Genomic DNA, 55,781 nt, shown 5'->3' with positions numbered 1-55,781 from the left:
GACAGCAGGGTCCAGAGCACTGCCGTGACCGCCCCCATACCGCTTGAGAGAGCTAGCCCGGCCTCGGCCCCCTCAAGCACGGCAATGCGTTGTTCAAGAAGGTCGCATGTTGGGTTCGAAATGCGGCTGTAGATATGACCTTCACGCTCACCTGCGAACATCTCGCCACCTGCTTCTGCGGTTTCAAAGGTAAACGTGGACGTCAAATGCAGGGGTGGCGTAAGCGCGCCGTCATTTTCCAGAGGGTCATAAGCGTGGTGAATGGCGCGGGTGGCAAATCCGGTTGAAGGGGTCATTGCAAGCTCCTGATACATGTTGGAGCCAGTTTGCGCCTTTACTTTGGGCCAATGGTTGCTAAAAATGCCAACTTAAGCTTTAATATTGGCATACTATGCCAAAAAAGAGGATGAAATGGACGCTAAGGACAGGCAGATCATTCGAGCGCTGCAGCGCGACGGGCGCATGACGAACCAGGATCTTGCCGACGAAGTGAACCTGTCTCCCTCACCGTGTTTGCGCAGGGTCAAAAACCTAGAAGCCAATGGAGTGATAAAGGGATACAGCGCCGACGTCGACGCTGCCGCCTATGGGATGGCCATTACTGTCTTCGTGCGTATCAGATTGGAGCGACACAACGAAACGGACGTTCAGAACTTCGAGAAACGTGTTCGGATGATCGATGAAGTTCTTGAATGCCACGTGCTGACCGGGGCAATGGACTACCAATTGCGGGTTTTAGTATCGGATCTAGAGGCCTACGAGGAATTTATTCGTCACCGAATTCATCCGATCGGTGGGATTGCCTCGATCGATACCAGCTTCGTCTATGGAACAGTAAAAAAGACTTCTGTTTTTCCGCCCGGATAGATGGACCCAGTTAGAATGAGTTGTTGTCGATCGGCTAAACATTTTAGTTTATTGATTTTTTCCCTCCGCAATTTCCCATTCTCTCCGTCGCTATATCAAAGACATGCAGCGCGTGCTGCATCACTTCTGAGAGGATAGCGATGACAAATAAACCGTATGGAGACACCCGGATGGCGACGTATTTCGAACGGAGGGTGCTCGAACTGAAACCTACCAAGAGCCAAGCCGAGATCGCGGCGTAGGTGGGATACGTCGACCCGAACATGATCACGATGATCAAGCAGGGTAGTTCCAAGGTGGCATTGGATCGCGTCCCGGCTTGGCGAACGCTTTGGAATGCGACGCTGCCTACCTTATGCGCCTCGCAATTGAGCAGTCGATCAGCCTGACTGCAGCTAAGGCAGTTGTCGAGGTATTCGGAGAACATGTCACGTCGAATGAACTTGGCTGGCTAAAAGCAATTCGCAAGGCCTCTAATAACACTGATCCCCGGCTGACCAGTCGGTCAGAGACGGCGATCAAGACCATCTTCGGGAGGTAGGTGCCTTGCATGACTTGAAAGACGACCTAACATTGAGTGAGCGCGCCTGGTTGCAGTTCCTCCGGGACGTGAGCAACGGAAATGATCCTGAGCCTACCTTACGGCGAGTGCAGCTATTGAGGCGCCTTTGTCGACCACACAAAGAAAAATGGAATGGGTTTTCGAGATAGCGGCGAGGAATGGCTGGTGAACCCTGCCTCGCCGGGTCCCTCGCTGATTGAACTGAGGTTGCACAAGGTTGACAAAAGTTTACATCCGCCTTCCCGGGATCGACGGAATGTAAACCTTTGAACCAGACAAACCCATAAAAACAACGGTTCTTGGAAAACACATATCAGAAGACATGCCAGAAAAGCTAACAGAAGAGCGAAACACAGGCCAGACGACACCAGACACATGTAAGAGAACGGACGTAGCTCAGGCCAGTATGGAGAGCTACTGAGAGAGCGAGATAGAGAGCGTAAGCACAGGTCTATGTCAGGCAGCGTATTGAGCTACTCCCGAGAGAAGAAATCGACGATTGCTCATAGACAGGGAATAGATGCACCTAGATCGCAATCACGATAGATAGCACCAACACGCAACAGCGCCCTAGAGAGCGACAACCTAGTGTAAGAGGTGTCAAGGTAACTGGGTGCTAGAGAGGAAAGGTGATCGTAGGGAAGAGCGCTCAGGGGCGGCACCCGATTTGCGCTTATGTTTACCAGAACTTTTGTATGCTCCGTTGCTTCTGAGTGCTCATTGGTTAACCGGTGACTCGCCTTGGAGCGTAAAGACGGCTGCACTTTGATTGTATGTGCTGTAATTTCTTTGGAGTTTCGTATGGCGACTTCAAGAGAGAAGCTTCATTGAACCCTTGAGACGTCTTTCCGCATCTTCTGCAATCGCCCTGAGTCTTTCCTGCCGAGTTGGCTCACTAGCGGCGTCGCTCACTGGTCTAGCTTTGCTATTGACGGGGCGATCCGAGTTTTCATTGCTCGACCGGCTTGGAACACTTTTCGGCGTAAGCGGATTCTTAGATTTTGCCATTGTGCCTTACTCCTAGCCTCGCCGAAAATAGAGCGATGGTTGTTTTCTGGCAACCGCTCGGAAATCAACACCAGCAACTCAGACGTGCCGCCCCTTCGCACCAGTGGCGCGGTCGTATAACTTGCAGTTCGTTACGCCCAACTGGGCGGCTCAAAAAACTGATCGGGGGCCTGGAGTTGGACAAACTGTCAGTCATGCAAGCTTTTTGCCGTATCGTTGAACGCGGTAGCTTTGCCCGTGCGGCGGAAGACCTTGGTGTTTCTCCTGCGCTTCTCAGCAGAGAAATCAAGCTTCTGGAAGAGAGCCTGGGAACCGTCCTCCTCACCAGAACGACCCGATCGATGTCACTGACTGACACCGGCAGCCTTTATTACCAGGATGCAATTGGAATCCTCGATGCAGTCGAAAAAACGGAACAGACCATTAGGGAAGGTTCAAAAGCGATGCGTGGGCACCTTCGGGTGAATGCGTCAAGCTCCTTCGGCCAAACCGTTATCGCACCGATGATTCCAGAGTTCTTGGAAACCTATCCAGATCTGCGATTTACTCTTTCGATGGACGACAAGGTGATCGATATGGTCGAGGGCGGGTTCGATCTGTCGATACGAATCCGAGCCGCGATGCCGGATTCGACCCTTGTTGCGCGACGGATCGGGGTGATGCGACAGCGGATTTTTGCGTCTCCTGACTATTTGGAGCGATGTGGGACGCCGACCCAGCCAGCGGATCTGAAAAACCACGCGATCATCGGCTTTTTGCTTGCTGATCATTTGACGAGTTGGAAGCTCTCGGCCGCCAACGGTGTCACAACATTAGAGCTTGATCCGCGCGTGCGGGTTGGCAATAGCCTCGTTTTGCGCGATCTGCTGATAGCGGGGCAAGGTATTGGAACCCTGCCTGAGTTCGTTTCTGATGCTCCTGAAGTTAGTGGAGCTTTGGTGAGAGTTCTTCCTGACCACGAATTGCCCGCGCCAGAAGTATTCGCAGTTACAGCATCTCGCTTGGGAATGGACGCAAAGGTTACAGCCTTTCTTGATCATCTGCGCCTGGCTCTCAGGTCGTGACATTATTCAATACAGGTAAAGAGTGATGTCAAAGAGCGCAGCTTAATTGGCGGTGCAACAAATTCCATTCTCTCAGGGAACAAATCACAGCCCTGAGAGGTATCCTATGTCACGTATTCTCGTTCTCTACTATTCAAGCTATGGCCACGTCCGCACATTGGCCGATGCCGAAGCTGAAGGCGCAAGAAGTGTTCCCGGCACCGAAGTTGACGTTCGGCGTGTGCCCGAAACTGTCCCTGAGGAAGTCCGCCAGCAGGCTGGCTATGTCGTGGATGACACGCCTATCGCCTTGCCGACAGATCTCGAAAACTATGATGCAATCATCATTGGAACACCGACCCGATTTGGCATGATGGCTGGCCAAATGAAGTCCTTCCTTGACCAGGCTGGCGGGCTTTGGGCCAGGAATGCACTGGTTGGTAAAGTCGGGGCGGTCTTTGCGTCTACGGGTTCGCAACATGGCGGGCACGAGGCGACCCTTCTGACAACGCAAGTCCCGCTTCAACACTTTGGGATGCTGATTGCCGGAATGCCCTACACATTTGCTGGCCAGACTACATCAGACGAAATTATTGGTGGTGCACCATATGGTGCGGGAACCATCGCTGGTGCCGATGGTTCCCGCACGCCTACCGAAACTGACCTGGCCGGAGCGCGGTTCCAGGGTGCTCATGTTGCAAGGATTGCAGCGTGCCTCGCTGGATCAAACCTCCAAGCGGAAGCAGCGTAACCCGCGCGCCTCTGACGTCTCACTCAAATTCTCAAACGCCTCAGCTGGGAGACATACCATGTCACGCTCAACCGATATTCTTCTCACTTCGCTCGCCCCAGCGGTATGGGGAAGCACTTATCTGGTAACGACCGAAGCGCTCCCGGCTGGCTACCCGATTACTCTGGCTGCGTTACGAGCTCTGCCTGCTGGGTTGTTGTTGCTTGCAGTGACGCGTTGCGTTCCACCACGCGATTGGTTCGGTCGAGTTTTCGTCTTGGGCAGCCTCAATTTCGCTCTGTTCTGGGTGCTCCTCTTCGTTGCTGCGTATAGGTTACCCGGTGGTGTGGCCGCCACCCTAGGATCGTTGCAAGCAACGATCGTGATTTTGATGGCGTGGGGATGGCTGGGAACCCCAATCCGACTTGGTGCACTTGGCGCCGCCGCGACTGGCGTAATGGGTGTGTCTCTGCTGCTGATCGGACCAGAAGCACAACTTGATTGGATTGGTATAGCAGCGGGTTTGGGAGGAGCCGCGTCAATGGCTGCTGGCACTGTTCTCAGCCGGAAATGGCAACCTCCGGTCTCGGCACTGAGTTTCACAGCGTGGCAATTAACAGCCGGTGGTTTGATACTGCTGCCAGTCGCACTGTTTCTTGAGCCGCCTCTCCCTGCGCTCAGCGCGACAAATGTCGCCGGCCTTATTTGGCTCGGGTTGATTGGTGCTGCAGCAACCTATGCTCTTTGGTTTCGCGGCATAGCGCGCTTGGATCCCAGTGCAGTTTCGATGCTAGGTATGATGAGTCCTGTTACAGCTGTCGCGCTCGGCTGGGTATACTTGGGGCAAACGCTTAGCCTCACCCAGTCCATTGGAGCAGCCATAGTTTTTGGCTCTGTTGTGGTTGGCCAGAGCGTGAGTCGAAGAGACAATTCGGGTTTGAAAAATTTGAGACCAGCAACAGCTGGATCTGTCTGAGGGGCGTTGAGTCGCAAACAATGGGTCCAATCACGCAAGCGGGCGAGGAATGGCTCAGCGCCTCGCTCAAGCCCGTTCGCCAGATCCCTAGAATATCGAAGCCCTAGGTTTCCCCACGGATGATTAAGGGGATGGGTTCTGGGTCCGCAGCATCCGGACGGTCCTAACCTCCTGTAGCAATGGTAACATTGTGGTCGAACTCGCTAAGTGCTGAGGGCGCTCAGAGCGTGCGTTATAACATCAGTGCTGTCTTGCGTCGGAAACTGCGTTGGACGCTGCCAGTGAACGTCCCAGCCGGCCTGTTGATGTGCATAGGAGACTACGGCATTGCACGCGTGTTCTATACAAATCTACTGGCCCCGTGTGCCAAACGCAAAACTCTCGCGCTCAAGATAAAAGTGCATTTCGCCCTGGAAATCGCTTTGTGGGCGAAGCTGAATTTTGGTGTTTGTAAGAGGCCGTTACAGCAGCACAAAGCAACAAGCAGTCAGCCAAGAACAACGCGCTTCTATGCCTATGTTCTTTGACACCTCATACCAGACCAACAAGAAACGCCGGCGCCGGGAAAATGACCGGGCAGCGAGTCACCTATCTGGAAGGTGCAGGAAAGATCACTTTGGATCGCTCCCCGTTGGAAAGCATCGGACGCCCCAAGTGGTTGCCGCCAGTCGTATGACGAAATGGCACAGAAAGACGGTTGCAATGTGCGTCGGGCTTAGACCCGGGTCACAACAACCGATCACGTCTAGGTTGGAGGAAAGCCGGACGTGTTGCTCAGTCGAAAGACTGTAACCGCTTGGCCGCAAAGCCGGGATCGGAGCGCTGCTAGGTCAATGGAAGCCACCTAGTGTTAGAAGCTCTTCACCACCTGTTATATGCAGATTATTCCCCCAGGACATCACAGAAATTGTTTGTGTTGTCCTGGGGGGAAAGTCCTATTTCTGCAGGGATTTTTGATAGTCATTCATTCCGTGCATTTCATGCTTCTGCCGGCAGAAGAAACAGAACCGGTGGGCGCGAAGCGCCCGAAAGCGAGCGTTAGCCAGCGCGCAGGACTTGCGGCAGAGATGATCTCTGCCTGAAGCACTTACAAGCTCGCGGCCTATGCTAGTCCGGGGCGGCGATAAACAAATAGACCTGAAAACATTTCTGCCAGAGCTGCACGCGCTCGCTGAAAAACACCGGGACCAAAACGAATTTATTCAACATCTGACGTAAAATTTCTTGTAATTTAACGGATAAGGATGGGCTTCCAACTACCTTCTCTCCGAACCCGGCACTGGACCATCAATGCGATGTAAGCCAATCGGCGCAGGGTTCATGTTTTCAGCGACAAGTAAGCAATTAAACATAATTAAAACAACGATTTAAGTCAAATTTTCTCTTGCGATCCAGATTCCAGTCATGCGTGTCTGCGCACACCAAATCATCTTAAAGAGGAATAGTTTCGTGCAGGCTACTACCAATACCCAAGAAATCTATCTGCCGGATCACATCTACCACGCACTGAAAGCCAAGCTGGAAAAGCTGGTGTCTGAGCCGTTCGAAGAATGCGGCACTGACCCGGAAATCTTGGCTAAACACTTGATGATGGAAATGCGGCTGGCTTGAATTGCCGCCAGATCGATGTTGAGAACCCGTCGGTGTAAGCTGGCGGGTTTAACCCTTGTCGCTAAGCATGTGCCTGTCGAGCTGCGCAAGCCAACGCACCCAACCATACCCTTGTGATATCATCAACACAGTTAGTTCTTCTGGTGGTTGTGCAGGCTCAGGTTGACCATCAGCATGCCGGTAGAAGTGAGCCGCCTCAACCCAATTCTTGAACCCGTCACATTGCTTGAGCGAAGTAATTTTGACCGTTTTGCGATCCGCATACGTAGCCTCAATTGCGGGCCGTAGCTTTTCCTTAATTGAGCTATTGTTAATGTGCGTTGCTCCCGCAAACATCATTTTAAAAATGTTCTCTGCCGCATCAAAGATTGATCTAATTGCCTGTCGGTAGTCCGCGTGAGGTCCCATCAATGCTTTTTCGGTGCAGTCCAGGTGCGCCCTCGCGGCTTCAAAGCGTTCAGAAGATAGGCCTGCAAGCGCACTAGCCCGTGACTGTTCAAACGAAGCATCAACAAAGGGATGAACACCACAAAGTTCATCGATTTGATATCGCATGTTGCGTTCGCGAAATATGCGCTGCACCGTAGAGCGAAATTCATTAGCACTTAATGCTTGCAGGCGAGCCCTTAGAAAACGAAAGAGATGAGTAATAGAATCCAATAAGTCTACTAAATCTGCTCGATCAAAAAACGTTTGCCAATCAACGTATGGTGCTGCAGGCCCCCTATTGACCAGTGAAAAACCCAGTTCTTCTTCCAGGTATCGGCCCGCGTCGACGCTAAGAGAACCATTCCCGCGAAGTGATTTCTGCAACGCTAGTGCAACACGCCTACGCATGCGTGGACAGTCGCTCAACGTTTCATCGTTTTTTAAATACAACAACGAGAACAGTTGTCCGGTCGGAGGCTCTCTTTCTGTCATATGCGTCCTACTAAAATATTTCCTGACACGACATATCTTGGCTGTTAATGCAGGTAATCACTAAGGTTTGCAAACACATAAGCCTCAAGTTACCCGATCACCTCGCTACGACTTGATGAAACGACATCTGGCCGATTTAGGGTTGATTAGCAGCAGCTGAAACAACTCCTACCTCTGCTCCAGGAACGATCTAGCCACCAGTGCAAGCTGGCGGGTTTCTTGTATCAAAATCATACCTTTTAACCAGTTCGATTCTCATCTACCCCTCGTGTCATGGTTGCAAAGCTTAGGAGCTGCTATGCGAGTTGAAGTTCAGGTCACTGACACCACCCTTGAAGGCGATTACCGGGAAGTAGACGGCCTGTCAGGTCAGTGCGAACAGTGTGGTCACATCGTTGAAGTCTATGGCGATAGCGACGCGTCAGAGCGAGCGCTTTGCGTAAAAATGCGGGAAGAATGCCCAGAGGGTGAAAGTAATTTTTATGTCGCTGTGCGATAGATAGTAATTGTTGACCAGCCATTGCTTCATCTCAAAAAGGGCCGATTATGATTGTCGCCAAACCCGGAATTTTGTCCGAAGTTGAGAATTATAACGAAACTTCTGTGCGTATGTTCGTTATTGATCCCATATTGCGAAAACTTGGATACTTCGAGGGTGGTGATGTCTATCTGAAGCCTGAAGAAAAACTTGAGTATCCCTATCACTTCATCGGACGAAAGAACTCTAGAAAGGACGTGCCGATTGGCCGTTACGATTATTGTTGCGGTTTAAAAGGTAGGCGAGGGTCTTTCATTGTTGAGGCCAAGGCCGCAACTGTGGGGTTATCAAAATCGGACGTAGAACAAGCACATAGCTATACAACGCACCCCCAAGTAGGAGCAAATTTCTTTGTCCTTTGCGATGGTCGCCAGTTTGTAATCTATGAAGCACTTTCCGGCCCGGATTGCCCGCCAATAGTTGCAATCCCATTGGCAGAGATCGACGCCAGATTTCACGAAATCGAAAACATACTGTCTCCGACCTATCTAGCTAAAAACTGTCAAACGGTATATGACACAAAACTCCGGTTGTGCGATGGGCTAGGTTCTTCTGCTAAATTGCATTCAGGTCGATACACCATGAGCAATTGGAGCTATCGAGTTCTTTTAGGCGAGACAGACATTACCGTGGTCGCAAAAACTTTTTTTCCTGCTCTATCCATGATGGAAAAAGAAATTGCCATGTTAGCCCAAGACTTCGAACTAAGGGTTGGCGATGGTCGCGTTGATCGAGATGCCGAAGGTCGTATCTATGCCAATGTGGAATTCTCCGGTGTAACAAAGAACAGCCAAGCGGCGATGGAACTGCTAGGCGTGGATAAGCTGTCATTTGCGACAAATGCTAAGTTTCTGTCTATTGAACCAGACAATCCCACCGTTTTCGAAGCTGAGAACGGGTTTGCACTGAATCAAGGCACAATGGTCCTGCCTCTATTTGGTGAAGCTGTCCCCGCGGTGAATGATGTAAAAGGCGACCTCTTTGTGAGCGCTCGTATGCACAACAGTGCAGACAAAATACTTGGCCAATACTACTCGCAAACCGAAATTCTAGTCCCGCAAGTTGATGCCGGTGAGCTCAAACTCGAATTGGACTTCCTTGGTGATGTCGAACTTCGGCTGCTACTATGAGCACAGTTGCAACACACTTGACGCAACGTAATCTAGCCTATTTTTGGGTCGGTTACACGGTTACAAAACTACACGTAAGTCATTGATTTTAAAAGATGCGGCGGGAGTTCGAGTCTCTCATCACCCACCATCGCAACACTTTAGTGCTAAGTGCGCCTCTTTGAATGAGGGCGTTTCGTCCGAGAGTCTCAGTCGCCCTCCGCGCGGATATCACTGACCCTCCGACCCGCGATTCCCCAATTTTCCAGTGGCACCTCGTCAATCACAACGAATGTCGTTGCGGGGTTTTTGTTGAGCACTTTGTGCAACAGGTCGGTCACACCAGAAATCAACTGCGCCTTTTCTTCGGGTGACGGACCTGTACCTTCAGGTCCGCCCTCTTGTGTTACCTTGATATTTACGTAAGGCATCGTCCTAGTCCTTTCTCTCAACGAATGAGAACACCTTGGTCAGCACGCGCCAACCGTCCTTTGAATTGATCACTGTCAGCAAATCCTGATAGTTACGCCCCATCATGGTCATGCGCGCCTCGACGAGGCCGATCCGGTCGCCTTTAAGAGTGATCCGTTCGATAACTTCCTTGCGCGGATCGCCGCGCGAGGCGGGCGGCGTGCGGACGTCGATCCGGTCCATATAGGCCTCTAAACCCATAACTTCGTAGTCGCCGAGGGTGCCGTTCACATAGACCAGATCCCGATGAAACACCGTTCGCAGCACATCGCTGTTTGAATGGTAAAGCCCGTCAAAATAACGTTTCATCACGCTCTGGATTTCATAGTCTTTGTGAAGCTGCATCACGCCAATCCCTCTGCAATAAAGGCCGCGTTGACCGACTCGCGATCGGCGATGCGATCGGCGTAGGCGGCGATGTTAGGCCAGGCTGACAGGTCGATGGCCTTGAAGTTAGCCCAGTAGATCAGAACGAATGTGTAAGCATCCGCAACCGAAAACGTGCCGGCGACCAAGTAGGATCGCCCGTCAGACAGAACCTTCTCGATATAGTCGAATTTCGACCGAACCTTCGCCTCTGCTGCTGCCTTTTCCGCATATGTTGAGCTGTCGGAAAAGAGCGGCCCCCAGGCCTTGTGCAACTCGGCCGCAGCGTAGTTCAGGAATTGTTGTAACCGTGCACGCTCAATACTTCCAAGCGGCGGAGAATAGGCTTGATCGGCATGGGTATCTGCAATGTACTGAAGAATTGCTACGCCTTCGCTCAAATACACGCCATCCTCAACTTCAAGCGTTGGTACATAGCCGTTCGCATTGATTTCCTTATAATTTCTTCCGCTTTCCGTTTGCCCCTTGGCGGTGTCAACAGCCTCGATCTCAAATGTCTCACCAACCTCATTCAGCATGATATGGCTGGCCAACGAACAGGCTCCGGCTTTGTAGTACAGTTTCATCTCAACCTCCTTTTCATGAGTGCAGGCCAGAGATAGCAATCAAGTAAAGCGATTGATAATATCGTGTTTTCACCATAATGATCTTATATTCAGATCATTTGTGATGCGATATGACCTTAGACCAACTCATCGCTTTGGACGCGATTGTTGCCACTGGAACCTTTCGGGCGGCCTCTGAGCGTTTGAACAAAGCGCAATCTGCCGTCAGCCATCAAATCCGAAAGCTGGAGGCTGAACTGAAGTTTGATCTGTTCACACGCGAGACCTACCGGCCTAGTCTGACACCCGAGGGTCAGGTTTACTTTCGCGAAGCGGCGCGTGTTCTGGAACAAGTGCACAGGCTGCAAGCCGTCGCGGCTGGATTGCGCAGTGAACAAGAGCCCTCGATATCGATTGCGGTAACGGCCACAACCTCGCTGGACCCGGTACTGAGCCTGCTGGGCACTATCCGAGAGAGATATCCGGGAACCAACATCCATGTGGCGTCGGAAATGATGGGCGGACCGTTGGCACGGCTGATGGAAGGCAGCGCAGATATGATCATCGCGGGTCTTGAGGGCGTTCCAATTGACGATGTCGAAACGCTCCCCTTCGGAACCATCACGATACGACCCGTCGCAAGCCCAGACTTCCCGGCCGCACAACGCCGCGGAATCCGATCGAGGCGCGAGATGCAGGGCTATACGCAAGTTATCGTTTCAGGTACCGGCGGGCAGGATTTCGATCAAAGTCGGGATGTTTTATCAGGTGGGCATCGTTGGACGGTCTCTGATTTCGAAGCGAAGAAAACCATTCTCAAAGCCGGGCTGGGCTGGGGTGGCCTGCCCGAACACATGATGAAGGATGAGCTGAGGACCGGAACCCTGGTTCCGCTGCGCGTTGATGGTTACCCCACACGCCACACCGAGATTTTCGCGATCCGACGCAGGGACAATCCGATGGGCAAAGTCATGTCCGACATCTGGGCAGAGCTTGAGACGGCCCATTGATAGATGGATCTTCCTTAGGAACGCCCAAGCCGCGTTAGGGTTAACCTGCGGCTTCCAATTGCTTCAACCGGGGCATTAAATCCAAAAGCTCTTTGGTGTAGGAATGCTGGGGTGCCGAAAACAGCGCGTCTGTGTTCTGCACCTCGACCAATTTCCCCTGTCGCATCACACCCACCCGATCACACATCTGACGCACAACCGGCAGGTCATGACTGATGAACAGCATGGTCAGCCCAAGATGATCCTGAAGGTCTTTGAGGATGTTCAGGATTTGCGCCTGGATCGACACATCCAGCGCGCTTGTCGGCTCATCGCAGATCAGAAACCGGGGCTGTGTGGCCAGTGCGCGGGCAATACAGATGCGCTGACGCTGCCCGCCAGAGAATTCGTGCGGGTATTTGCGCCAGGCGTCTTTCGCCAACCCGACCCAGTCCAGAAGTTCCCTGACACGCGGTTCAACCTGGGATTTGGGAAGGATACGATGGTGCAGGATCGGTTCTGCAACAAGGTCGCCAACCTTCATCCTCGGGTTCAGGCTTGAGAACGGATCCTGAAAGATCATCTGAATCTGGCGGCGATAGCCTTGCAAAGCCTCTGTCACCATCGCCGTCACATCCTGCCCGTCAAAGACAACGCGGCCTCCGTCCACCGGATAAAGCGTGCCGATCATCCGAGCGACCGTGGATTTGCCCGAGCCACTTTCGCCGACAAGGCCAAAAACCTCACCGTCGCGAATGTCGAAGCTGACCTGATCAACGGCGGTAAAGTACTTGCGTTGCGATGGCAGTAGACCGCCCTTTTGAAGGAAGGTCTTGGTGATGTTCTCGACCTCAAGCAGCTTGCCGGATTTTGACAAATCGGTCTTGTCCCAATGGGCTGCCAGATCATCGATCTTGAAGGTTCTTTCCCGTTCGCCATAGCTGACCACCGGGAACCGTTCGACCTTGCTGTGTGGCCGTGGCACGGCGGCGATCAGGGATTTGGTATACTCATGTGTTGGCGCGCCAAGGATTTGATCGGTGGTGCCGCTTTCAACCACATGGCCGGAATACATGACGGTGACGGTATCGGTGGTGTCGGCGATGACGCCCATATCGTGTGTCACAAGGATCACGCCAACCTGACGCTCCTTGGCCAGTTCCTTGATCAGATCCAGTACCTGCGCTTGGACGGATACGTCCAAGGCTGTGGTGGGTTCATCCGCGATCAACACGCTGGGTTCCGTGCACAGCGCCAAGGCGATCACCACGCGCTGACGCATCCCGCCGGAAAACTGATGCGGGTACTGGTTGAACCGGTCCGCGGGGTCCGGGATGGACACGCGATCCAGCAAAGCAATCGCACGTTTCTTGGCCTCAGATGCGGACAGGCCAAGATGTAGCTGGATCGTCTCGACCAATTGCTCACCCACCGTGAACAGCGGGTTCAGCGAGGTCAGCGGATCCTGAAAGATCATCCCGATCTCTTTGCCTCGGATCCTGCGTTTGTCCTCGGCGTCCAGTTCGTCGATACGCCGACCGTTCAGCCAGACCTCACCCTCGGACACATGGGCCGGTGGGTCCAACAGACCGATCACGGCGTTTCCGGTCATCGATTTGCCCGCACCACTTTCGCCCACGACCCCCCGGATTTCACCAGGATGCAGGTCGTAGGTCACATGCTCCACCGGTTTGAAAATGCCGTGGCGGGTTGGGATTTCTACCGTTAGGTTGCGGATCGAGAGAACGGGATCGGTCATTTCAGCCTCGGGTTCAAAGCATCGCGCAGCCAGTCGCCCAGCAGGTTTACACTCAGGGCCAGCGCCAGAAGCGTGCAAGCGGGGAAGAACAGAATCCACCACTCCCCCGAGAACAGGAACCCCTGCCCGATGCGGATCAGCGTGCCCAGCGACGGTTGGGTGGGTGGCGCGCCGACGCCCAGAAAGCTAAGCGTCGCTTCGGCGATGATCGCCAGTGCAAGTGAGATTGTTGCAATCACCAGCACGGGTGATAGCACATTGGGCAGGATATGGCGCAGCATGATCGTCAACGGATTTTGCCCAATGATCCGCGCAGCCGCCACGTAGTCTTTGTTCTTTTCTACCAGCGTCGCGCCGCGAACGACCCTTGCGAACTGCACCCAATCAGACAGGCCAATCGCCAGGATCAACACCCAGATCGCCATCTGATCACGATACTCAACAGGCGTAACCCCCTTTGCGATACCGAAGATCAGCATGGCCAGAAGGATCGAAGGGAAGGTCAGTTGCACATCCGCCGTACGCATGATGATGGTTTCGGTCCAACCGCCGAAATACCCAGACAGCAGACCAAGAATGATCCCCAGAACCATGGCAAACAAAACAGCTGCGACACCGACAAACAAGGAAATGCGCATCCCGTAGAGGATGGTCGAGAACACATCCCGCCCTTGATCGTCAGTGCCCATAACAAAGCTTTCACCTGTAAAGGCATTTGGTTCCATCGGCGGGGTAAAGCCGTTCATCAGGTTCAGGCTGGATGGATCGAACGGGTTTGTCGGCGCAATCAGCGGTGCGAAGAGCGTGACCAGGATCAGCAGCGAGGCAACAGCAGCCGAAACCATGGCCACCGGAGATCGACGAAACGCGTAGAACTGATCGCTGTCCAGAATTCGTTGCAGGCGGCTCATGCGCTGACCCTCAGGCGTGGGTCGATGAAGGCGTAAAGGATGTCGACCGCAAGGTTAATCGTGACGAAGATGACCGAGATCATCATCAGGTAGGCTGCCATGACTGGGATATCCACGAACTGGATTGCGTTGATAAACAGCAGGCCAAGACCCGGCCACTGGAACACCGTCTCGGTGATGATGGCAAAGGCGATGATGGCCCCTAATTGCAGGCCGATGATGGTTATCACGGGCACCATGGTGTTCTTCAGGGCGTGGCGAAAGTTGATGGTCCGATCACTCAGGCCGCGCGCACGGGCGAAGCGGATATAATCCTGCCGCAGTACCTCCAGCATTTCAGACCGGACCAACCGCATGATCAAAGTCATCTGATACAGGCCCAGAGTGATCGCTGGAAGGATCAGGGCCTTTAGCCCACTACTGGTCAATAGACCGGTGTTCCACCAACCAAGATCCACAACCTCACCGCGCCCGAAACTGGGCAGCCAGCCCAGTTCAACCGAGAAGACATAGATCAGCAGAATGCCGATCAGGAAAGTGGGCAGCGAAACCCCGATCAGCGAGGCCGACATGATGAAGTTTGCTGCGAACCCATCTCGTCGGATCGCAGTGAAGACGCCCAATGCGATGCCCAGGGCAATTGCAAGCATAGCTGAGACCAGAGCCAGTTCCAGTGTCGCCGGCGCGCGTTCGGCCAGAATCTCTGCGACGGGCCGACCCTGACGGAAACTAACGCCGAAATTGCCCTGCACCGCCTCGCGCAGGAACTTCACATATTGCACCGGGAAGGGTTGATCGAGGCCCAACTGGCTGCGCAACCGTTCCACGTCTTCCATGGTCCGCTCCTGCCCCAGCATGTTGTCGATCGGGTCGCCGACAAAACGGAACATGGAAAAGGCAACGAGGCCCACGACGAAAAGAACCAGCGCCGACTGGGCTACGCGCCTGATAATGTATGACAGCATTTAGTTGACCGTGACCCAACGCAGAAGGAAGAAATTGTCGGGCCGTTGAGTCAACTCGATATTGCTACGAGCACCCCAGACCAGAGGCTGGACATAGAGGGGGACATAGGCGACCTCATCCTGAAGGATGGCTGTGACCTCATCCAACATGGCTTGGCGCGTTGGCTCGTCAATCTCGGACTGGATCATCGGCAGCAACTCATCCACACGCGCGTTGGAGTATCCGCCGAAATTCCACGATCCCAACTTCTTTTCCTCGTTAGGGGTCGACGCAAGAAAGCGCACGGGGTGTTCGGCATCAAACGTGCCCGGCGACCAGCCCAGCAGATACATGTCGAAATTGTCGGCCCGCAACTCGGGCCAGTAGTTCTGAACCGGCATTGCATCCAGTGTCACATTCAACCCTGCCTGTGTCAGCATGGCAGTAATCGCCTGGCAAACAGATTCGTCGTTCAGGTAGCGGTTGTTGGAACATTTGAAGCTAACCTCAGCCCCCTTGGCCCCAGATTCGGCCAGCAGCGCCTTTGCGCCCTCCAGATCATAGCCATAAGGGTCCGCGTTCGCTGCCGAATACCCGCGCATTGCAGGGCTGACCAGCTGGCTAGCGACTTCGGCGTTGCCGCGCATGATGGTTTGAAGGATGGCCGGTACATTGACCGCTTTTGCAACCGCCTCGCGGACACGCGGATCGAGGAACAGATCAGAGCCGCCCTGCCCGACCTCGCTCGCGCCTTCTTTCTGGTCGAAGCCCAGCATGATGACACGCGCTTCGATGCCTTGGATGACCTTTACATCCGGGTTGTTCTGCAATCGCGCAACATCCTGAATCGGTACCGGATTGATGAAATCAACATCGCCCGACAACAACGCTGCTAACGCGGTCGCAGGGTTTTGGATCGGCACCAGTTCAGCCTGGGTCAGGTTGTGCTCTGCATCGCCCCACCAGCCATCATACGGTTCCAGCACAGTGCGCAAGCCTGGTTCTCGTGCGGTGATTTGAAAGGCGCCAGTCCCGTTTGCGTTCAGTGTCGCATAGTTACCGGCCTCTTTGTCGGGCAGGACGGTATCATTCGCCTCGGCCCAGCCGCTATCCATGATCATCCAGTTGGCGATGCTATCGGGGAAGATCGGGTTTGGCGCATTGGTCATCACGTCGACGGTGTAGTCATCGACTTTCACGACCTCGGCGACGGGGGCGAACCAGCTGCGAGTGTCTGAACTTTCGTCGGACGCGCGCTGATAGGAAAAGATCACGTCATCGGCGTTGAATTCGGACCCATCATGAAACGTCACGCCCTCGCGCAGCTTAAACCGCCAGCCTGCGCCACCCTCAATCGGCTCCCAACTGGTTGCAAGCGCCGGTTCGATGGTCATGTCCTTACCGCGCCGCACCAGCCCTTCATAGACGTTGTTCAGAAACCCGAGAACCGGGGCGGAGTTGACCGCATGCGGATCCATGGTTTGCGGATCGGTGGTGACGGCAAAGGTGAACTCTTCGGCCGCAACAGGCATGGCAAGCGCGCCCAGCAGCACGGCAGTGGTTAGACGTTTCATGATAGCTCCCACTTCAAAAGTGGCCGGGCTCTGCAGAACAGAACCCGGCAACAAGGCTTTAGTTCAGGCCAAAATGTTTGACCATGGGTTGATCTTCCGGATCAACCTCGATGCCCAGATTTTCGGCCATACCCCAGTTCAGCACCTGATGGTGGATCGGGATATACAGCTGTTCGTCCTGCACCACCCGCCAAATATCGGCGATGTCCTGATTGCGTGCATCCAGGTCGGTGTTCGAGGCCAGTGACTTGATCTTTGCGTCCAGATCATCACTGTCGAAACCAGTGCCATTCCAGGTGCCGATATCGCTTTCACGTCCGTGGACCAAGAAGTTGAAGATGTATTCCGAATCGTAGGTCGGCACACCCCATCCCAGCATGTAGAAATCGGTCTTGCCGTCGGTGATCAGCGGGAAGTGCTGCGCCTTGGGCTTGGCATCCAGGTTCACGGTGATGCCAATCTGACCCAACATTCCAACTGCGGCCTGACAGATGCCTTCGTCGTTGATGTAGCGGTCGTTGGGGCAATCGAGGCGGATCGAGAACCCATCAGGATAGCCCGCTTCGGCCAACAGAGCCTTTGCGCCTTCGACATCCGTGCTGCTTTCGGCATCCATCTCTGCGGTCCAACCGTTCACGAAGGGCGGAGCAATCATGCCCGCAGGCTGCGACTGCCCGCGCATGACCACCTGCTTGATGGCATCCCGGTTGATCGCCTTAGACATCGCCTGACGCACACGTACATCGGCCAAGGGGTTCTTGCCGTCCACATTGTCGGCTTCGATGTCGTCCGCGCCTTGGTTCATCCCGAAGAAGATAACCCGGTTCTGGGGTGCCTGTTTGACAACCAGACCGTCTGCAGAATTGACCCGATCAAGGTCCTGCACCGGCATATCTTGCAGGAAGTTCACTTCGCCCGACAGCATCGCTGCGACTCGGGTCGCATCGTTCTGGATTGGCGTATAGATGATCTCGCTGATCGCCATCGGGAACTGATCGCGGCCCCAATAGTCTTCGTTTCGCTCCATCACGGTTTTCACGTCCGGTTCACGGCTGACCAGCTTGTAGGGGCCCGTGCCATTCACATTGGTGGTCGCAAAGGTGATCTCACCCCCTTCGAAATCCTGAACGGCAACCGCATTGTTTGCCTCGGTCCAGCCCTTGTCCATGATGAACAGGTCAGTGAGGTTTGCGGGCAGGATCGGGTTCGGGCCATCGGTCACGATTTCAACGGTGTGATCGTCCACGGCACGCACTTCGACGATCGAGTTGATCAACTCTTTCATGTCCGAGTTCGGCTGCTTCGCCCGGTTGATGCTGAACACCACATCCTCGGCAGTAAAATCGGCCCCATCGTGGAACTTCACGCCCTGACGCAGATTGAATACCCAGACGTTCGGATCATCTGTGCTTGGCGCCCAATCCGTGGCCAGCGCGGCTTCGAACGCACCCGTAGTATCGCGAATGATCAGCGGTTCATACATCTGATGGCGGACGGTATGCGTAGGCCCCTCGTTTTGCGAATGAGGGTCAAGCGTTAAAGCATCTCCCGAGCGCGCCCAGCGCAATGTCTCAGCTTGGGCCAGCGTTGTTGAGGCCATCAACATCGCCAGCGCGAACATTGGTTTCTTCATTGTTTTCTCCCTTATCTGCAGCTGCTTAGCTGCATTGAATTCGCGATACTAAGTCGCAAATTTCTGTTAACGCTAAAATCGAGGATAGCATACCAACTGCGTCGGCATGTCAATCGGTCAACGGCACACTAAACCGGAGAATGAAGATTTTAGAACGTCGCCAAGCAGATTTACAAACAAAACCAATGTCGACATCCAAACGCTGGGCAACTCCTGAGACTGCTCTCAAAGACACAAGTATCACCCTGGTCGCGCTAAAACACAGTCGATCTAAAGTCTTTCGATGTTTACAAATTAATACATTCATTTTAATGATTGTGTATGAGAAAAATCCAGCTTTCCCGGCGTATTTTTTTACGTAATGCTACCTGCCTTGCAGCACTCGGAGCTCAATCCAAGGTGGTACTAGCGGAATTGCAAATCGGCTCATCTGGCAGGTTGCAAACATTATCTGATGGATATCTGACCATACCGCCAGAAATGGTCTTTGGATCGATGCCACAGGATGAGCTGACGCCGTTTCTGAAGCACAGACAGATAGACGCGACAAGGTACGAACCAGAGTGTAACGTGACGCTCTACCGAGATGGCACGAACACCGTACTCTTCGATGTCGGTGCAGGACCAGATTTTATGCCAACATCCGGCAAGCTGCTGGATGCTCTTTCCGCCGTGAATCTCACCCCCGAAGACGTTACCCATGTGGTCTTCACCCATGCGCATCCTGACCATATCTGGGGCGTTCTGGACGACTTTGACGACATGCTGTTCGCCAACGCCACGCATTACTTCGGTCGCACCGAATGGGACTATTGGTGGAACCCCGCAACGGTTGAAACGATTGGCGAAGATCGCGCCGCGTTTGCAGTCGGCGCGAAGCGGCGCATGGAAGCGATCGAGGATCAGGTCATGTTCTTCGATGACGGGCAAGAAATCCTGCCGGGTATCGCCGCGCGCGCCAGCCTTGGGCACACACCCGGACATATGGCGTTTGAAATTCGCGAAGGCAGTGACTCGGCAATGGTTGTGGGCGACGCGCTTGGCAATCCCCATGTCGCCTTTGAACGCCCGGACTGGTACAGCGGCGCGGATCAGGACCCTCAGACCGCTGCCGCCACACGCAGCCTTCTGCTGGATCAGCTTGCTGAAGAACAGATGAAAGTTATTGGGTTTCATCTGCCAGATGGTGGGATTGGCCGGGTCGAAAAGACAGGCTCGGCATATCGATTCATAGGAGAGCCGTCATGATACGATCACTTTTGACTATCTTCGCCATAGCCGCACCCGCCTGGGCCAGCGAAGACATCGCTGATAAATATCCGCAAAGCGCACTCTACTCCAAGCCAGTCGAATACATCCCCGGCGTCTATTCTGCCATTGGCGCAACCGCGCCACCGACCTACGAAAACGCAGGCCACAACAACAACCTCAGCTTCATCGTCACCACAGAAGGCGTGGTTGTTGTAAACGGCGGAGCCGCCTATGTGTTGGCGCAAGCGCTACATCAGGAAATTCAGGCGATCACGGATCAGCCGGTCAAGCTTGTCTTCAACGAGAATGGTCAGGGGCACGCGATGCTCGGCAACGCCTACTGGTCGGAACTTGGCATTCCAATCGTGGCGCATTCGGATGCGGCCGCGGAATTTGAGGAATATGGCCCCCAGATTCTGGAGGGCATGCAGCGATACAATCGCGACAAGGCAGAAGGAACCTTTTTGGCTGGTCCGACCGAGACATTCGATGACGAATATGTGGTTGAGATGGGCGATTTTCGGATTGAGGCCAAATACCTCGGACCTGCCCACAGCCCCGGCGATATCTCAATCTGGTTGCCAAATCAAAGCCTTGTCATCGCCGGAGATATGGCATTTCACGAACGTATGCTGCCGATCTTTCAGGAGACCTATACAGCGGATTGGCTGGAAACCTGGGACAACGCGTTCGAGCCTTTGGGCGCTACGTATGTGATACCCGGTCACGGCCATCCGACAAACATGGATCAGGTGCGTCGCTACACGCGCGACTATCTGATATACCTGCGTGGCAAAGTGCGGGAGCATATGGATGCAGGCGGCGATCTGGCCGAAGCCTACTATGTCGATCAATCCCCTTATGCCCATCTGGACACGTTCGAAGAACTGGCGACCAAAAATGCCGGGCGCGTTTTTGAACAGATGGAGTTTGAATAGTTCAGGATCGCTGCAGAGCGGGCAGTCGCGTTGCGAAGCGATGTGTCACAATCGCGCCGACCCACATAAAGAACACCGCAAGCCAAGCAGTCAGGGACAGGGCGGACCCTCCGGACAGCCCTGCCCCCACGGCGCAACCGCCTGCCAGCATGGCTCCAAATCCCATAAGGGCAGCGCCAAAAAGGTACCGTTCCATCGGGGTGTCGTTGCCGAACCGTTCGATCTTCCATTCTCCGGCATAAATAGCTGAAGCCGCAGCCCCGATGGCAACACCCGGAACAAGGCCGATACCAAAGGACAATGCAACGTTTCGTTTGGCGACCAAAGCCATCAAAGTATCTGTGGCCGGGCCGGTAAAGGTAATCGAAGACACGGGTACGACCTCGAAAGAGGTCTGCGCAATTGCGAAGGTCATCAACCAGCCGAGCGCGACTGCCATCCCGACGCCTGCGGCAGACACGATCCGTATAGGCGCGACACGCCGGTAGACCGCGAATGCTGTTGCCAGAGCCAAACCCAGCGTTGCGATCGCTGTGTAAGCCTTTGGCGACAATCCAAGCAACTCTGACAGATCGCGCGATGCGCCACCTGAAATCGTCCAGATGCCAAAAAACGTTTCACGAACGGGACTAAGAACACCTGTATACGCCGCCTGAGCCACCAATGTCAGGACCAGCCCGGACACCAGCGCGCGCAGATTTCCGCAGGATGCCAAAACCAACAAGCGCGATGCACAACCGCGTGCCAGTATCATACCCGCACCAAACATCGCGCCACCGAGGATGGCGCCGCTCAGGCTACCGGTCGAGGCGATTGCACGTGTCTCAGACAGGTCCAACTGGTCAAATACGACGAGCCCCTGCACCATAGTCAGAGCCGCAGTGAAGGCGATCAGCCAAACCGCCAAACGCGGACCAAACGCGCCCTCGGCGACTTCGACAGTCGAGGCGCGCAGACAGAAATGAGACTTTTGGGCCGTCGCACCAAACAGGATGCCAACAAGCACACCTGCGCATGCCAAAGCGCCTTGGTCACCCAGGAAATCAATGAGCTTTTCCATCAGCGGAAACTCTCACACCGTTGCGGTTGCGTCTTTGTCTTCGGTCAAGTTGTCATTGCGCGGCCATCGGCCTGCGCGCCAATTGGCATTGCGTCCACAACTCAGCCAATGCAGAAACCAGACGATCCACGTCCTCACTAGAATGCACGGGCGACGGCGTTATCCGTAGACGTTCCGTTCCTTTCGGGACGGTCGGGTAGTTGATGGGTTGGATGTAGATCCCGTAGTCGCGCATCAGAACATCCGAGATGAAGCGGCACTTGACCGGATCGCCGACCATGACCGGGATGATGTGACTTGGGTTCGGCGTATGCGGAATGCCCAGATCGTCCAGCCTGTCCCGAACCTCGCGCACGCACTGCTGGTGCAGATGTCGTTCCGCATTGCTTTGCTTTAGGTGCCGGACTGAAGCCGCGGCCCCTGCGGCTACGGCCGGAGGTAGTGCTGTGGTAAAGATAAACCCGCTGGCAAAAGACCGGACAAAATCGACAAGTTCGTGCGATGCCGCGATGTATCCGCCGACGACACCGAAGGCTTTGCCCAATGTCCCCTCGATGACGGTGAGCCGATCCATCAGGCCTTCGCGTTCGGCAATTCCCCCTCCGCGCGGCCCGTAAAGCCCAACAGCATGAACCTCATCCAAATAGGTCATCGCGCCATAACGATCCGCCAAATCACAAATCTCGGCAATCGGCGCGATGTCACCGTCCATAGAATAGACGCTTTCAAACGCAATCAGCTTGGGCGCATTGGCGGGCAGATCAGCAAGATGCCGTTCAAGGTCCGCAACATCGTTATGTTTCCAAATCCGCTTCTGACAACGGCTGTGGCGGATGCCTTCGATCATCGAGGCGTGGTTTAGCTCATCCGACAAAACCGTGATGCCGGGGATGCGCGATGCCAAAGTGCCCAGCGCGGCCCAGTTCGACACATATCCGGATGTAAACAGCAAAGCCGCATCTTTATCGTGCAGATCCGCAAGTTCTTGTTCGAGCAAAACGTGCTGGTGAGTTGTCCCAGAGATGTTTCTTGTGCCCCCCGCGCCAGCACCGCTTTGGTCGATTGCGGCGTGCATGGCGGCAAGTACCTTTGGATGCTGCCCCATACCGAGATAGTCATTTGAGCACCAGACCGTGACGTTTTCGGGTCCATTCCCGGTGTAGCTGCGCGCCTTTGGAAACGCGCCGCACTGACGTTCGAGGTCTGCAAAAATCCGGTAGTTTCCGTCTTCTTGCAGCTGGTCCAATTGATCACGAAAGTACTGCTGATAGTTCATCTCAATCCCCGACGGCCTCTTCCACGATCTCGGACAACAGGGTCTGGACCTTTTGCATCGGTCCCTCGGGATAGCTTCGGTATCCCACCGTCACGCCATTGTCGTCTTCGGCCACGAAAATCCCATAGGGACAAAAGCCGATGTTCATCGGATCAGCTTCCATCACCTCGCGCGAGAGTTTTGCTGAGCAGAAAATGAAGATATCAGCGGCCGCGAATATCTGTTTGTCGCTGCCAACATCCGCACCTGTCCGGTTCAACATATCGCCGACATGGCTTACATAGTCGATGACCAGCCCCTGCCCGACTATCGCAGATTCAACCGCGAATGTGGCATCGTCGAAACTTCCGTCAAAAGGGGTGGTGATAACCTCTTGGGCCAGACCCTGACCGGTGAGAACGGTGGAAAATACAGCCGCAGCAATAATGTGTTTCATGGTCTTTACACTCCTCCTGAACCGCATTTTCGCAGATTGTCTGTCGGGGGCTTTGACACCGGTCAAATCCCCCGCAGCCCTTAGCTGAACATGTCCGAGGTGATACCCGCATACCAACCCAGCGATTCCTCGTAGGTTGCTTTCCTCAGATCGGCGTCTTCGCCGGTTTGGCTGATAAAGCCGTCCACCTTGGCAATCTTTTCGGGCGTCGCCTCATAGGTCGCGCCAACCTTCACACCATCATTGGTGTCGATCAGCGACCAGCACGTGTTCGAGAACTTGGCCGGGAACACTTTGGACCCGGTCAATGCACCGCGCACGGCATTCGCACAGACCTTCGCCTGACTGTTGGCCGAGAAACCGGATTTCGGCATATCGCCCTGCTGGCTCGCATCGCCAAGAACATAGATATCCGGATCAACCTTCGAGGACATGTCAGCCGCATTCACCGGTGCCCAATTGCCATCGGTCACATCGGCCATTTCCGCAATACGCCCGGCCTTCATCGCCGGTATGACGTTGCATACATCGACCTTGGTTTCTTCACCGTCGATGGTCACGGTCATTGCGTCCGGGTTCACGGAAACATTGCCACCGCCAAAGTCCTCTCCGATCCAATCGACCATACCTTCGTAGTGGTTTGCCCAGCCTTCCTGAAACAAAGCCATTTTCGAGAATTTCGGCTTGGGGTCGGCGACGATGATTTTTGCAGTTGGATTATTCTCTTTTAGAACATGGGCCACCATGGAAATACGCTCATAAGGCCCTGGTGGGCACCGGTATGGGTTTGGCGGCGCAACCATTGCATACGTCCCGCCTTCAGGCATTGCCATAACCTGTGCTTTCAAAAGCTCGGTCTGCGATCCGGCCTTGTAGGCGTGCGGCATCTTATTCTGCGCTGAAACATCCCAGCCTTCGACCGCACCATCGACAAAGTCGATACCCGGGCTCAGGATCAGCTTGTCGTAGGGAACGGACCCGCCCCCAGCCAAGGACACCGTCTTGGCATCACGATCAACACCAACGGCCCAATCATGGACCACGTTGATGCCGTAGTTCGCCGCCAGAGCACCATAGCTGTGCGCGATATCCGAAAGCTCTTGAAACCCTGCTAGATACAGATTTGAGAAAAAGCAGGTGTAGTAGGTCCGCGATGGCTCGATCAGAGTTACATCAATCTCACCTTTGCTGTCTTTGGCGATGTAGCGCGCGGCGGTTGCGCCACCCGCGCCACCACCGACAACAACGACACGGGGTTTGCCTTGCGCCAGCACCATCGGCGCCGATAGCCCAGCTGCCACAACACCTGCGGCCCCCAAGAATGTTCGTCTGTTGAATGTCATCGCGTTTCCTCCCGTATTGCGCTGTTATTCTGGATTATTGAAATAGGCCGCCAATGCCGCGATCTCGTCATTGCTCAGCCGTCCGGCAATCATCTGCATGACCGGATGAGGGCGCTGTTTGTCTTTGTAAGCATGCATCGCGACCACGAAATCTTCGTCTGGCCAGTAGACGATTGACGGGATGCCAGCGTCGCCCCCTTCGATCTGATGGCAGGTTGTACATTCGCTGCTGAGATAGGCGCCATATTCCGGGTCGCCCTGAATAGCCAGTATCGCCGGATCAACAGAATGATCCGTGCCCCTGGCCGTTGGATCCGCTTCGGGGATGTCCTGCGGATTATCAGAGAATCCGCGCAAAAAGGCGATGATGTTGGCGCGGTCCTCGGGGTCTTTCAGGCCCCGAAAACTCATCCGTGTTCCAGATGCAAATGCACGTGGATTTTCAATATAGGCCGATAGTGTATCAGCGTGCCATTCCAGGCCCGAATTTCCAGCACGCTCAAGACTCTTGGAGTAATTGAACCCGTCAAGGCCTGCCGCTTTGCGTCCAAAAACGCCATTCAGATGCGGGCCGATTTTGTTTTTGGCACCCTCACCGACCTGATGACATCCTTTGCATTTGGCAAACACCACTTTTCCGGCTTCGGCGTCGCCCAGGTCTTCGGTTGCGCTGACCGACGAGGTGGTCGCTATAGCGACCGCCGCATGGGTCAGTATAGCCGACCAGCGCATGATCAGTTTCCGAACGACTTGAGATAGACGATCACAGCCTCGATATCGTCAGGTTTTCTAAGCCCCGCAAAAGACATCCGCGTGCCTTTCATGTACTCTTTGGGTTTCGTCAGGAAGGCCGCCATTTCCTGGTCGGTCCAGACAAGCCCCTCCTCAGCAGCAGCGTTCAAGGCCTTGGAGTATTTGAACCCTTCGACTGAGGCTGCATTGGCACCGATGATCCCGTTCAATACGGGCCCTGTACTGTTTTTTGCACTTTCGCCGACCTGATGACAGGCTTTGCATTTCTTGAAGACTTTCTCGCCAGCGGCAAACACTTCTGTCGTTCCGTCCGTATCGCTGGATTCCTGAATGGTTGGCGTTGCAGCAGCTTCGTCCTCAGGCTTTGACGCCGCAGTCGGAATGAACGAAGGACCTTCTGCCGTAAACTTTGGCAATTCGTCCGCGCTGGCGTCGTTCATGACCGAGTTTGAACCACCTTCGGGCGGCGTCTCCACCAAAAAGACAGAGCGCATCGTGACGGCGGCTTCTGACTTGCAATTCTCCATGCATGGCTCTTGCCGCCACTCGGCGTACTCAGTTTCAGGACGTACATCGACGACAAAGCCGTTCATGTTGTACATTTCAAAGTCGGCGAAGTTGTCGTGGTTGAGCTCGAAGTCGTCATCCACAAGATCGTTCGAATACAAGATGTAGGCGACGATCGCATAGGTTTCATCCGCGGTCAGCGTACCTGCTTCGCCAAAGGGCATAGAGCGGGAAATATAGTCCCAAGCAGTCGACAGATGCGGCCAATAAGAGCCAACAGTTTTCACTGGATCTTCGTCAGCGAGCGTATCGAAACCACCGGCCAGAACAGGCCAATTGGCGGCCCCTTCGGCAAATTCCCCATGGCAAGAGGCGCAGCGGTCGACAAATACCTCTTCTCCGCTCCACACATCGCCTGATCCAACGGGCAAGCCACGGCCGTCGGGCAAGACGTCAACGTCCCAGGCCGCGATCTCTTGCTCAAGCGCGGGGCGACCAAGCCCATATGTGCCATCGCTGCTGGGCGCAGGCGCGGTCAGGTTCATTCCGTTTGCGACCCGCTCGGCCGCTGTGGCTTGGATTTCTTCGACCTTGGCCGCAAGTTCGGCTGCCCGGATGGACTCTGCTTGCGCGGTTTCCTGGGCTGTAGCTGCGTGCGCCTCAACTTGACTGATCCGGGTTTCCAAGGTTTCTATCTGCGACTGGCCATAGTTCCGGTTCGCGACAACAACCGCGACCGCAAGCACCAACGCCGTGCCGCCGAATACGGGCAGGAAAACCTGACTAAGAGACTTCGACATTCTCGGCGATCCCTTCTGCGCTCACGTACCAAGTCTGGATACAGTTGTTGTGGTAGACCGAGTTCTCTCCGCGCTTTTCGCGCAGTTGGTCTTTTGTCGGCTGCACATAGCCGGTGTCATCTATCGCCCGGGCCTGCAAAAGCATTGGTGCTCCGTCCCAGTTCGTGTCGAGATAGAAACGCGTCAAAGCCTTGCTTTCCCCCTGCTTGCCAAGACGCGCCGTCTCCCAAGTAATCCCACCGTCCTTGGACACATCGACCCGCGTAATTTGTCCGTGGCCTGACCATGCAAGCCCGGAAATGACCAGCGGACCCGGCCCGTGTTTGATCGGCATTTGCGGACTGGGTGAGGTGATGACGGATTTGGCGTCCATCACCCAGGTCCACTTCTGGGCTGTACCGTCCTCGTAAACATCGGTGTATTTTGAGGTTTCTTCGCGGCTTTCGACCGCCATATCGACGACCTCGATCCGGCGCAGCCACTTGACCCACATGTTGCCTTCCCAACCCGGCACGACCAGTCGCACGGGGTATCCATGTTCCATGCGCAGTGCTTCACCATTTGCCTTGAAAGCCACCAGCACGTCATCCAGCGCTTTTTCCATCGGGATGGAGCGACCATTGGATGACGCGTCTGCGCCTTCGACATAGACCCATTTGTCGGGTGAGATATCGGCGCCTGCTTCCTGCAGCAGCGTGCGCAGAGGAACACCGGTGTATTCCATGTTGTGGATCATGCCATGGGTGAATTGAACACCGTTGAGCTGCGCACCGGCCCATTCCATCCCTGTGTTCGCCGCGCATTCGCAGAAATACACGTGGTTTTCGCGAGGGAAACGTTCGATATCGTCATAGGTGAAGACCAGCGGGCGATCGACCAGCCCGTTGATCATCAGGCGATAGTCTTCCTTACGCAGCTCGATCGCGCCCGAGTGGTGGCGTTCAAAGGCGCAGCCTTGCGGCGTGATCGTGCCTTCAAGCGCATGGATCGGAGTGAAGTTGATCGACGAAATAGGAGAGGCGGTCAGCCATTCCACGTTGCGCCGAACGACATGAGATTCGAATCTGATCGGCATGCCATAAGGTGACTCATCGACACCGGCACCCGTGTAGGACGCCCAATCCTGCAGCTCGGTTATCAGTGGATCGGGCGTGTCAGCCACTGCCGCACCCGCGACTGACCCTGCGGCGACCGCAACACTGCCTTTCAGGAAGGCCCGGCGGGACGGTTTGAACGCGTCATCCATATCTCTTAGGTCTCCATCTGTTTCTTAAGCGCCGACAACATCGACGCTGGTGTTCTCTTGCACCGTGACGGTGCCAAGGTTGCGAATGTGGCTTTCGACGACATCCCAGATCGGCGGACCTTCGGTGCCTTCGTTGACGCTGGCCCAACCGGCCACGACGTAGGTTTTTGATGGATCAATCGCTTCACCCGTTTTGAGCAGAGTCATTTCGCTGATCCGCTGCCCTTGCGGCTTGGTCACATCGATGCGGTAGCCAAGACCACCCACGCGCACCATGTCACCGCCCTGCTGGTAGTAAGGGTCGGGATTGAACAGGTTGTCACCGACATCTTCGAGGATCACATGGATGAATTCGCCTGTCATTTCTGTGCGATAGGCATTGGGATATGACATCGATGTGACGTTCCAGATGTCCTCGCGCGTGATATCTTGTCCCGGCAGGATTGAGGGTCCCCAACGGACGCCAGGCGACATCGCGATGTCTGCCTCACGCTCATTGATCAGGGCATCGCAAATCAGGTCATCCCAGGTGCCGTTAAAGTTGCCGCGGCGATAGAGCAACGAATCCGTTTTTCCAATCACCTCGCTCAGCGCAGCCTCGTACGGCGCGCGCTGATCATTTATCAGAGCGGTGATCGCAGGATCAGGAGCGATGACGTCAGAGAAGATCGGGATCAGCTTGTGCTTCAGCCCCATCATCTGCCCGTCCCTCACGTCGAGATCGACGCGGCTGACGAATTTTCCGTTCGAGCCAGACGCGATGATATGCGTTTTTCCCACGAGAACAGGTTCCGGCAGTGCATCATGAGTGTGGCCGCTGAGGATCACGTCGATCCCCTGCACCCGGCCCGCCATCTTCTTGTCGACGTCAAAGCCGTTATGGCTGAGGACAACGACAACATCGGCACCGGCGGCACGCACCTCATCGACCATGGCCTGCATGTTCTCATCCCTGATACCGAACGAGTATTCGGGGAACATCCAGCCCGGGTTCGCAATGGGCATATAGGGAAAGGCCTGGCCGATCACGGCGACCTTTGCGCCGCCTCGGTCAAAGAACTTGTAGGGCTGGAACAGCTCAGCAGGTTCATCCCATTCGGCGTCAAAGATGTTCTGACCCAAGGCCGCAAAGGGCAAACCTTCGACAATTTCATTCACGCGGTCGCTGCCCAACGTGAACTCCCAATGGAACGTCATCGCATCGGGTTTCAGCGCGTTCATGACATTGACCATATCCTGACCCGCCGTCTGATAGCAGGTGTAAGACCCGTGCCAGGTGTCGCCTCCATCCAATAGAAGCGCATCGGGACGGTCAGCACGAATGGCGTTGATGACAGTTGAGACGCGGTCCAATCCACCGACCCGACCGTAGGCCTTCGCTAGCGCAGAGAAATCGTTGTAGGTCAGCGCATAGGCCGACGGGCTTCCATCTTCGATCCCGTAGGCCTTGCGGAACGCCGCCCCGGTGACATGTGGCATCTGCCCTCGCGCATCGCCGATACCAAGGTTGATCTCGGGTTCACGGAAGTAGATCGGTTTGAGCTGCGCATGGATGTCGGTGACATGGATCAGGCTGATGTTGCCAAAAGTCTCGAACTCCAACAGTTGATCCTGTGTCAGGCTTTGCTGTGCGGCAAGTCTGGCCCAATTGCCGAAACCGGACGCCCCATAGAGCGACGAGGCCGCCATTGAAACCTGTAAGAAGTCACGTCGGGAGATCATCAATCAGCTTTCCTATTTCACATATAAATATGTGAATGTTATTTCTGCTAAAAACCCGCGCAAAGCATTGCTTGCGCGGGGCCGTTGTTACTGGCGCACAGCCGGGGTTTCGACTGAAAGCCCATTGCCTCGGGATGCTACATACAGCTCCAAGGCGCGGAACTCGTCTGACCCTTCGGCAAAAGTTTCTGCCCGCGTATCGCGAATGCAGCCGCGGAACCGATTATGGCGCGAAATCAGTTTGGCCTGTTTCAGGCGATAGGTCGGGAACCCGTTGATCATACCCTGGCTCAGGTGGTCGGCACGGATCATGTTGCCCCAGTTGTCTTCGTGACAATTGGCGCAGCTAAGCTCTAGCTGGCCGTAGCGGGTGTAGTACATGTCTTTGCCCTGCTCCCAATACGGGGCGGCATCGCCATCGATCGCCACATTCATTGGCATTCCGCGCGACTGCAAACCGATCAGAGCGACCATCCCCTGCATGTCTCCTCCGGACCATTTCCAAGCATCCGCTTCCATACGATCCGTGCGGCATTTGTTGATCAGGTCTTCCATGACAACCAGCTTGCCGCTTTCAGCATCAACCTTGGGCATAGACGCGTGAAGCCCTTCAAAGCTCTCTACCCCATCGTGGCAGGACGCACAGCTTTCACCAGCGGCGCCATCAACCGTCTCGAACAGGTCGATAGCCTGATCGACAAAGATCATCGCCGGATTGTCAAAGTCATCAACTTGTAGCGCTTGCGTCTCATCTGTGCGGAAGTGCCAACCCGAATAGATCGTATCCAGATTTTCCAGATGTGCTGGCGCCTCGATCACCGAGGTCATATCCAGCTCATCATTGATCACAAGACTGTCTTCATCCGGTCCGGCCATTGCTGCCACTGGGAAAGCCAGAATTGCCGCGATCGCCGTCAATGCCTTGGTATTCATTACGTTCCTCCCTTGGTGGATCAGCGCCAGCTTCTTGGACCAGCGCTGATCTGCCTTAGTGTCGAGCCGTCAGGCGATCTCGATTGATTTTTTCTCGTCGTAAACAGAACCGTCATCATCGTACCAGGTGAAGACGAACTCACCGGCTTCGGGCACGACGGCTTCAAACTGGAAATACGGGTTGGTCGAAATCGCCGGCTCCATCGTCACATCAACCACCATTTCGCCATTAAACTCGCAGGTGAAACGGTTGATGATCGAACGCGGGATGACATTGCCTTCTTTGTCCTTGCGTTGGCCGCTTTCCATCTTGTGGCTGATCAGGGTTTTGATCGTGATGGTTTCGCCAGCAGCGGCTGTCTTGGGAACCTTGACGCGGGGTTTTACACCGGATGCCATGGATTAGTCTCCTGTTCTTCGGGGCGTGCAGGCGATCAGCCGCCGCAGCCGCCGATTGTCACTTTTACGGTCGCGGATGCCTTGGCAAAGCTGCCATCAGCCATCTTGGCCACGGCGATGACATCCTGCGTACCGGCCAGACGGATACGGGTTGATGCGGCTTGTTCAGCCGCCAACGGGCCAAAATTGAAGGTTGCAACACCAGGTTCGGGGTTCCCGGCCGCGACAATCAGAATAGACGTTGCGCCCGGTGCGCTGACTTCGATTGGCACGGTGTTTCCGTTTTCGGCGATTTCCGGTGCAGTCAAAGTGACACCGCCATCAACCATATCCGCACCGCCTGTGAACGCGGCAATCGCATCTTCAGCGGCCGCATTTGCGCGGAGCGGAATCATTGTCAGGAACGCGGCGCCCAGGCCAAGGGCCAGAGTCTCGCGGCGAGAGAGTTCCATTTTCAATCTCCTTTGAATCTTCGGAAAGTCACGCAAGAAAGCGCGGTTATTGTTCTTTCAGGGTCGCCAGGAACGCGACCACATCTTCAATTTCCTGTGCCGTTAGGATCGACGTCAAAGGCGCTGTCGGCGCTTTGCCTGTATAAGCATCACCAGGACGGATATAGCCGTCATCCTTGTAGAATGCGGGCATGACTGTTCCATCGAACGTCATCTTTGCATTTGCGATCAGCCCGCGCAGCTCGGCCTCGGACCAGCGATCACCCGCCCCATCCAGCATTGGCCCAACTTCGCCATGGAATGGAATGTCCGCCAAAGCCGAGACTGCGTGACAGGCCACACAGTTTCCTTTCGATTTATCCCCAACGATGAGCGCGCCGTTTGCAACATCACCAGCAACCCCGGTCAGAGATACCTCGACCGCACCATAGTCATCATAGGTTACGTCTTTAGGGCCTGTATCCGCTGCAAATGCGGCAACACCCGACACCGTGCAGACCAATGTTAAGAGTCTCAGCTTCATGATCCCTCCCATTTGCTACCGCGCCGATGGCGCTTTGCGACCCAAAGCTTTTGTGTACCGTAGTCGACGGGCACTGCTCTTCGCAACATTAAATTCATCTTATTGAATTTTTTTATTTGTAACGGCAGGCGCTAGTCTTGCGAAACATTGTTGCGCTCCTGAATACGCCGCGCGTGATACCGTTGAAAATCTTCACCATTCTCAAGGTCGTAACGTTTCTCATCAACCCAAGTGAAAAGATCCAAGGTTGTTGATTTTGAGAACGCCCCCGGCATGACAGCAACCGCTGCCTGGATGGCTGTGGCGTCTTCGGCAACCTCTTCAGGCAGAAAAACAAGCGTTGGGGTGAACAGAATCCCCCATTTGCGCATCAGGGCTCTTTGCTCTTCTTCTTGCCCGTCAAAGTCGGTTGCCGTGGTGCTGCCATGCAAATCCATCTGTACGACAAAGAAGTTTTCTTCGATATACGTTGCCAGATCGGGCTGTGGGAACACCTCCTCGTGCATCTTTTTACAATAGATGCAGCCCTGCTGTTCTATGAACAAAACCAACCGCTTACCTTCCCCCGCAGCCTCTTCAAGGTCCTCACGAAGGTCCTTGAACGTGTCACGCATCCACGGCGTTTTGTGCAGCCCGTCATCCCCCAGTTCAGCGGCAGAAGCTGGGGCGCTCACTAGAAGTAAGATCAGAATTAAAAAAGCTCGTTTCATAAAATCCTCCGCTACTAACCAATGGTCGCAAGCCACGGCATATGATCCAGCATCCACTGCGCGATGTGATTGATGGAATTGGTGGCGATCAACACGCCGAACAGGATCAGCAGACACCCCATCGCCTTTTCGATCAAAGGAAAATGCTTCCTGAACCGCGCCATCCATTGCATGAACGGGCGCACCAGAAACGCCGCCAGAACAAACGGGGCTGTCATTCCCACTCCATAGGCGAACAAAAGTAACGCGCCGCGCCACGCGGTCTCGGTCCCTGCTGCCGTGAACAAGATCGCGGCAAGCACGGGCCCCACGCAGGGTGTCCAGCCAAACGCGAAGGCCAGCCCAAGCACATAGGCCCCGATCAAGCTAACATTCGAGGTTTCGCCAACATCCGCACGATACTGGCGATACAGAACCCCGATGCGAATGAGCCCAAGAAAATGTAGGCCCATCGCGATGATGATTGCCGCAGCAATCCAGCGCAGGATATCAAAATATTCTCGAACCAATTGTCCGAAAATCGACGCCGTCGCGCCAAGCGCCATAAAGATCGTGATGATTCCTGCCGCGAATGCGATTGCTGAAAGTGTCGCCCGGCGACGTGTATTGGCGGGAATCGCAGCGCCTGCCGAGATCTGCTCCATCCCGACCCCTGCCAGATAGCTGAGGTAAAACGGGACAATCGGCAAAATGCACGGGGAAAGAAAGGACAATAGACCGGCGACGACAGCTCCTGCAAATGTGATGTCGAACATGGTCAAAACGGTCCTGTCAGGCTATCATTCACACATTCAAAATAGTAAAGATATATCGTCGCGGTCAATCGGAGCTTGAGATGCGCCACCTGTTTCTGCTGTCTTTGGCAATCACGTTGCTGGTTTTCCCTGTGGTTTCACGGGCCGAGATGACCCTTTTGATGGTCGAAGAAGACGGGTGTATGTGGTGTGCCCGCTGGGATGATGAAATCTCTGAGATTTACCCCAAGACACCCGAAGGAAAAGCAGCACCACTGCGACGGCTTGACATTCGCCAAGCAACGCCGGGCGACATCGCCTTGGAAAAACCTCTTTATTATACACCGACCTTTGTTCTGTTGGACAACGGTCAGGAAGTGGGCCGGATTGAAGGTTATCCGGGCGAGGACTTTTTCTGGGGGTTGCTTGGCGCTTTGATGCATGACGCAGGGATAGATATTGAGACTTCTGGATAAACAGCAACAAATCACATAAACTGATTTGAATGCATGAAGCCGAGAAAGCGGGGCAATCTTGTTGGACAAACCATCGAAACTGCCAGTGTTCACAAAGGACATGTGTGCAGACGACCTGGACAGAATGATGGAAAATGCCCAGACGGCATCAAACTTTCTGAAGGCGATTAGCCATGAGGGACGTCTGATGATCTTGTGTTACCTGTCCTCGGGCGAGAAATCCGTGACCCAGATGGAAGAGATGCTATCGGCCCGACAAGCGGCCGTGTCACAGCAACTGTCGCGCTTGCGGTTCGAAGGTCTGGTCAAAACACGGCGCGAAGGCAAAACAATCTACTACAGCCTGGCTGATGATCGATCGACGCAAATCCTGGAAGTCGTCTACGATCTTTTCTGTAGGGAGAAGTAGAGGCCGCTCGAGAAACCGCCGGCTTTGGGAGGAGACTGGCCATGCTCGAAACATTGGGAGACGCAAATACCGTTGCGCTGATTGGCCTGATGGGTGGCATCGTTTTGGGTCTTGCTGCACGTATCGGTCGGTTCTGCACATTGGGTGCAATCGAAGATTATCTGTATGCAGATGATGACCGGCGGATGCGCATGTGGGCCATCGCCATCGGTGTGGCAATCCTTGGTAGCCATGCGGCGATGGGGTTTGGATGGCTTGATCCCGTCGAAACACGATATCTTGCGCAGACATGGAATCCGATTGGTTCGATCGTAGGCGGCCTGATGTTCGGCTATGGAATGGCCATCAGCGGGAATTGCGGCTATGGCGCATTGGCGCGGCTTGGTGGTGGCGATCTTCGATCATTCGTCATCGTTCTGATCATGGGCCTTTCAGCCTATATCGCGATGTCGGGCCCGCTGGCCCATCTGCGGGTTTGGGTTTTTCCGGTGGAGATGAATCTCAGTGCCCCCCAGAGCCTCAGTTATCTGGCAGAACGACTAATCTCGATTCCCGCGTGGGTCTTCGGATCGGTTGTTGGCACGATCATGATCGTGCTTGCGCTGGCAAATGATCGCTTCCGCCGAGCCCCTATGCAAGTCTTTTGGGGCGCTGTGGTCGGGTTGGCGATTGTCTCTGGATGGCTTGGGACAAACTGGGTCGCCACATATGGGTTCGATGCTGAGAGGATCCAAACTCACACCTTCGCCGCACCATTGGGTGATACGATACTCTACCTCATGACCGCGTCCGGGAACACATTGTCGTTTGCCGTCGGATCAGTGTCCGGCGTTCTGATCGGCGCGTTTCTCGGGTCTTGGTCCAAAGGTCATTTCCGCTGGGAGGCATGCGAGGACCCACGTGAACTCAAGCGGCAAATATTGGGGGCAGCGATTATGGGACCCGGCGCAATCATCGCGGTGGGATGTAGTGTCGGACAAGGCATATCGGCCTTCTCGTTATTGGCCTACAGTGCTCCAGTAACCTTTGCCGCAATCTTTGCAGGTGCCACGCTGGGCCTGAAACAGCTTGTTTCGGGGCTGTCCTTCATAGCCGAACGATAAGTTGGAAGCCTTCGTCGGCGCACGCTGCTTCACGCGGAATTGCAAGACATCAAACCCGGTCGTACAGAGGGTATCGAAAGCAGAATGCAACTACATTTGTATGCAAATATGGTGCCCGGGGGCGGAATCGAACCACCGACACGAGGATTTTCAATCCACTGCTCTACCCCTGAGCTACCCGGGCACGGGAACGGCGCTTGCCGTTGGGTGGAGGCGTTCTATGACTTGCGCCAGGGACTGTCCAGAGGCTTTTTTACATTTTTTCAGTGCGGTCGCTGCCTGATCTCGCCTTGGTCCGTATCGTCCGCCTCAATGTCCTCTTCCCGCTGTGATGGCACCGAATAAGATCCGTTCAGCCATTTGGCCAAATCGATATCTGCACAGCGTTTGGAACAGAATGGGCGGAACCTTACGACCGTATCTTCCCCACAGATCGGGCAGCTCATTTCAGCACCTCTTTCAAGGGGATACGCGCTCTTTTCCGCTGCAACTCGAAATGGCCCAAAGGAGTCCAGCCAGCCAGTGTTGTTTCCACCGAGTCATGGCGGAAAGCAGTGCGCAGGGCTTGTTCAAAACCCCGACGGTCTTTCTTGGGCATTGGGGCAAGGTCCAGCGTGATCTGCCCACCCAGACCCCGTACCCGCAACGCGCGGGCCAACTGTTTGGCGCATGCAAAGTTCGCCTTCGTGCCAGCTGCCAGCGAAGTGTCGGCGCCCGTATTGACGTCTATCGCGACCAAAGCCCGCGTCGGCTCGATGAACAGATACCCTCCGCCCGCCAGCGGTTCCTGAATGCCGCGCGCGATGTCAAGCGCATCCAGAACGCCGTGGGTCTCAAACCCTCCAGGCTCAGTGAAAACGTCCGCCGGGTCGGTCCAATCACGCCAGGCCAGCACATGGGGGCTGTCGCCTTCGCTCAGAGTTTCGGGTTCAGTGCTCGGATCATCCAAAATCTGCTCGGCCTGCGCCAGCATCGCACTGATGTCTTCGGCAATCTCTTCGGCATCCGCACCGGCACAGCAGGAGCGTAGGATCAGGCCATAGGGGCTGTCGCCCATCATGTCATGGGCGATTTCCAGAAGCCGGTCCCGCTCGTCTTCATCCCGGATACTGCGCGAAATGTTCAGACCCGGCGCATCCGGCGTAACAATTGCATATCGGCTTTTGAACAAGACCCGATCAGTAACCGGAAGCGCCTTGCCTTCTTCGGCATATCCGGTGACCTGAACCAGCAGCAAAGCGCCCGGGGCCAGCCCTTTTGCCTGTCGTAGAAAAGCAGGTCCATCGGGGGTTGTCAGGAACATACCACCCTGCCCTTTGACAGGGCGATCTGCCTTGGCGCGGTAGATCGTTCCGGGTGGCGGGGCATCCCCTGCGATCAGAAAGTCATCCAGCTTACCATCCACCATCAAGGCTGCAGCTTCGCGGCCTTCAACATGGTCTAGAACAATCGTGCGACCCTTCATGGCGTCCCTCGATAAAGCGGGTATCCGATGGCTTGCAACAATCCCGACGTCTCGGCCAAGGGTAGTCCAACAATGCCAGTGAATGAACCAGAGATCCACGGGATGAACGCGCCTGCGGGTCCTTGAATAGCATAGGCACCGGCTTTGCCTTGCCAATCCCCGGTATTCAGGTAGGCGTTCACTTCAATATCCGACAGGCGCTTGAGCCGCACCTGCGAGACCACATCGCGTTGCAGAACGCGATCCCCGCGCCTTACAGCAACAGAAGTGATTACACGGTGGCGTCGACCGGACAGGGCATATAAAAACGCCGCGGCCTCGCCAGCATCCTCTGGCTTGCCTAGAATGCGACGGCCCAGGGCGACAGTTGTGTCAGCGCACAGCACGACATCATCATCACCCGCCGCAACCGCGTTGACCTTTTCCTGGGCGATGCGGTGGCAATAGGGAACAGGTAGTTCCCCCTTAAGCGGCGCTTCATCGATATCCGGAGGTCTGACCGCATCGGGCCGTACGCCAAGCTGCGCCAGCAGGTCCAGCCGCCTTGGGCTGCCCGATCCGAGGATAAACGCCATTGGTTAGAGCGTTACTTGAAGCGATAATTGATCCGACCCTTGGTCAGATCATAGGGGGTCATCTCGACCTGAACCTTGTCGCCAGCCAGAACACGGATGCGGTTCTTGCGCATCTTGCCTGCCGTATGTGCGATGATCTCATGGCCGTTTTCCAGCTCGACCCGAAACGTCGCATTAGGCAGGAGTTCCTTCACGACACCGGGAAATTCGAGCGTATCTTCCTTGGCCATGTTGTCTCCATCGTTAGGTTGCACTCGCAGAATCTGCGAGGATGTGCGCCTAAATGAGCCTATTTCGGCCTTATTTCAAGGCCAGAATCATTAAAGCGTTGAGATTGTGACCGTTTCGACTCGAGGGTTTTGCTCGTCCCAATGCGCGCGGTTTAGGACATGCCCATCCTCGCGGACGTTGGCGATGGCGCCCAGATTGATGTCGGCGTAGGTCCAGCCGGGCTGGTTCAGAGTACCCTCGGCCAGAACGCCGGTCTGCGGAAACCCTTTGTCGGGCGGGCCGAAGATGCCGCCTGTGCCGGTGTTCATATCCACTGCTTCGGACCAGTCATTGTTACCAACCAACGAGGCCATCACCGTCACGCATTGGTTTTCCAATGCACGCGACATCGCCCCGATGCGGACCCGCCAGTACCCCGAAAGCGCCTCGGTGCAGGACGGGACCAGGATAATATCCGCTTCTTTCAGGACGCGGCCCAGCAAAGGAAACTCACTGTCATAGCAGATCAGAATGCCGATCTTGCCCAGCGCGGTATCGAACAGTTTGAGCGGTCCACCGGGGGCGATGTCCCACTCTTCGCGCTCGAACCGGGTCATGATCTGCTTGTCCTGATGATCATGCCGACCGTTTGGCGTATAAAGCACCGCGCGGTTCACGGGGCGACCTACGTTACTCGCAACCGGGGCTGACGCGCCCAGTATATGAGTATTGTACGCCTGAGAGAGACGCTGATGCAGGGCCTGCACCTCTTGCACCCGGTCCGAGACCGCGCGAATTGATCGTTCGAGGTCAGCGGCGACGTCCGCACCATCCAACGTAGACAGCTCCATCGCGCCGTATTCTGGGAACACCAGTAACTCAGCGCCCTGCTCAGCGGCATCCGAAACCCAACGATCCAGCTTATCCTCGTATTGCGCCCAGCTATCGAGCCATTCAAGGTTATATGCAGCAGTGGCGACTTTCATTACGAACCTCTCGCACAAAGACACGACAAAGAACCTGAGACAGACCCATCATGGGCTTTGTTACTCATATCCTAAAAGAAACCAGATACCGGACGGTAGCGTATCATCATCCAAGGACATAAACGTGATCCAAAATCGTCTCAAAGACTTCTGATCCAAAACTGCAACGGCTTGAGCGTTTCGCCCTCTTCCCCCATATCCTTCCACGAAAACTGCGCGATTACACCCTGCAAAGGCTCATATCCTCGCGCGCGCCAGAACCCATCTAGCGGTCGGTAGTTTTCGGGTCTGAGCGGATGATCCGCTGGGCGTTGCACACTACAAAAAGCGCATTTGGCGAAGCCCAGCTCCCGGGCATGAGCTTCACGCAAATCAAAGAACTTATGCCCGACGCCCTGCCCGCGATAGTCAGACAACAGGACAGATTCCGCACAATAGAAGATCTGCGACAAGTCCAGACCCGTGCCATCGAAGGCCGCTGCGAAATCATCGGCGTGATCCATCAGCGGTGCGCCAGTCGAAGCACCAACCAGACGATCCTCATCAAACGCGCCAACAACAATGGCTTTGTCACTGTCGCGGTAGGATTGCAGATACGTCCGCTCATACTCCAGATCACCGTCGTACAAATACGGCCAAGCCCGAAACACCTCGATCCGCAGGCGTGCCACGTCGTCCAGAGCAGCCTCAAGCGCCGCTCCGGTCAGGGCGCGGACCGCGGTGACCTCAGCCATTCGAGACCTGCTTGGTCCAATCCGCAAGGTTGTAGAAAGTAGTGACGCGAGTGATTTTATCGTCTTTCAGATCGAAGAACGACCCGGCCGGCAGGCGATACGTTTGACCGTGGGCATCCGGCAACCCTTCGTCGGTTTCCAGATAGGTGCCGTTGACGATGAACTCGGCTGCCGCACGGGTGCCGCCTTCGGCCTCGAACACTACGATGTCGGTCAGGTTCTCGCTATAGCAGCGGTTCATATGGGCGCAGAAAGCCGCGAATTTCTCTTTGCCGACGCGAATCTGGCCTTCGTTCACGTGATGGGCCACGTCATCGGACAAACAGGCCAGCATGCCGTCTAGATCCCCGGCGTTGAAGGCATCGAAATAGGTTTGAACGGTCTGTTTCATGGGTCACTCCGTTGGTTCGCCCCAGCGGTCTTTCAGATGCTTGATGATCTGATCGCGGGTCTGTCGGTAGTGGTGTAGCTTTGTTTCGCGCGTCTCACCCATCCCGGTAGGGTCCATTATTGGCCAATAATCGACATCCAGGTGAAAAACCCGCGTCAGATCCAGCGCTTTGCGTTGGCTTGCAGGTGATAGCGCGACGATCAGATCAAACGAGCTTAGGTCGTCGCCCCACTCCTGCATCTCGTCAAAAGACCGCGAGCGATGGCGCGACAGTTCAACACCAATCTCGTGGCAGACTGAGATACAGAAACCGTCGATCTCCAGATCGTTATAGACACCGGCGGATTGCACGTATGTGCCGGTGCCGTAAAACTTCTTCATGATGCCTTCGGCCATCGGGGACCGAACCGAGTTGTGGTCGCAACAAAACAGGACCGACTGCGGCAGAGGCTTCACGCGTTACCCCCCGAAATGCAGCACGCAGATCAGCGTGAACAGGCGGCGGGCAGTGTCTGTGTCCACATCGGCCTTGCCCTCAAGTCGTTCCTGCAAAACACGGCTGCCTTCGTTATGGATGCCCCGGCGCGCCATGTCGATGGTTTCGATCTGGCTTGGTGGCAAGGTTTTCACCGCGTTGAAATAGCTTTCGCAGATCTGGAAGTAGTCTTTGACCACCTGTCGAAAGGGTCCAAGCGATAGGTGGAACTCGGCCGCTTTCTCGCTGCCTTCGGTGGCGATGTCGAAAACCAGACGTTTGTCACGGATCGATAAGTGCAGATGGTATGGTCCGTCTGGAACAGCACGATCGTCACGTGCGGGCAGGGCAAAGCTGTTGTCTTCCAGCAGATCAAAGATGGCAACCTTACGCTCCTGCTCGATCTCTGGGGTCGGCGGGGGCAGGTTACGGTCATCCAGTTCGATATGCGAAATACGGGTCATCTTTACGGTCACATTCCTTGTCGTCCGCCCAGACCTATAACAAGCGATATCGTTCGGCAATGTATCCACGCTGCGCTTTCGATACGCCTTTGCGTCACCTCATCCATTCAACCGATTCAAACGCGCGCTGACAGACAGCCCATGCGCCTCAAGGCTTTCAGACTGTGCCAGTTGCTCAGCCGCCGGGCCGATGGCACGCAGGGCTGCGGGTGTCATCTGGCTGAGCGTCGTTCGCTTGAGAAAGTCCATGACGCTCAGACCCGATGAAAACCGTGCCGAGCGTGCCGTGGGCAAAACGTGGTTCGGCCCACCGACATAGTCGCCAATGGCTTCGGGCGTGTATTGCCCCAGGAAAATCGCTCCGGCGTGGATGGTCTTTTCGCTCAGCGCCACCGGGTCTGCCACGCAAAGCTCAAGGTGTTCGGGTGCGATGCGGTTTGACAAGGTCGCAGCCTCACTCAAATCGCGCACGGTAATGACAGCCCCAAAATCCCGCCAACTGGCCCCCGCAATCTCACGCCGCTGCAAGGTTTCCAGACGTTTTTCAACCTCCTGCGCAACGGCTCGACCAAGGGCGGCATCATCTGTGATCAGGATCGACTGGGCGCTTTCGTCGTGTTCCGCTTGGCTGAGCAGGTCCAAGGCGATCCAATCCGGATCATTGTCTTTGTCAGCGATCACCAGAATCTCGGACGGCCCGGCGATCATATCGATGCCCACCTTGCCAAAGACGCGCCGTTTGGCCGCCGCAACAAATGCGTTTCCAGGCCCCGTGATCTTGTCCACAGCAGCAATAGTCTGCGTCCCATAGGCCAGCGCGGCGATGGCCTGGGCACCACCGATCCGGTAGATTTCATCCACACCGGACAATTGCGCAGCCAGCAGAACAAGTGGATTGACCTGACCGTCCGGTGTCGGCACCGCGATCGCCAACCGCCCAACACCCGCCACCTTGGCCGGAATCGCGTTCATCAGCACGGATGACGGGTAGGATGCCAGCCCACCCGGCACATAGAGGCCCGCCGCAGAGACCGCGGACCAACGCCAACCCAGCGTCGCACCGCTTTCATCCGTCCAACTTTGATCAGACGGCATCTGCCGCTCGTGATAGGCCCGGATACGAGCCGCAGCCAATTCCAGCGCGGCTCGATCTTCGGCAGAGACCTGTTCTACAGCGTCCGCGATCTTAGCCGCGCTGAACGCCAGCGTATCTGGTGTCAGGTCCAACCGGTCGAACTTGGCGGTCAGTTCAATGATCGCTGCATCACCGCGCGCTCGTACATCTTCGATGATTTCGGCCACAACCGCGTCCACGTCCGGGCTGTCTTCGCGCTTGGCAGACAGCAGAGTTTGAAAGGCGGCTTCAAACTCGGGCGATGTGGTCTCAAGGAAAACGGGCATGATCTGGCACTCCGAAACGTTCCAAGCGGACATATCGCTGGGGCCAGCAGGTCTCAACCCTTCTTGGCAAGGTGCAACGATTTGCGCATGGGGAATTGGGTCATCCCGTGCCACTCTTCCGGGTCGCCGGTCTGCGCCCAACCATCGCGCAGATAAAACGCGCGCGCGGTATGCGTCGCCTCCAAGGAAGCCTGCACGCATCCCTGATCTGCAAGCTCCTGCTCTAACCGTGCCAGCAAAGCACGCCCAATGCCGTGTCGGATGTACCATGGATCAACATAGAGCAGCGAAATTTTGCTCCCTCGCCGAACACCGCCAACAGCGGCAATCTGACCGCTCAACTCAGCCACCCAAAGCTCGGAACCGGATTGTACCCAGCCCCGAATGCTCTGCGGGTCTTTGTTGGCCGTCCAGAGCGATATAAGGCGCGGATCGTTTCCATGATCCGCCGCACACAGATGGGTAATGGACCGGATCAACAACCGGCTCATCTGAAACACGTCGAACACGGTGGCACGGCGCAGAACCGGCTTTTGGGCGGTATTCACGAACGCCTGCGATATGCCGCGCTTATTCTGGATGATGCGGAGCCTGCCCTGAGGGCGCCAGATAAGGGCGTGTCACATCCTTCAGCGTTGCATCGATCGCTTCGACCTTCAGCCGGATTGCACCATCCCCCGCCAAGGTCAGCAAGATCAGTCCGGACCCATCTTCACCGGGCTCAAAATCGACGGACAGCAGCGACAAAATCATATCTTTGTCGCTGCGATCTATGCCCTGGCTGGAGACTGACAAGACTGAATCAAAAACCAGCACAGACTGCACACGCTCAAACGGGCGGTCGCGACGGGCAGCCGCGTCCTTATCCTCCCACCGGAACCGGTTCAAAAGCAACCCAAAACGCCGTTGCGAGGGCTGCCATGTCATCTCGGTCACCGGGAACACAGCGTCTTGCGACAGGGTCGAGATGACCTGCAGATCATCTGCATCCTCGGCCCCCAGGTTCAATGGGGCCTCGCGCCCGTCTTCGAAACTTGCGTCTGTCATTCGCCCTTGATCCGTTCGATTTTGGCACCCACACCTTCCAGCTTGCGCACCACATGTTCATAGCCACGATCCAAATGGTACACCCGGCTTACCGTGGTCTCACCCTCGGCGGCAAGCCCTGCCAGGATCAGCGAAACAGAAGCGCGCAGGTCTGTCGCCATGACGGGCGCGCCCTTCAAACGCTCAACACCTGTCACAGTCGCTGTTCCGCCATGCACCTCGATCTGCGCTCCCATGCGGACCAGTTCGGGCGCATGCATAAAGCGGTTCTCGAATATACGCTCCTCCAAGACCGAGGTGCCCTCGGCCGTGCACATCAGCGCCATCATCTGGGCTTGAAGGTCGGTTGGGAAGCCCGGGAAGGGTTCGGTGACCACATCTACGGCTGTCACACGCCCGTTCTTACGCGCCACTTTCAGGCCCTTTTGGGTTTCTTCAACGCTTACACCCGCCGCGTCCAGTTTGGCCGCGAACGATTCGACCAGCGACATGCGCCCGCCCAGCAATTCAACCTCGCCACCGCAGATGGACGGGGCCAGCATATATGTGCCCAGCTCGATCCGGTCGGTCACTACCTGATGGGTCGCCCCGTGCAGCCGATCCACGCCTTGAATTTCGATGGTCGAGGTGCCCTCACCCGCGATCTGCGCGCCCATTTTGCGCAGGCAATCGACCAGATCGACAATCTCAGGCTCACGCGCGGCGTTTTTCAGAACGGTGGTGCCTTTGGCAAGTGTTGCTGCCATGACGATGTTCTCGGTCGCTCCGACCGAGGCAAAGCGCATCTCATGCACCGCGCCTTTCAAACCGCCCGGAGCCTTGGCATGCAGATACCCGTCTTTCAGTTCGATCTCGGCGCCCAGAGCCTCGAGCCCTTCGACATGCAGGTCCATCGGACGCGCGCCAATCGCACAGCCACCCGGCAGCGACACGACCGCCTGCCCAAATCGCGCCAGCAACGGCCCCAGCACCAGATTTGAGGCCCGCATCTTGCGCACGATGTCATAGTCCGCCGTCTGGCTGGTCAGATCATGGCTCGACATCGCGATCACCTGTCCGTCCTGCAGCCCGGACACCTCGGCCCCAAGCGATTGCAGCAGCGCTGTCATGGTCTTGATATCGCTGAGGCGTGGCGCGTTGGTCAAAGTCAGCGGTTCTTCGCTGAGAAGCGTCGCAGGCATCAGCGTCAGGCACGCATTCTTGGCCCCCGCAATCGGAATTTGTCCGTTCAGCGGGCCGTTGCCCGTCACCAGAATCGAATCCATCTGCTCTTATCCCTCGTCTTTGTCGGCTTTGTTTCTGGAAGCGGCCCGCGCCTTAGCCTGCGCCTTACGCCGCGCCATGTTCGCCTTTAACGCAGCCTTCAGGCGTTCTTCGCGCGCATTCCCGGATTTGCCGTGATTTTTTTGTGCATTTTTCTCTGCCATGGTCTTTCTCTACAGGAGGCGAAAAAAACCGTCCAGATACCCTTGCGCCGCGTTTCGTTTGCGTCTAATCACCCGCCCACGATGCTGCTGTAGCTCAGAGGTAGAGCACTCCCTTGGTAAGGGAGAGGTCGAGAGTTCAATTCTCTCCAGCAGCACCATCAGAATCCACGATAGTTCAGAAGACTCGAAATCGGTGCATTTGACCGGTTTTGCCCTCGTTTACTTGATAACTTACATGCGATAGTTCTCTACTCCACGTGTCTTGGTACCTGCCAAATAGCCCAATCTCACCTCTTCATGCCTTCGATAGGCAAAACGGAGGATAATTCGACACGGGTTATCCGCATACCCGCGCTAACGCCTAAAAAAGGCAACCCCTATCGCAAAGCACACAACGTCCCCAGCGACGGTAATCAGCCGGAAAACAGCCGCAGCGATCAGGGCTGAACCGGGTGTCGTAGCGCCACTTAAAATTGCGATGAACGCGGCTTCGCGAGGGCCTAAACCGCCTGGTGCACCAGGCGTCGCGTACCCAATCAGCCAAGAGACAACAGCGGCAAGCGCCGCGACACCTATTGGGACATCGTCGATTGCGCTCAGGACCCAGGCGGCGACGGAGCTCATACCCAGAAGAAATGCGATCGCAAGAAACGAAATCAAGAGCAAAGCAGAGAGTGTGAGGCTCTGCTTGACGGCAAAAAAAACCAGTACCAGGGATAGCAGAACAGCGATTGAAATCGTAAGCATTGGCCAGACAGGGCCTATGGCTTCGAACGGTAGAATGTCAAAAGGCACGAACCAAACACCAGTTACCAAGATCACCAAAGCGGCAACGGGTAAGCAAATCAGTTCCACCAAGGTTGCCATGGCCAACTGCTTGTCGCTCAGCGTCCCGCCGCGCAGCAAAACAGCGCGTCCCAAAAGGTGGACAACATTGCCGGGTACGTATCGCGCGATTTGAGAGAGAGTGAATGACCGATACGTCCGGCGGCGCGGCTCGGGTCCGAATAGTTGCACGATGCGGTGCCACATCTCGGCCAGCACAAACAGCAACGCTGAATATAGAGCAACCATCACTGCGCAGCGTATTAAGAACCCCTCGGGTGGATCGAAGCTGATCAGCGCGTCCCAATTGCGTGCAATCTCGCGTCCGATGAAAATGACGGACAGCGCCAGAACCAGCAGGCCAAGCCCGCGCACCAGTCTTCGACGTAGCACCTTATCCTTGAGCAGATGCGCCACCGGCATCGGCCTATCCCGCCGGTTCGGCGCGCAGGATCGAGGTCTGATCTGGATAAGGCAAGGTCGGAACCAGCCCGCGCAACCTGGTTTCGGACAACCCGCAATCTTTGATCGATTGGCGGTAGCGCGCGCGATGAGAATTGTCGAACACGATGATCCCATCCGGTGCCAGCTTGGGGATTGCATGTTTCAAGCAGGCTGGACGCGCGCGACCATCCACGACGATCAGATCAAAAAGCCCATCTTCGTCATCTATTGCAATGGCATAGGCTGTAAAATTTGCCCGAGAACCATTGGCTTTTTCTGAAAGATACAGAGCGTCAGCGGGCGCATCACTACTTGCCTCAACCAGTTTGACCTCGGTGGTGCACAAGCCCTCGATCATAGGCAGTTTGGCAGTGACGGCCTTGTACCAAGGCGCGTCATGTTCAACGCTGATCACGGATGCCGCGCGACGGGCCAGCCAAACTGTACTGGCGCCCGATCCATATTCTAAAACACGAACCGGACGGGAAGCCAGGAATGCGTCCACCTGCTCGATAGCGTCGTAGGTCCACCATGGCACGTCGAGGTTGACCATCGCATCAATATCGTAGATTGCGAACAGGCTGGACATCCAATGCCAGCCGCGCCCTTTGTCACGCCGCCGCTCCAGAAATCCTGCAAGCCCGGTTACCTGGGCCAGCGCCGCCAAGATGCGCAACAGGCTAACATAGATAGACTTTAGCAAACGCATCCTGATCTTAACCCTCCAAATCGGTCGGTGCCCGGCAGATCACGGGCATCTGGTCGGACGGCAGCCCTACGCCTTCGGCCAAACCAATACAGTAGCCGTTGCTCCATGGCGCGAAGAAACTGCCTTCGATCTCGCGGAACATAGCGGTGTACTGAAACGTGGCCATCGCAGTGACTGTCGTTCCAATCAGCGCCGCGGCAAAAACCAGTCGTTTGAAGATGCCTGGCTGATGACCGTTCGAAACACCCGCCAAAACGCGGGATATCCCCAGAAAGCTCAGGAACGCGATGAGCGGCCACAGATCAAAACGGTATCTCAGCGTGATCGTCCCATAAGATAGTGTGACCAGAACGCCAACCAACAAACCGGCGGCCAGCACCAGATGGTCTACACGCCTGACCTGCGTCAAACCGATGGCTGCGAATCCGAACCAAATCAACCAAAGCCACAAAAGCCCGTAACGTGGCCCTTCGACCCTGATATACCCTAGACGATCTTCGGTCGCCCGTTGGAATAGGTTGTACATCGCCATCGAAGGGCGATGCGTCAGTTCCAGAGCAGGCAGGTCAAACGCATACAATCCTGCATTCGGTGGAATACGCCCAACATTAAATCGGCCATGTTCGGTAAATGCCTGCGCACGTGGGGAGTCCTGAGGCTCTATCCCCCAGAAAACCGTACCATATTGGGTTTCGCTTACCTCGAACGATCCATGGACTTCGGCAGCGCCGCCAAATCTGAGGGTGTTCAAACCCAGATAGAGCAGCCCCCCGGCCCCCAGGATTGCTCCGGCAACCAACGCAGGCAGCAGCAGTCGCACACCGTGTTTAATCACGTTCCAACCGCACAGGGCGGTCAGAGCCACATACAGTCCAATCGCCAGGTTCGGGCGGGCATGCACCGTGATAGCTGCACACAAAGCCAATACCGAAAACGCCAGCAGAGGATGCAGCTTGTCCTGACTAAAGCGCACCCAAACCGCCACAAAGACACCCGCCGCGCCATATGCGAGCGCAATAGGTTCGTGATAGAGCGATTGATTGACCACAAGCAGGGTCGCAGGTCCGCAAACCCACAAAGCTGCTGCAAAAAAGATTGCCCAACCCTGAGCATCCCGTTGCACCTGCGTCGCGGTTTGAGCAATCAGATCTTTCAGCGCCACCTGATAACCCAGTGTTCCAAGTGCGGTCCAAAACCAGATCGAAAACCCCGCCATCGGGATCCACTCGAACGGCCAGGCCCAACCGAACAAAAAGCGCAGAAGCAACGGCCCTGCCCCGTGATAAAGATAACCTTGAGCATCAGGTGTATAATGTCCTTCGAACCGCAAGAGCCGAGGCGGTAAATCAAAATGCCCGTTCAGGATGGCGTGATAATAGCCATCATAGATAGCGCCCCCGAAAAACGGTTCAGGGTAAAGGCCCGGCGCAAGCCAACACAAAACCGCAAGATAGGCTGCTCCGACAAGGGCAACCATCGCAAACGGCCTGCTTGCCCAAAATGTCACAAGTCCCGAATGCGAAGCGTTATGCACGATCTGCATGCTCCGCCCTTTGCTCCAACTCCCGCACCCGGCGCAAGGTCGCTTCAAGCAAGCGCCGGTTCGTCGCAATCGTTTCCGACAGGATAGCAATAATGATCGTAAAATACCCCATCACCACAAAGGCACCGCCCAGGACAAGCGATTGAACTTTGCCGTCGCCATCCCCGATCAGGTAGAAAAACACGAACCGCGCGATCGGTACGATCCCGATCAGCAGCAGCACCAGACCGATTGTAGCAAAGGCTTTGAGCGGGCGGTACATCACGTAACTACGCAAGATGGTCCCCATCTGGCGCGAAATGAAGGACCGCATGGACTTGAACAGACGCGATGGTCGTTCGACCTGATTGACCTCAACAGGGACGGTCACGACACTCAAGCCTGTCTGTCCAGCATGGATAAGTGTTTCGGTTGTGTAGCTGAATTTGGTCATGACATTGATATGCAACGCCGCATCGCGCGAATAGGCGCGAAACCCCGAAACGGCATCGTTCACCTCTAGCCCCGCAAAGCCAGAAACGACGCGGCTGCCAACCCGTTGCAATATCCGCTTAACGGGTGAGAACGATTGGTTTTCGCCGGGCTTCCGATCTCCGACGACCACGTCAGCCTTCCCAGCCAGAATGGGTGCAATCAGATCAGGGATGGATGCACCGGAATATTGGTTGTCACCATCCGTGTTAACGATGATATCCGCCCCCTGGGCCAAGGCGTTGTCGATCCCTATCTGAAACGAACGAGCAAGCCCTTTGTTGCCGCGGTTGCGAACAACATGCTCAACACCAAGTTCTTTTGAGATCTCACTGGTGCGATCCGTTGATCCGTCATCAATGACCTGAAGCTCGACCACCCCCACGCCAGAGATATCGCGCGGGATGTCGCGAATGACGGCAGGTAAGGTTTCTTCTTCATTCAGACACGGAATCTGAACCACCAGTTTGGGAAGCGCCTTTAGCGTCATTTTGTTCACTCTACCTGCCCGACACGACATTCTGCGATCGCCTGGCGAGTGTTGTCTATTTTCTCTGAGTTGTCACCATCGGCCCAAGAAGCCGAAACCCAACTGCGACCTGATTGCACTGCCGATGACGCCAGGGCCTTAGCCAAGCCCACGAAACACAGGTTACGTTAACAAAGAGGACGACATATTAATCATTGTGTCACAATCGCGCCCAAAACTGTCATGATATTGTAATAGTTCTGCCAGTTTCGCTGTGTAGTTCAACCTTATCCGATCGATCAGTTTACTAGTCAGATTTTAACGAGGGGGTTCATGGTCGGCCAAGGGGGTGGGCATAGTGAGTCCCCATTTTGCGACCATTATGCTCACCCTACCACATAGCCGGGAAGATCAATCCAATTTGTTTCTCTGAGAATGCGGTGTCACACCAAAGCTTGACCTGTACACGCGCGAGAAATGGCCCGGATTTTCAAATCCGCAGGCGAACGCGACCTCGGTAATCGAGGCTTCGGTCTGCAATAGCAGCTTTTGTGCACGCTCCAGCCGCATCTCCATCAGGTATTTCTTGGGTGAGGTGTTCAGGTATTTTCCGAACAAACGTTCAAGCTGGCGCGTTGAGATTCCCAGCCTCTCCGCAATCTCAGACGGCGACACCGGCGTTTCGATACTGTCGCGCATGATCTCTATCGACCTGGCCAGGTGGGAGTTGCGCATACCGTTGCGCGACTGCAGCGAAACGCGTTGCTTTGCGGTTGCATTGCGCACCGCATTGTAGACCATCTGATCGGCCACCGCGACGGCCAGCTCAGCCCCGTGGTCGCGTTCGATTAGATGCAACATCAAATCAGCGGTCGCGGTGCCTCCTGAGGCGGTGATATGCTTCTCATCCGCGACAAAAACACTGCGCACCAGATTGACCTCGGGAAAGGCTTCCATAAAGGCATCGTGGTATTCCCAGTGAATCGCAGCCTGCATCCCGTCCAGAAACCCTGCTTTGGCCAGCACCCAAGCGCCCGAGCACAAGGCACCGATGGATGTGCCCTGTGCGCGCTCACGCCTAAGCGTTGCCAGCAAAGGCCGTGTAACGTGATTGCGCATGTGAATGCCGGACAGAACAAACAGCTGGTTTGTTTTTGGTATGTCATCCAAACCGCCATGAACCAATGTAACCAGCCCATTTGAACAAACCGCGCGCTCACCGTCTTCGGAAATCATAGACCAATCATAAAGCTGCTCTTCACTGACCCAATTGGCAATGCGCAGCGGTTCGACCGCGCATGAAAACGCAAGGTGAGAAAACTCCTCAACCAAAATGAAGGTGATATGCCGCGTCTGACGCATTGGGGCTTCCACTCGAAGGGCCGATTCCGGCCGGAACTATAACAGTGGTTCAAGCTGCATTATTTTTTACTGTATACAAGTTGTATTTTTTTCGCATACATATCTGGAGCGCCGAAGCCGCGATTCGAATGCTGCGAAACCTCGGAGGTCAGATGAAAGACGATCCCAAATCTCGGAAAGCCGATTTGATGGAGCATTTGAAAGTCTCGATCCTGACATTGCGCTTTCAGCCGGGCACGGACTTGGATGAGGCGCTTCTGTCGGATGAGTTTGGCCTGTCCAGAACCCCTTTGCGCGAAGTGTTCAGGCAATTGGGGGGCGAAGGCTATCTGGACCTGCGCACCAATCGCAGCGCGCGGGTATCCGAGATGTCCCACACCACCTTGCGCGATTTCTTTCTGGCGGCCCCAATGATCTATGGCGCGGTCCTGCGTCTGGCAGCCCGGAACGCGACGCTTGCGCAAATCGAAGACCTAAAAACTGCTCAGTTGGCGTTTAAAACAGCCCTCCGCTCTGGTTCGGCAGCGGATCGCGCACTCGCCAACAATCGGTTTCATGAACTGACGGGAGAGATGTCGGGCAATGTTTACCTGCTGCCGTCCTTCAACAGATTGCTGATTGATCACGCACGGATCGGGATGACGTTCTATCGGCCTCAAACCGCAAAAATGACCGAAAATCTGTCAGAAGCCAGCACCCAGCATGACGCCATCATCGCCGCCATCGAGGCGAACGATGAGGCGGCGGCTGCGCAGCTCGCCGAAAAACACTGGAACCTGTCGCGCGATCAGATCGAACTGTTTGTGATGCCCGACGCCTTGGATGTGCCTTTGGGCCTGTCCCCTCTTTCGAAACCTGCATGAGGACGGAATGAACCCGATTTTCAAGTTTGAGGGGATTTATACCCCGGTGGTCACGCCCTATCACGACGATGGCAGCGTGAATTGGGACGCGCTGGCGCAGGTGATCGAATACCTTATCGAACATGGCGTTCACGGCCTGATCTCGGGTGGGTCGACCGGTGAGAACTATGCCCAGACAGTCGAAGAACGGTTAGAATTGGCACGGTTCGCGCATGAACAGCTGAAGGACCGTTTGCCCTTGGTCGTCGGCACTGGCGCGATGCTGACACCGGATTCGATCGCCTTGGCCTCGGGTGCCCGCGAAATCGGCGCTGATGCCATCCTTCTGGCCAGCCCGCCCTATTCAGTTCCGACCGACCGTGAAAACGCGCTGAACGCGTTGGCCATTGACAAGGCGGCTGACCTGCCCGTGATGCTGTACAACTATCCCCATCGCACGGGCACGATGATGGGCGAAGAGTTTCTGGACCGCATTGGGCGCAGTCGAAATTTTTGTGGCATCAAGGAAAGCTCGGGCGATATCAACCGGGTGCATCTGCTGGCGCGGGATTACCCGCATATTCAACTGGGGTGCGGCATGGATGATCAGGCGCTGGAATTCTTCGCCTGGGGCGCGCCATTCTGGGTCTGCGGCGGATCAAACTTCCTGCCGGTCGAACATGTTGCGCTGTATCAGGCCTGTGTGATCGAAGGTAACTTTACCAAGGGCCGCCGGATCATGTCGGCCATGATGCCACTGATGCGGGTGTTGGAACAGGGCGGCAAGTTCATCCAGACCATCAAGCATGGTGTGACCATGAACGGGATCGACGCAGGCACAATGCGGGCGCCTCTGAAAGGTCTGAACAAGGATGACAAGCGCGCGTTGGAACAGGTGACGCGCGTACTGAAAAAGAAAATCGCAGATATTGTAGCGGAGGGTTAAGGCATGGAACTGCTGACATTGGACGAATACAAATCCATCGCTGCAGGTCTGACCCTGCCCACCGGAGCCTTCATCGACGGCGCATTCCGCCCGGCGATCTCGGGAGAGACATTCGGGACGGTAAACCCAGCCACCGGCGACAAGCTGACCGATATCGCGGCGTGCGGTGCGGCGGATGTGGATTTTGCCGTCGAAAAAGCGCGCGAGGCGTTTGACGATGGGCGCTGGTCCAAACTGCACCCCTCCGACCGCAAGGATGTGTTGATCCGGCTCTGCAAACTAATGACACGCAATGCGCGGGAACTGGCGGTGATGGAAAGCATCGATAGCGGCAAGACCATCTACGATTGCGAAACCGTGGACCTTCCCGAGTCAATCCATTGCCTGAAATGGCATGCCGAAGCGATTGACAAAATCTACGATCAGGTCTCGCCCGCCAGTGATGACCACATTGCCATGGTGGTGCGTGAACCGATTGGGGTTGTGGGGCTGGTACTGCCTTGGAACTTCCCTTTGCTTATGCTGGCGTGGAAGATCGGACCTGCTTTGGCAGCAGGCTGTTCGGTAGTAGTGAAACCAGCAACTGAAACAACGCTGACGGCCCTGCGCCTGGCCGAACTGGCGATGGAAGCGGGCCTTCCGCGGGGCGTTCTGAACATCGTTCCGGGCGGTGGCCCAGAGGTTGGAGAACCCATCGGGCGGCATATGGATATCGATATGGTGTCCTTCACAGGCTCGACCGTGACCGGCAAACGCTTCTTGACCTATTCCGCCGAAAGCAACGCCAAAGAGGTGGTGCTTGAGATGGGAGGCAAGAACCCCGCGATCGTAGTGGAGGATGCCGAAAACCTCGACCGCGTGGCGGCGCATGTGGTCAACGGCGCATTCTGGAACATGGGCGAGAACTGCTCGGCCTCATCCCGTCTGATCGTGCATAAGGATGTGAAGGCAGAACTGCTGGAACGTATCGCGCATCACGCCAAGCAGTGGAATATCGGCGACCCGTTGGACCCGGAAACACGCATGGGCGCGCTGGTGAGCAAAGGGCACTACACCAAGGTTTGCGGGTATTTGGATCAAGCCGAGAATGTGGTTATCGGTGGCAAAGCTGCAGATGGCTTTGTCGAGGCTACAGTGGTCGAGGTTCCCGGAAACGATGCTACCCTGGCGCGCGAGGAGATATTTGGCCCCATCTTGTCGGTGATCGAGGTATCCGGCTTCGACGAAGCCGTCAAAATCGCCAATGACACGGATTATGGCCTCTGCGCTTCAATCTTCACGGCCAACGCCAAACGCGCCATTCGCGGCGCGCGTGCAATCCGTGCGGGTACGGTTACGGTGAACAGCTTTGGCGAAGGCGATATCACCACACCCTTTGGTGGTTACAAGCAATCGGGTTTTGGTGGGCGCGACAACTCGGTTCATGCCCACGATCAGTACACCCAGCTTAAGACCATCTGGATTGATCTGGCTGATGATGCGGACGAGGCCGTGGATTGACGCGGTTCGAGGCCAAACGGCTTCCTCGGCAAACAGGTCCGGCCGGGTGGAACGCTATTCTGCCCCCTAGGAAGGCTTTGCCAGCGCTCAGCGAGGACTTGAGCGCTGATGTCACCATCGTCGGTGGTGGCTTCGCGGGCCTCAGTGCCGCACGGCGCCTGCATCAGATCGACCCGTCGCTCAGGGTTGTCTTGCTTGAGGCCGGGCATATTGCCGAAGGGTCCGCTGGTCGTAATTCAGGGTTCATGATCGATCTGCCGCATGACCTGGCCTCGGATAACTATGTAGGCGATGCGTTGGAATCGGATCGCGCTGCTATCGCGCTGAACCGTAAAGCCATCGCCTTTGCGACCCATGTTGCTACCGAATGCAATCTGCCGCAGGAAGCCTTTGATCCATGCGGCAAGTTCAATGCAGCGGCAACATCCGGCGGTGACGCCCACAACCTGGAGTTCGCCGCGCATCTGAAGAAGCTGGGCGAGCCACATACGCTGTATGATCGCCAGCAGATCAGTGAGATCACCGGCAGCTCGCATTACACGTCAGCGCTTTATGCACCGGGAACGGTGATGATCCAACCGGCAACCTATGTGCGTGCTTTGGCTAAAACGTTGTCGGAACAGGTGCGGATATTCGAACGCTCTCCGGTCACGGTGTTCGAGAGGCAAGGCAATGGGTGGCTTGTGCAGACGCCCGAGGCAAAGGTCACCACCGGCAGCATCATTCTGGCCAATAATGGCCATCTCGAAAGCTTCGGATTCTATGCCCGGCGCCTGATGCATATCTGTCTCTACGCGTCACTGACGGAACCGATGACGCCCGAACAGATCAAAACGCTTGGTGGACGATCACGCTGGTCTATTACACCTGCGAACCCAATGGGTACATCGGTCAGGCGCGTTTCAGGCAGCTATGGCGACCGTATTTTGGTCCGCACATCCTCTAGCTTTCATCCTGATCTTGAGACATCTGAGGCGCGGCTAAGCAAGGCTGGCCGCGTGCATGATCGTAAGTTCCGCGAACGGTTCCCGCACCTGCCCGATCTGCAGATGGAGCATCGTTGGGCTGGGATGTTGTGCCTCAGCCGGAACGGATCCGCTGCGTTTGGGGAGCTTGAAAGCGGCATTTATTCGGCCTGCTGTCAGAACGGACTGGGCATCGCACGTGGAACGTTACAGGGCATGGGCGTCGCGGAACTTATCCTGCTGGGCAAATCCGAAATCGCCGATCATTTCACCGCACAGCCCTCGCCCCCACGCCTACCGCCGGAACCCCTCGCGTCAATTGGCGCAAACAGCTACCTCAAGTGGAAAGAGTGGCGCTCGGGCAAAGAATAACCCGTCAAGGCAAGCTCAGCTTTGCCATCCTACCCCCATCCACTGTATAAACCTGCCCAGTGATAAAGGACGCATCGTCCGATGCCAGAAACGCGACCAAGGCCGCAACCTCTTTGGGCTGTCCTGTGCGACCGACCGGATGAATGCCGCCTATGTTGCTACGAAACGCATCGGGATCAGGCATCGAGTCAATATAGTCCAGATTCAGATCGGTATCGATCCAACCGGGCGCAATCGCGTTGCATCGGATACCATCCTTCCCATGATCGACAGCAACCGCACGGGTCAGGCCATGCAACCCCGCCTTTGACGCGCAATAGGCGGCATGACCCGGGTTGCTGCCCAGCCCCTCAATCGATCCGGTATTCACAATGGAACCCTGCGTTTTGCGCAGGTGCGGCAGCGCGGCTTTGATCATCATGAAAGGCGCCGTCAGGTTGACAGACAGCGTGCGCTGCCAGTCTTGCAAGCTCATCGCTTCAACCGACGCCTCCTGCATCATACCTGA

At 55.6% G+C, this 55,781-nt stretch carries 60 protein-coding genes and 2 tRNA genes (2 of these 62 cut by a window edge); 17 read left to right on the top strand and 45 right to left on the bottom strand.

From position 1 onward, the window contains the following. Positions 1-296, bottom strand: partial view of a methionine gamma-lyase gene (locus ACR0JX_RS17870; protein ID WP_480545126.1) — the 5' end (the start) only. It extends 904 nt beyond the left edge of the window; only the first 296 of its 1,200 coding nucleotides appear in the window; the start codon lies at positions 294-296; its stop codon lies off the left edge, out of view. Between the two features lie 115 nt (positions 297-411). On the opposite strand from ACR0JX_RS17870, the gene ACR0JX_RS17865 reads away from it, so the two are divergent. The 5 genes from ACR0JX_RS17865 (at position 412) to ACR0JX_RS17845 (ending at position 6,797) form a co-directional block, all read left to right on the top strand. Then, positions 412-867, top strand: coding sequence for an Lrp/AsnC family transcriptional regulator (locus tag ACR0JX_RS17865; protein ID WP_170350138.1), 456 nt, complete (start codon positions 412-414; stop codon positions 865-867). A gap of 1,746 nt (positions 868-2,613) precedes the next feature. Continuing rightward, positions 2,614-3,501: a LysR family transcriptional regulator gene (locus ACR0JX_RS17860; RefSeq protein WP_480545125.1), complete on the top strand. Its 888-nt coding sequence runs from the start codon at positions 2,614-2,616 to the stop codon at positions 3,499-3,501. Between the two features lie 106 nt (positions 3,502-3,607). Then, positions 3,608-4,231, top strand: coding sequence for an NAD(P)H:quinone oxidoreductase (gene wrbA / locus ACR0JX_RS17855; protein ID WP_480545124.1), 624 nt, complete (start codon positions 3,608-3,610; stop codon positions 4,229-4,231). A 58-nt stretch (positions 4,232-4,289) separates the two neighbouring features. Continuing rightward, positions 4,290-5,186, top strand: a complete 897-nt coding sequence (locus tag ACR0JX_RS17850) for an EamA family transporter (RefSeq protein WP_480545123.1) — start codon at positions 4,290-4,292, stop codon at positions 5,184-5,186. A gap of 1,449 nt (positions 5,187-6,635) precedes the next feature. Continuing rightward, the gene (locus ACR0JX_RS17845; RefSeq protein WP_480545122.1) at positions 6,636-6,797 is read left to right on the top strand and encodes a hypothetical protein; all 162 of its coding nucleotides are present in this window, start codon (positions 6,636-6,638) and stop codon (positions 6,795-6,797) included. A 48-nt stretch (positions 6,798-6,845) separates the two neighbouring features. Here the strand turns inward: ACR0JX_RS17845 and ACR0JX_RS17840 are convergent, their stop codons facing one another. Beyond that, positions 6,846-7,718 carry a hypothetical protein gene (locus tag ACR0JX_RS17840; protein WP_480545121.1) on the bottom strand — a complete coding sequence of 291 codons (873 nt, stop codon included), beginning with the start codon at positions 7,716-7,718 and terminating at the stop codon, positions 6,846-6,848. 546 nt (positions 7,719-8,264) lie between these two features. Here ACR0JX_RS17840 and ACR0JX_RS17835 point away from each other — a divergent pair. Next, positions 8,265-9,386 carry a hypothetical protein gene (locus tag ACR0JX_RS17835; RefSeq protein ID WP_480545120.1) on the top strand — a complete coding sequence of 374 codons (1,122 nt, stop codon included), beginning with the start codon at positions 8,265-8,267 and terminating at the stop codon, positions 9,384-9,386. Between the two features lie 188 nt (positions 9,387-9,574). Here the strand turns inward: ACR0JX_RS17835 and ACR0JX_RS17830 are convergent, their stop codons facing one another. The 3 genes from ACR0JX_RS17830 to gstA are packed head-to-tail and all read right to left on the bottom strand — an operon-like array spanning position 9,575 to position 10,789. Beyond that, a complete protein-coding gene (locus tag ACR0JX_RS17830; RefSeq protein WP_480499478.1) occupies positions 9,575-9,796 on the bottom strand; it encodes a tautomerase family protein in 222 nt (73 codons plus the stop codon). A 4-nt stretch (positions 9,797-9,800) separates the two neighbouring features. Then, a complete protein-coding gene (locus tag ACR0JX_RS17825; protein WP_480545119.1) occupies positions 9,801-10,181 on the bottom strand; it encodes a nuclear transport factor 2 family protein in 381 nt (126 codons plus the stop codon). Next, positions 10,181-10,789: a glutathione transferase GstA gene (gene gstA / locus ACR0JX_RS17820; protein ID WP_480545118.1), complete on the bottom strand. Its 609-nt coding sequence runs from the start codon at positions 10,787-10,789 to the stop codon at positions 10,181-10,183. The genes ACR0JX_RS17825 and gstA overlap by 1 nt, the downstream gene beginning before the upstream one ends. Before the next feature lie 110 nt (positions 10,790-10,899). On the opposite strand from gstA, the gene ACR0JX_RS17815 reads away from it, so the two are divergent. Then, positions 10,900-11,778: a LysR family transcriptional regulator gene (locus tag ACR0JX_RS17815; RefSeq protein ID WP_480545117.1), complete on the top strand. Its 879-nt coding sequence runs from the start codon at positions 10,900-10,902 to the stop codon at positions 11,776-11,778. A gap of 40 nt (positions 11,779-11,818) precedes the next feature. Here the strand turns inward: ACR0JX_RS17815 and ACR0JX_RS17810 are convergent, their stop codons facing one another. From ACR0JX_RS17810 to ACR0JX_RS17790, 5 genes are read right to left on the bottom strand one after another with little or no spacing between them, the layout of a single operon-like run. Then, positions 11,819-13,516: an ABC transporter ATP-binding protein gene (locus tag ACR0JX_RS17810; protein WP_480545116.1), complete on the bottom strand. Its 1,698-nt coding sequence runs from the start codon at positions 13,514-13,516 to the stop codon at positions 11,819-11,821. Continuing rightward, complete coding sequence (locus tag ACR0JX_RS17805) at positions 13,513-14,427, bottom strand: ABC transporter permease (RefSeq protein WP_480545115.1); 915 nt, start codon at positions 14,425-14,427, stop codon at positions 13,513-13,515. The genes ACR0JX_RS17810 and ACR0JX_RS17805 overlap by 4 nt, the downstream gene beginning before the upstream one ends. Further along, positions 14,424-15,392, bottom strand: coding sequence for an ABC transporter permease (locus ACR0JX_RS17800; RefSeq protein WP_480545114.1), 969 nt, complete (start codon positions 15,390-15,392; stop codon positions 14,424-14,426). The genes ACR0JX_RS17805 and ACR0JX_RS17800 overlap by 4 nt, the downstream gene beginning before the upstream one ends. Next, positions 15,393-16,946 (bottom strand): ABC transporter substrate-binding protein, encoded by a 1,554-nt coding sequence (locus ACR0JX_RS17795; RefSeq protein ID WP_480545113.1) that lies wholly within the window; start codon positions 16,944-16,946, stop codon positions 15,393-15,395. Positions 16,947-17,004: 58 nt separating this feature from the next. Next, positions 17,005-18,579, bottom strand: coding sequence for an ABC transporter substrate-binding protein (locus ACR0JX_RS17790; RefSeq protein ID WP_353010693.1), 1,575 nt, complete (start codon positions 18,577-18,579; stop codon positions 17,005-17,007). Between the two features lie 570 nt (positions 18,580-19,149). Here ACR0JX_RS17790 and ACR0JX_RS17785 point away from each other — a divergent pair. Together ACR0JX_RS17785 and ACR0JX_RS17780 are read left to right on the top strand one after the other, a co-directional pair. Next, positions 19,150-19,827, top strand: a complete 678-nt coding sequence (locus ACR0JX_RS17785; RefSeq protein WP_480545112.1) for an MBL fold metallo-hydrolase — start codon at positions 19,150-19,152, stop codon at positions 19,825-19,827. After that, positions 19,824-20,768, top strand: coding sequence for an MBL fold metallo-hydrolase (locus tag ACR0JX_RS17780; protein WP_480545111.1), 945 nt, complete (start codon positions 19,824-19,826; stop codon positions 20,766-20,768). The genes ACR0JX_RS17785 and ACR0JX_RS17780 overlap by 4 nt, the downstream gene beginning before the upstream one ends. Position 20,769: 1 nt before the next feature. Here ACR0JX_RS17780 and ACR0JX_RS17775 read toward each other — a convergent pair whose 3' ends face one another. The 14 genes from ACR0JX_RS17775 to ACR0JX_RS17710 form a co-directional block, all read right to left on the bottom strand. After that, positions 20,770-21,828 carry a YeeE/YedE family protein gene (locus ACR0JX_RS17775; RefSeq protein ID WP_480545110.1) on the bottom strand — a complete coding sequence of 353 codons (1,059 nt, stop codon included), beginning with the start codon at positions 21,826-21,828 and terminating at the stop codon, positions 20,770-20,772. Positions 21,829-21,880: 52 nt separating this feature from the next. Beyond that, positions 21,881-23,104, bottom strand: a complete 1,224-nt coding sequence (hemA, locus tag ACR0JX_RS17770) for a 5-aminolevulinate synthase (RefSeq protein WP_480545109.1) — start codon at positions 23,102-23,104, stop codon at positions 21,881-21,883. 1 nt (position 23,105) lies between these two features. Further along, positions 23,106-23,540: a DUF302 domain-containing protein gene (locus ACR0JX_RS17765; RefSeq protein ID WP_480545108.1), complete on the bottom strand. Its 435-nt coding sequence runs from the start codon at positions 23,538-23,540 to the stop codon at positions 23,106-23,108. An 80-nt stretch (positions 23,541-23,620) separates the two neighbouring features. Next, positions 23,621-24,883: an FCSD flavin-binding domain-containing protein gene (locus ACR0JX_RS17760; RefSeq protein ID WP_480545107.1), complete on the bottom strand. Its 1,263-nt coding sequence runs from the start codon at positions 24,881-24,883 to the stop codon at positions 23,621-23,623. Between the two features lie 24 nt (positions 24,884-24,907). Then, complete coding sequence (locus ACR0JX_RS17755; protein ID WP_480545106.1) at positions 24,908-25,615, bottom strand: c-type cytochrome; 708 nt, start codon at positions 25,613-25,615, stop codon at positions 24,908-24,910. 2 nt (positions 25,616-25,617) lie between these two features. Next, the gene (locus tag ACR0JX_RS17750; RefSeq protein WP_480545105.1) at positions 25,618-26,943 is read right to left on the bottom strand and encodes a c-type cytochrome; all 1,326 of its coding nucleotides are present in this window, start codon (positions 26,941-26,943) and stop codon (positions 25,618-25,620) included. Beyond that, on the bottom strand, positions 26,927-28,189 hold the full coding sequence (soxC, locus tag ACR0JX_RS17745; protein WP_480545104.1) for a sulfite dehydrogenase: 1,263 nt from the start codon (positions 28,187-28,189) through the stop codon (positions 26,927-26,929). Before soxC ends, ACR0JX_RS17750 begins: the two co-directional genes overlap by 17 nt. A gap of 24 nt (positions 28,190-28,213) precedes the next feature. Continuing rightward, positions 28,214-29,911, bottom strand: a complete 1,698-nt coding sequence (soxB, locus tag ACR0JX_RS17740) for a thiosulfohydrolase SoxB (RefSeq protein WP_480545103.1) — start codon at positions 29,909-29,911, stop codon at positions 28,214-28,216. A gap of 87 nt (positions 29,912-29,998) precedes the next feature. Next, the gene (gene soxA, locus ACR0JX_RS17735; RefSeq protein ID WP_480545102.1) at positions 29,999-30,844 is read right to left on the bottom strand and encodes a sulfur oxidation c-type cytochrome SoxA; all 846 of its coding nucleotides are present in this window, start codon (positions 30,842-30,844) and stop codon (positions 29,999-30,001) included. Positions 30,845-30,913: 69 nt separating this feature from the next. Further along, the gene (gene soxZ, locus ACR0JX_RS17730) at positions 30,914-31,243 is read right to left on the bottom strand and encodes a thiosulfate oxidation carrier complex protein SoxZ (RefSeq protein WP_353010669.1); all 330 of its coding nucleotides are present in this window, start codon (positions 31,241-31,243) and stop codon (positions 30,914-30,916) included. Between the two features lie 35 nt (positions 31,244-31,278). After that, on the bottom strand, positions 31,279-31,695 hold the full coding sequence (gene soxY / locus ACR0JX_RS17725) for a thiosulfate oxidation carrier protein SoxY (RefSeq protein WP_480545101.1): 417 nt from the start codon (positions 31,693-31,695) through the stop codon (positions 31,279-31,281). 46 nt (positions 31,696-31,741) lie between these two features. Continuing rightward, positions 31,742-32,218 (bottom strand): sulfur oxidation c-type cytochrome SoxX, encoded by a 477-nt coding sequence (gene soxX, locus ACR0JX_RS17720; RefSeq protein ID WP_480545100.1) that lies wholly within the window; start codon positions 32,216-32,218, stop codon positions 31,742-31,744. A 131-nt stretch (positions 32,219-32,349) separates the two neighbouring features. Further along, positions 32,350-32,928, bottom strand: coding sequence for a thioredoxin family protein (locus tag ACR0JX_RS17715; RefSeq protein WP_480545099.1), 579 nt, complete (start codon positions 32,926-32,928; stop codon positions 32,350-32,352). 14 nt (positions 32,929-32,942) lie between these two features. After that, positions 32,943-33,683 (bottom strand): cytochrome c biogenesis CcdA family protein, encoded by a 741-nt coding sequence (locus ACR0JX_RS17710; RefSeq protein WP_480545098.1) that lies wholly within the window; start codon positions 33,681-33,683, stop codon positions 32,943-32,945. A gap of 80 nt (positions 33,684-33,763) precedes the next feature. On the opposite strand from ACR0JX_RS17710, the gene ACR0JX_RS17705 reads away from it, so the two are divergent. From ACR0JX_RS17705 to ACR0JX_RS17695, 3 genes are all read left to right on the top strand, one after another. Beyond that, the gene (locus ACR0JX_RS17705) at positions 33,764-34,138 is read left to right on the top strand and encodes a hypothetical protein (RefSeq protein ID WP_480545097.1); all 375 of its coding nucleotides are present in this window, start codon (positions 33,764-33,766) and stop codon (positions 34,136-34,138) included. 100 nt (positions 34,139-34,238) lie between these two features. Next, the gene (locus tag ACR0JX_RS17700) at positions 34,239-34,547 is read left to right on the top strand and encodes a metalloregulator ArsR/SmtB family transcription factor (RefSeq protein ID WP_170536475.1); all 309 of its coding nucleotides are present in this window, start codon (positions 34,239-34,241) and stop codon (positions 34,545-34,547) included. A 41-nt stretch (positions 34,548-34,588) separates the two neighbouring features. Next, the gene (locus ACR0JX_RS17695) at positions 34,589-35,650 is read left to right on the top strand and encodes a YeeE/YedE family protein (protein ID WP_480545096.1); all 1,062 of its coding nucleotides are present in this window, start codon (positions 34,589-34,591) and stop codon (positions 35,648-35,650) included. A 109-nt stretch (positions 35,651-35,759) separates the two neighbouring features. Here the strand turns inward: ACR0JX_RS17695 and ACR0JX_RS17690 are convergent. From ACR0JX_RS17690 to ACR0JX_RS17620, 15 genes are all read right to left on the bottom strand, one after another. Then, positions 35,760-35,834 (bottom strand) — tRNA-Phe (locus tag ACR0JX_RS17690). A 79-nt stretch (positions 35,835-35,913) separates the two neighbouring features. Further along, the gene (locus tag ACR0JX_RS17685; protein ID WP_480545095.1) at positions 35,914-36,096 is read right to left on the bottom strand and encodes a DNA gyrase inhibitor YacG; all 183 of its coding nucleotides are present in this window, start codon (positions 36,094-36,096) and stop codon (positions 35,914-35,916) included. Then, positions 36,093-37,115 (bottom strand): ribonuclease E/G, encoded by a 1,023-nt coding sequence (locus tag ACR0JX_RS17680; protein ID WP_480545094.1) that lies wholly within the window; start codon positions 37,113-37,115, stop codon positions 36,093-36,095. Before ACR0JX_RS17680 ends, ACR0JX_RS17685 begins: the two co-directional genes overlap by 4 nt. After that, the gene (locus ACR0JX_RS17675) at positions 37,112-37,690 is read right to left on the bottom strand and encodes a Maf family protein (RefSeq protein WP_480545093.1); all 579 of its coding nucleotides are present in this window, start codon (positions 37,688-37,690) and stop codon (positions 37,112-37,114) included. Before ACR0JX_RS17675 ends, ACR0JX_RS17680 begins: the two co-directional genes overlap by 4 nt. Positions 37,691-37,701: 11 nt before the next feature. Further along, the gene (gene infA, locus ACR0JX_RS17670; protein ID WP_005978431.1) at positions 37,702-37,920 is read right to left on the bottom strand and encodes a translation initiation factor IF-1; all 219 of its coding nucleotides are present in this window, start codon (positions 37,918-37,920) and stop codon (positions 37,702-37,704) included. A 90-nt stretch (positions 37,921-38,010) separates the two neighbouring features. After that, positions 38,011-38,886, bottom strand: a complete 876-nt coding sequence (locus tag ACR0JX_RS17665) for a carbon-nitrogen hydrolase family protein (protein ID WP_480545092.1) — start codon at positions 38,884-38,886, stop codon at positions 38,011-38,013. Positions 38,887-39,026: 140 nt separating this feature from the next. After that, positions 39,027-39,620: a GNAT family N-acetyltransferase gene (locus ACR0JX_RS17660; RefSeq protein ID WP_480545091.1), complete on the bottom strand. Its 594-nt coding sequence runs from the start codon at positions 39,618-39,620 to the stop codon at positions 39,027-39,029. Then, a complete protein-coding gene (locus ACR0JX_RS17655) occupies positions 39,613-40,011 on the bottom strand; it encodes a ketosteroid isomerase-related protein (RefSeq protein WP_480545090.1) in 399 nt (132 codons plus the stop codon). The genes ACR0JX_RS17660 and ACR0JX_RS17655 overlap by 8 nt, the downstream gene beginning before the upstream one ends. Positions 40,012-40,014: 3 nt before the next feature. Next, positions 40,015-40,467 (bottom strand): arsenate-mycothiol transferase ArsC, encoded by a 453-nt coding sequence (locus ACR0JX_RS17650; RefSeq protein WP_480545089.1) that lies wholly within the window; start codon positions 40,465-40,467, stop codon positions 40,015-40,017. A 3-nt stretch (positions 40,468-40,470) separates the two neighbouring features. Next, entirely contained in the window at positions 40,471-40,950 is a 480-nt protein-coding gene (locus tag ACR0JX_RS17645; RefSeq protein WP_480545088.1) for a UPF0262 family protein, read from the bottom strand. A 99-nt stretch (positions 40,951-41,049) separates the two neighbouring features. Continuing rightward, positions 41,050-42,351 carry a histidinol dehydrogenase gene (gene hisD / locus ACR0JX_RS17640; RefSeq protein WP_480545087.1) on the bottom strand — a complete coding sequence of 434 codons (1,302 nt, stop codon included), beginning with the start codon at positions 42,349-42,351 and terminating at the stop codon, positions 41,050-41,052. A 53-nt stretch (positions 42,352-42,404) separates the two neighbouring features. Beyond that, entirely contained in the window at positions 42,405-42,899 is a 495-nt protein-coding gene (locus ACR0JX_RS17635) for a GNAT family N-acetyltransferase (RefSeq protein WP_480545086.1), read from the bottom strand. Between the two features lie 22 nt (positions 42,900-42,921). After that, a complete protein-coding gene (locus ACR0JX_RS17630; protein WP_480545085.1) occupies positions 42,922-43,398 on the bottom strand; it encodes a DUF2948 family protein in 477 nt (158 codons plus the stop codon). Then, positions 43,395-44,663 carry a UDP-N-acetylglucosamine 1-carboxyvinyltransferase gene (gene murA, locus ACR0JX_RS17625; protein ID WP_480545084.1) on the bottom strand — a complete coding sequence of 423 codons (1,269 nt, stop codon included), beginning with the start codon at positions 44,661-44,663 and terminating at the stop codon, positions 43,395-43,397. The genes ACR0JX_RS17630 and murA overlap by 4 nt, the downstream gene beginning before the upstream one ends. Before the next feature lie 6 nt (positions 44,664-44,669). Continuing rightward, entirely contained in the window at positions 44,670-44,825 is a 156-nt protein-coding gene (locus ACR0JX_RS17620) for a hypothetical protein (RefSeq protein WP_480545083.1), read from the bottom strand. Positions 44,826-44,908: 83 nt separating this feature from the next. Between ACR0JX_RS17620 and ACR0JX_RS17615 the strand changes: the two genes are divergently transcribed. Further along, a tRNA-Thr gene (locus ACR0JX_RS17615) sits at positions 44,909-44,983 on the top strand. Positions 44,984-45,179: 196 nt separating this feature from the next. On the opposite strand, the gene ACR0JX_RS17610 is transcribed toward ACR0JX_RS17615, so the two are convergent. The 5 genes from ACR0JX_RS17610 to ACR0JX_RS17590 form a co-directional block, all read right to left on the bottom strand. Next, the gene (locus tag ACR0JX_RS17610; RefSeq protein ID WP_480545082.1) at positions 45,180-46,073 is read right to left on the bottom strand and encodes a hypothetical protein; all 894 of its coding nucleotides are present in this window, start codon (positions 46,071-46,073) and stop codon (positions 45,180-45,182) included. A gap of 4 nt (positions 46,074-46,077) precedes the next feature. Then, a complete protein-coding gene (locus ACR0JX_RS17605; RefSeq protein WP_480545081.1) occupies positions 46,078-46,803 on the bottom strand; it encodes a class I SAM-dependent methyltransferase in 726 nt (241 codons plus the stop codon). A gap of 7 nt (positions 46,804-46,810) precedes the next feature. Further along, on the bottom strand, positions 46,811-48,346 hold the full coding sequence (locus tag ACR0JX_RS17600; RefSeq protein ID WP_480545080.1) for a hypothetical protein: 1,536 nt from the start codon (positions 48,344-48,346) through the stop codon (positions 46,811-46,813). Continuing rightward, a complete protein-coding gene (locus ACR0JX_RS17595) occupies positions 48,330-49,307 on the bottom strand; it encodes a glycosyltransferase family 2 protein (protein WP_480545145.1) in 978 nt (325 codons plus the stop codon). The genes ACR0JX_RS17600 and ACR0JX_RS17595 overlap by 17 nt, the downstream gene beginning before the upstream one ends. Positions 49,308-49,697: 390 nt before the next feature. Beyond that, a complete protein-coding gene (locus ACR0JX_RS17590) occupies positions 49,698-50,648 on the bottom strand; it encodes a GlxA family transcriptional regulator (RefSeq protein ID WP_480545079.1) in 951 nt (316 codons plus the stop codon). Between the two features lie 152 nt (positions 50,649-50,800). Between ACR0JX_RS17590 and ACR0JX_RS17585 the strand changes: the two genes are divergently transcribed. The 4 genes from ACR0JX_RS17585 to ACR0JX_RS17570 all read left to right on the top strand — a co-directional run bounded on the left by ACR0JX_RS17585 (position 50,801) and on the right by ACR0JX_RS17570 (position 55,273). Then, positions 50,801-51,511, top strand: coding sequence for a GntR family transcriptional regulator (locus ACR0JX_RS17585; RefSeq protein ID WP_480545078.1), 711 nt, complete (start codon positions 50,801-50,803; stop codon positions 51,509-51,511). A gap of 7 nt (positions 51,512-51,518) precedes the next feature. Further along, positions 51,519-52,436: a dihydrodipicolinate synthase family protein gene (locus tag ACR0JX_RS17580; RefSeq protein ID WP_480545077.1), complete on the top strand. Its 918-nt coding sequence runs from the start codon at positions 51,519-51,521 to the stop codon at positions 52,434-52,436. A 3-nt stretch (positions 52,437-52,439) separates the two neighbouring features. Then, positions 52,440-53,936 carry an aldehyde dehydrogenase gene (locus ACR0JX_RS17575; RefSeq protein ID WP_480545076.1) on the top strand — a complete coding sequence of 499 codons (1,497 nt, stop codon included), beginning with the start codon at positions 52,440-52,442 and terminating at the stop codon, positions 53,934-53,936. 98 nt (positions 53,937-54,034) lie between these two features. Continuing rightward, positions 54,035-55,273 carry an NAD(P)/FAD-dependent oxidoreductase gene (locus ACR0JX_RS17570; RefSeq protein WP_480545075.1) on the top strand — a complete coding sequence of 413 codons (1,239 nt, stop codon included), beginning with the start codon at positions 54,035-54,037 and terminating at the stop codon, positions 55,271-55,273. 4 nt (positions 55,274-55,277) lie between these two features. On the opposite strand, the gene ACR0JX_RS17565 is transcribed toward ACR0JX_RS17570, so the two are convergent. Continuing rightward, positions 55,278-55,781, bottom strand: partial view of an SDR family NAD(P)-dependent oxidoreductase gene (locus ACR0JX_RS17565; RefSeq protein WP_480545074.1) — the 3' portion only. 231 nt of this gene lie beyond the right edge of the window; 504 of the gene's 735 nt are visible here — the last part of the coding sequence; its start codon lies off the right edge, out of view — the gene reads right to left on this strand; its stop codon occupies positions 55,278-55,280.

This window comes from Ruegeria sp. AH7, from assembly GCF_056541325.1.
The sequence above is the reverse complement of the archived record's forward strand: the minus strand, read 5'-3'. Positions and strand labels throughout refer to the sequence as shown.

Excerpts from the sequence above, each read along its gene's own strand:
- ACR0JX_RS17865 (WP_170350138.1), top strand. The coding sequence starts at position 412 with ATGGACGCTAAGGACAGGCAGATCATTCGAGCGCTGCAGCGCGACGGG.
- wrbA (WP_480545124.1), top strand. The coding sequence starts at position 3,608 with ATGTCACGTATTCTCGTTCTCTACTATTCAAGCTATGGCCACGTCCGC.
- ACR0JX_RS17850 (WP_480545123.1), top strand. The coding sequence starts at position 4,290 with ATGTCACGCTCAACCGATATTCTTCTCACTTCGCTCGCCCCAGCGGTA.
- ACR0JX_RS17840 (WP_480545121.1), bottom strand. The coding sequence starts at position 7,718 with ATGACAGAAAGAGAGCCTCCGACCGGACAACTGTTCTCGTTGTTGTAT.
- ACR0JX_RS17835 (WP_480545120.1), top strand. The coding sequence starts at position 8,265 with ATGATTGTCGCCAAACCCGGAATTTTGTCCGAAGTTGAGAATTATAAC.
- ACR0JX_RS17830 (WP_480499478.1), bottom strand. The coding sequence starts at position 9,796 with ATGCCTTACGTAAATATCAAGGTAACACAAGAGGGCGGACCTGAAGGT.
- ACR0JX_RS17825 (WP_480545119.1), bottom strand. The coding sequence starts at position 10,181 with ATGCAGCTTCACAAAGACTATGAAATCCAGAGCGTGATGAAACGTTAT.
- gstA (WP_480545118.1), bottom strand. The coding sequence starts at position 10,789 with ATGAAACTGTACTACAAAGCCGGAGCCTGTTCGTTGGCCAGCCATATC.
- ACR0JX_RS17815 (WP_480545117.1), top strand. The coding sequence starts at position 10,900 with ATGACCTTAGACCAACTCATCGCTTTGGACGCGATTGTTGCCACTGGA.
- ACR0JX_RS17810 (WP_480545116.1), bottom strand. The coding sequence starts at position 13,516 with ATGACCGATCCCGTTCTCTCGATCCGCAACCTAACGGTAGAAATCCCA.
- ACR0JX_RS17805 (WP_480545115.1), bottom strand. The coding sequence starts at position 14,427 with ATGAGCCGCCTGCAACGAATTCTGGACAGCGATCAGTTCTACGCGTTT.
- ACR0JX_RS17800 (WP_480545114.1), bottom strand. The coding sequence starts at position 15,392 with ATGCTGTCATACATTATCAGGCGCGTAGCCCAGTCGGCGCTGGTTCTT.
- ACR0JX_RS17795 (WP_480545113.1), bottom strand. The coding sequence starts at position 16,946 with ATGAAACGTCTAACCACTGCCGTGCTGCTGGGCGCGCTTGCCATGCCT.
- ACR0JX_RS17790 (WP_353010693.1), bottom strand. The coding sequence starts at position 18,579 with ATGAAGAAACCAATGTTCGCGCTGGCGATGTTGATGGCCTCAACAACG.
- ACR0JX_RS17780 (WP_480545111.1), top strand. The coding sequence starts at position 19,824 with ATGATACGATCACTTTTGACTATCTTCGCCATAGCCGCACCCGCCTGG.
- ACR0JX_RS17775 (WP_480545110.1), bottom strand. The coding sequence starts at position 21,828 with ATGGAAAAGCTCATTGATTTCCTGGGTGACCAAGGCGCTTTGGCATGC.
- hemA (WP_480545109.1), bottom strand. The coding sequence starts at position 23,104 with ATGAACTATCAGCAGTACTTTCGTGATCAATTGGACCAGCTGCAAGAA.
- ACR0JX_RS17765 (WP_480545108.1), bottom strand. The coding sequence starts at position 23,540 with ATGAAACACATTATTGCTGCGGCTGTATTTTCCACCGTTCTCACCGGT.
- ACR0JX_RS17760 (WP_480545107.1), bottom strand. The coding sequence starts at position 24,883 with ATGACATTCAACAGACGAACATTCTTGGGGGCCGCAGGTGTTGTGGCA.
- ACR0JX_RS17755 (WP_480545106.1), bottom strand. The coding sequence starts at position 25,615 with ATGCGCTGGTCGGCTATACTGACCCATGCGGCGGTCGCTATAGCGACC.
- ACR0JX_RS17750 (WP_480545105.1), bottom strand. The coding sequence starts at position 26,943 with ATGTCGAAGTCTCTTAGTCAGGTTTTCCTGCCCGTATTCGGCGGCACG.
- soxC (WP_480545104.1), bottom strand. The coding sequence starts at position 28,189 with ATGGATGACGCGTTCAAACCGTCCCGCCGGGCCTTCCTGAAAGGCAGT.
- soxB (WP_480545103.1), bottom strand. The coding sequence starts at position 29,911 with ATGATCTCCCGACGTGACTTCTTACAGGTTTCAATGGCGGCCTCGTCG.
- soxA (WP_480545102.1), bottom strand. The coding sequence starts at position 30,844 with ATGAATACCAAGGCATTGACGGCGATCGCGGCAATTCTGGCTTTCCCA.
- soxZ (WP_353010669.1), bottom strand. The coding sequence starts at position 31,243 with ATGGCATCCGGTGTAAAACCCCGCGTCAAGGTTCCCAAGACAGCCGCT.
- soxY (WP_480545101.1), bottom strand. The coding sequence starts at position 31,695 with ATGGAACTCTCTCGCCGCGAGACTCTGGCCCTTGGCCTGGGCGCCGCG.
- soxX (WP_480545100.1), bottom strand. The coding sequence starts at position 32,218 with ATGAAGCTGAGACTCTTAACATTGGTCTGCACGGTGTCGGGTGTTGCC.
- ACR0JX_RS17715 (WP_480545099.1), bottom strand. The coding sequence starts at position 32,928 with ATGAAACGAGCTTTTTTAATTCTGATCTTACTTCTAGTGAGCGCCCCA.
- ACR0JX_RS17710 (WP_480545098.1), bottom strand. The coding sequence starts at position 33,683 with ATGTTCGACATCACATTTGCAGGAGCTGTCGTCGCCGGTCTATTGTCC.
- ACR0JX_RS17705 (WP_480545097.1), top strand. The coding sequence starts at position 33,764 with ATGCGCCACCTGTTTCTGCTGTCTTTGGCAATCACGTTGCTGGTTTTC.
- ACR0JX_RS17700 (WP_170536475.1), top strand. The coding sequence starts at position 34,239 with ATGTGTGCAGACGACCTGGACAGAATGATGGAAAATGCCCAGACGGCA.
- ACR0JX_RS17695 (WP_480545096.1), top strand. The coding sequence starts at position 34,589 with ATGCTCGAAACATTGGGAGACGCAAATACCGTTGCGCTGATTGGCCTG.
- ACR0JX_RS17685 (WP_480545095.1), bottom strand. The coding sequence starts at position 36,096 with ATGAGCTGCCCGATCTGTGGGGAAGATACGGTCGTAAGGTTCCGCCCA.
- ACR0JX_RS17680 (WP_480545094.1), bottom strand. The coding sequence starts at position 37,115 with ATGAAGGGTCGCACGATTGTTCTAGACCATGTTGAAGGCCGCGAAGCT.
- ACR0JX_RS17675 (WP_480545093.1), bottom strand. The coding sequence starts at position 37,690 with ATGGCGTTTATCCTCGGATCGGGCAGCCCAAGGCGGCTGGACCTGCTG.
- infA (WP_005978431.1), bottom strand. The coding sequence starts at position 37,920 with ATGGCCAAGGAAGATACGCTCGAATTTCCCGGTGTCGTGAAGGAACTC.
- ACR0JX_RS17665 (WP_480545092.1), bottom strand. The coding sequence starts at position 38,886 with ATGAAAGTCGCCACTGCTGCATATAACCTTGAATGGCTCGATAGCTGG.
- ACR0JX_RS17660 (WP_480545091.1), bottom strand. The coding sequence starts at position 39,620 with ATGGCTGAGGTCACCGCGGTCCGCGCCCTGACCGGAGCGGCGCTTGAG.
- ACR0JX_RS17655 (WP_480545090.1), bottom strand. The coding sequence starts at position 40,011 with ATGAAACAGACCGTTCAAACCTATTTCGATGCCTTCAACGCCGGGGAT.
- ACR0JX_RS17645 (WP_480545088.1), bottom strand. The coding sequence starts at position 40,950 with ATGACCCGTATTTCGCATATCGAACTGGATGACCGTAACCTGCCCCCG.
- hisD (WP_480545087.1), bottom strand. The coding sequence starts at position 42,351 with ATGCCCGTTTTCCTTGAGACCACATCGCCCGAGTTTGAAGCCGCCTTT.
- ACR0JX_RS17630 (WP_480545085.1), bottom strand. The coding sequence starts at position 43,398 with ATGACAGACGCAAGTTTCGAAGACGGGCGCGAGGCCCCATTGAACCTG.
- murA (WP_480545084.1), bottom strand. The coding sequence starts at position 44,663 with ATGGATTCGATTCTGGTGACGGGCAACGGCCCGCTGAACGGACAAATT.
- ACR0JX_RS17620 (WP_480545083.1), bottom strand. The coding sequence starts at position 44,825 with ATGGCAGAGAAAAATGCACAAAAAAATCACGGCAAATCCGGGAATGCG.
- ACR0JX_RS17610 (WP_480545082.1), bottom strand. The coding sequence starts at position 46,073 with ATGCCGGTGGCGCATCTGCTCAAGGATAAGGTGCTACGTCGAAGACTG.
- ACR0JX_RS17605 (WP_480545081.1), bottom strand. The coding sequence starts at position 46,803 with ATGCGTTTGCTAAAGTCTATCTATGTTAGCCTGTTGCGCATCTTGGCG.
- ACR0JX_RS17600 (WP_480545080.1), bottom strand. The coding sequence starts at position 48,346 with ATGCAGATCGTGCATAACGCTTCGCATTCGGGACTTGTGACATTTTGG.
- ACR0JX_RS17595 (WP_480545145.1), bottom strand. The coding sequence starts at position 49,307 with ATGACGCTAAAGGCGCTTCCCAAACTGGTGGTTCAGATTCCGTGTCTG.
- ACR0JX_RS17590 (WP_480545079.1), bottom strand. The coding sequence starts at position 50,648 with ATGCGTCAGACGCGGCATATCACCTTCATTTTGGTTGAGGAGTTTTCT.
- ACR0JX_RS17585 (WP_480545078.1), top strand. The coding sequence starts at position 50,801 with ATGAAAGACGATCCCAAATCTCGGAAAGCCGATTTGATGGAGCATTTG.
- ACR0JX_RS17580 (WP_480545077.1), top strand. The coding sequence starts at position 51,519 with ATGAACCCGATTTTCAAGTTTGAGGGGATTTATACCCCGGTGGTCACG.
- ACR0JX_RS17575 (WP_480545076.1), top strand. The coding sequence starts at position 52,440 with ATGGAACTGCTGACATTGGACGAATACAAATCCATCGCTGCAGGTCTG.